This window comes from Ruegeria sp. CDSA034, assembly GCF_059612275.1.
In genome coordinates, this window is sequence record NZ_JBXWQH010000002.1 from 507716 (window position 1) to 564520 (window position 56805).

The following is a 56805-nucleotide window of genomic DNA, read 5'->3' on the forward strand; positions in this document are numbered from 1 at the left end:
GGGCTGTTCAGAACGATCGTTCCTTCACGTTCTCCGGTGACCTCAACATGGCTGAATGGCCCCAGGTCGGGTTTGTTCGGACTGTCGGTCGCGTCGTCCACGATCCGTTCCATGCTGAACTTGACGTCCTCTGCGGTCATGGCGCCAAATCCATTAGTGAACCCGATATCGTCACGCAATGCGAACTTGATATGGGTCGGATCAACCTGCTCGATCATCGTGGCGGCATCCAACTGCCAGCCCCATTCCTCGCCTGGTTTGTACTGGATCAGCTTGTTGTAGATCGAAGCATGCACCTCCTCTTCAACAACACCAACGGAATGAGCCGGATCCATGTTCTGCGCATCTCCATAGGCCCGCACCCGCAGCACGCCGTCATCTGCTGCAAACGCACGGTTCGCCCATCCCATCGGAAGCGCCGTGGCGGCCCCTAGCGCGGTTGCACCTTTCAGGAACCTCCGCCGACCTACATTGGCCTTTGTCCATTCGATCTTCATAGTATCCTCCCTTGGATTAAGTTAGAGAAGTCCGCGCGGAACGGTTTCGGACCATTCCTTCGTCAAAACTTCGATTTCATCTGCACCTTCAGTGGCGCGTAGTTTGCGGTAGAGATAGAAATTTTGCGCGTCGCAGGTCATCCGGCATTCGGTTGAGATGGCGACTTGCCAATCTTCGCGCTCGAACGAAAAACTCCAAGCGGTCTCGAAATGTGCGGTTGTCGGATCATCGGGGTGAATGCAGTAGCGCATACGAACGTCACTGCCGACAATCAGATCATGATACGGGTCGCGCGATTTTCCGTAGTCATCAAATGTCTCCAGAACCACCTGACCATTTTTGGTCACGGTGCGTTCGGATTGCGCGGATGGTGGACGCAATTGTTCACCGGCAAGAACTGGATAGTTCTGTGCCGGGCCAGGTTCAGAGGCTTGAACCTCATGCGTGACTTCCCGCACCGGCAAATGCAGGGTGCAATCCTGCAAGTACATTGTCACCTCGGCCGAGTGCGGTGCTGGCCAGACGATCGGCCAGTATGACGTCGACAGCGCCAGTCGCAACACGTGACCCTCGCGCAAATAATGCGCGCATTCGTTCAGAACAATTTCGGCTTCATAGATTTCACCCGGCCGCAGACTTTCGGGCGTTTCATGACTGCGGTAATGGCACAGGTTCAGTGGACGATAGCTGATGCGCTGCGATACACCTACGGGCGAGACATCGCATAACCGCGCGACAAGTTGGGCAACAGGTCGATCTACCGAAAACCTAAACTTCAGCTTTGCTCGGCCCAGCAGCTCCAGCGGGGCCTGCAGCGGCGCGCTGTCAAAACAAACCGACAGGGCATCATCCCTTGCCTGATCCCCTGCAAGTTCATTGTCGATCCGCATGCCCGCACAGAAATATCCGCCTTCCCTACCGACATGACTGGGTGATGTGACAGCGACCGTGCCTGTAGCCGGTTCCCGAGAAAACCCCCCTTGCGTCAAATGCCAAGCCTGGTCAGACACATGCGGCGACGGCCACGTGGTTTCCGCAATCCAACGACCTTGCCGAGCAGAGTTGTGCGCCGTCGGATTGAAGTGTTCCTGCATGTAAGTCCTGTACGCAGGCAAGTCCTCGGCCCCATTTTCCTGTCCTTTCAGCCAGCGGTCAAACCAGCCGATCACTTCGGAGTGAAAGTCTGCAGGATCGAGTTTCGAGATGTGAGGATAGCGGTGTTCCCAAGGCCCAATGACGGCCTTGGTAGGCACGGTTAGGTTGGCTGCCAATGCCGTGGGCGCATTGACATAGGCATCTGCCCATCCGGTGATAGCCAAAACGGGGGTTTGGATCGCGGACAAATCCTCGCAAACCGATCCATGTTTCCAAAACGCGTCACGCGTTTGATGGCGCAGCCAATCCGCAGCAGAGAATGGGACGTTTTGAAGCCGGGCCAACCAATCCTCTCGCCAATCTGTACGAAGGTCTTGATCAGCGGGGCGGGTCAGATAGGCAAACATTTGACTGCCCCAGTTCATGTTGTCACTCAGCAGGCACCCGCCCATGAAATGGATGTCATCCGCATAGCGATCCACGGTCGAGGCGACGCTGACGACGGCCTTTAATGCTGGTGGTTGTCGAAAGGCTAGCTGCAAGCCGTTAAACCCACCCCACGATATCCCGATCATCCCGATATGGCCGTCACACCAATCCTGCGCGGCGATCCAGGCTATGACTTCCTCACCATCATGCAGTTCCTGCTCAGAGTACTCGTCGTCGAATTGCCCTTCGCTGTCCCCGGTTCCTGCTATGTCAACGCGGATGCAGACATAGCCTGCCTCGGCAAAAACCGTGTGTGTCGTTTCATCTCTTGGCGCAGTGCCGTCACGTTTGCGGTACGGTAAATATTCCAGAATTGCGGGGGCAGGACCGGTTTCGGGCAACCAGATGCGCGCAGCCAGCCGTCGCCCATCGGCGAGCGTGATCCATGTGTTCTCGATGGTTTCAATTGGCATCTGGGCGCTTGTCTGTTGCGAGTTGATGCCGAAGAAGAAACCGATTTGCAGATAAAACAAATTGTGCGATCTTACGCGAACTGACGCATTTTGCAGTGATATAGCGTCAGAACGCGAAAGGTTTTGCCTGTGTCAGACAATTTTTCTGCCAACCTGCGGTCGCTGTGCGCAGAGCATGGGAACATTTCACAGATTTGCCGCGATATCGGCGTCAACAGACAGCAATTCAATCGCTACCTGAATGGCTCCAGTCTGCCCTCTGCCCACAACATGCGTCGCATCGCGCGTCATTTCGGCCTGACAGAAGCAGAGTTGTTTGCTGAAACCGATGCTTTTGAACGAATGCTGAAAGGCACCCTGCCCCAATCTGGGACAGCGCCCACGGACGCATTTCTGGATCCATTTCGGAGCCAACAGAAAAACCTGAGGCGATATGTAGGCTTCTATCATTCCTATTTCTGCACGCCTTCTTGGGAAGGAAAGATTTTTTGCTCATTGATCCGGATTCAGGAAGTTGATGGGTTGTTCACGATCCGATCCAGGGAAATTGCCATATCCCCAGACAAGAGCACGCACCAGATTTCGCGCTATGCGGGTTTGGTGACAATGCGTGGGAACAGGATATTCGTGACCGAGCACGAGCTTGCGCGTGAAGGTAGCGTTGCCACCACCATATTGTATTCTGCACACCGTCAGCAGCTGAAGTACCTGCGGGGCATGACAATGGGTGTCGCATGGCGACCATACCCGCATCCTTATGCTGCCAAGACAATCTGGAAACGCTTGCATGAGCGTGTGACAGCCCGTGAGGCTATTGCCGCTTGCGGGATCTACCCTGCCCAAAGCAACAGGATCGATCCAACTGTTCGAAAACACCTTTACGAGGCTTGAAGCGAGCGTCGAGCCCACAATTTTTGGCATTTAGACAGGACAATTGATCGTCGTGGATCATAACCCCCACAGCATCGAACTCTCAATGATGAACCTCCGCCACCGAATTGGTCCACCCCAACAGTTAGGAAACGGAGGATTGGATATGGGTCTCAAACGACACAAACCGGAAGAGATTGTCACAAATCTTTGACTCAATCGGTTGCCAAAACCTCAAGAAAAGCAAAATTCGCGTATTTAAATTCTGACTCAAACATCAAGCATTTCTGACCTAGACGGTGAAGCTGCTGTTAGATTGCCCTGCAGCTAAGGTTTGAGAAGAGCCCAAACTTGCTCATCTCCGCAGTACGGCTATACAGCAATCATGAAGTGGATTGCCCTCATTATTGGAATTGCATTCATTATTGCGGCTTGGCTGATTGTTCAGGTTGGTAGAGGTGTTCGCTTCACCCATAGCGGCTTCGAAGAATGGGATGATACGTTTTGGGCAACATATAGGTACTGTTGCCTCATGACCGATTTGAGGACTGCAGCGCCGCTTGGTCTTTTTGGCATAGCCATGCTTGGTTTCGCAGCAGGGAAGTTTGTGCGAAACTAAACGCTATCAATACTACTGAGCACCCAAAAGCAATGGCAGCTTAAGCATGGTCTATTTGTCTGTGATCATAAACTTTTTTACTTTCATTGCAAAATGTAACGTCGAGCCAGATCCCAACCCAAACACCCCAAGCTGCCAGAAAACACTTCCACCAAGATTCAGCACAATAATAGACGCAATTGCTGTTCCAAAAGCCAAGGCCCAAACCACGAATACAAGCCTTAAAAACCTTCCTGTGACCCAAAGATACGCGTGTCTTACCTGTCGCAGGGTTGATGCAAGAAAAGCTGAAAGTTGGAAGTACATGCGGTTACCTCTATAGCCCTGCCCACGTTCGCGAAAGCCTGAGCTGCAATATTGTGGCTGATTACGGAGGTCAAAACACCAAAGTGGTCATTGCAGGCCGGAAGACCAACGGCAGCTTTGTCCGCCTTTCCGACTTTGACGGGCCTTGCGGTCCAAATTGGCTCCGCGCCCAAAATGTCAGATTCTACGCGGCATATGAATGACCGCTTCGCGCATCACATTCCTTTTGCGCTTGCTCGACCAACATCGGGCTTCTAACGCGATAAGGCTACGCCATCCACAGTGATCCTGTGCATGAGACGCCGGAATCCGTGATAATCGTTGATCGCCTTGTGCCAGGTGGCGCGATTGTCCCACATGGTGATGTCGCCTTCCTGCCAACGGACTCGGGCCTGAAATTCGGGCTGTCTGCAATGCTCATAGATCATATTGAGGACGGCCGCGGATTCATCGAACGTCAGGCCTTCAATGTGCGTAGTAAAGACAGGGTTTACGAACAATCCGCGGCGCCCGCTGAGTGGATGTTTGATGACGACAGGATGGCGCGCATCTTGCGTCGCTGCCTCGGCATTAGCCAACCTTCCGCTTTTGGCCGCTTCACTATCCAACGTGGCCTCGCCAAAGACGTGGCGCGACGAATGCACGGCCGTCAGCCCATCAAGAAACCGGCGCATGGGTTCCGACAGAGCCTCATAGGCCGCGCCCATCGAAACGAAAAGCGTATCACCGCCGTAGGGGGGCATTTCGATGGCATGCAGGATTGATCCCATCGCCGGGACCTGGTCGTAGGAATGATCGGTGTGCCAGCCTTCGCCCACCGCTTCTTTCTGGTCCTTTTCCTTCAGGACGGTTGCAATTTCAGGGTGCCCGTCGACAGGTTTGAAAAAGCGGTTCACGTTGATCGGACCGAAGCGGCGCGCGAAGTCGAGGTGGTCTTCCGAAGCAATGTTTTGCCCTCTGAGAACAACGACGGAGTATTTGGCGAAGGCTGCCTGGATTTGTGCAAACTGCGCACCGTCTCTTACGTCGGCTCCGAAAACTTCTGCCCCCAAGCTGCCTGTCAAAGGTCTGATGTCCATCGGTTCTCTCCCTGTTTTCTAGCGAGAAGAGTAGGATATTGCTTAAGATCGGAAAAACTGAATTAATCTGGCTCAAAGGATGATTTTACTGATGGTTCGGTTTTCACTACGTCAACTTGCCTTTTTGTCGGAAATCGCCCGTTGCGGTGGTATCGCGCCTGCGGCGCGAAAACTGAACGTCTCCGCTCCGGCGATCTCCTCGGCGCTTGATAAACTCGAAGCGGTCACTGGCTTGACCTTGTTTGATCGTTTTCCCGCACGGGGTATGCGGCTGACCAGCGCGGGTACGGAGTTCCTAGCCGATGCAGAAGCTCTGCTAATGCGGGCGAAGGCCCTGGACCGACGTGCCGCCGAAATGGCCAAAGGGGAAACCGGAACGATCCGAATCGGAACACACTACGCCATTGCCCAACGGATCGTGTTGCCCGCGGTTCTGACGTTCCGCAACCACTATGCCCGTGTACGTATCGAAGTCGTGGAAGATGATTTTCCAAGCCTCGTTGCTGCACTTGATGCTGGAAAGGTCGATGCGCTTGTTGTTTTTAATCAGGGCTTTGATAATACGCGCTTCGATGTCGAAATCCTGAAGGCGTTGCCGCCCTTGGTTTTGCTGCCCGCATCGCACCCTTTGGCAAAGGCAGACAGCGTGAAGCTCGAGGCCCTGTCCGACATTCCCTACATTGCCGTATCGCGCGCTGGTCCCGGCCCCAGCTATCTTGACTTGTTGCGGGCTGCCGGTCTTGATCCGGAGGTGCCGCTGACCTCGCAATCGCGCGAAATGGTTCAAGCATATGTGGGAAAAGGATTGGGCTTTACTCTTGTTGGCTTCCCGCCTGGCCGGAATCTGACGATTGAAGGCGATGCTGTCGTCACGCGTCCGCTCGCGCAAGAGATTGGCCAGTTCGAGGTCACCATTGCTCTGGCAAGGGCCGTGCAACAAACGGATCCGGTAACAGCATTTCTGGATATGTGCCGGACCCAAGTTTGAACAACAGTGTCACGCCCTTTTCTGAAAGCGTACCGTTGCGCAATTGATAAGAAAGGCGGATTTGTCCGCCATGAGGCCCTTCCAATTCGCCCAAAAACGTTCATTCAAGCTACGCACGCTCGAACTTCAGCACAGCTACCCCTAATGCTTCTTCCCCCGACCAAGGCCATCGCGCCGGGCACCGACCATCCGGCGCACAAGGGGGCTCGACATCCGGATCGAAGGATCACAGCGGCCGACGCGAAAACAGGAAAAGATGATGGGTCGGTTCAACTCACTACGCCAAACGCAACGACTTCTCGTCGTCCACGACCAAATCAGTACGATCTCTCGCCCCGTCCGCTATCGTCCTACCAATCACTCCTACTGCCATGCCAGAGCCGACGTGTCCGAGCTGTGGGAAGGGTGTGTGGCGGAACTATCGGCCTGATTGCACGGTCTCACGCATATTCCAATCCACCTCAGATAACTTGGCAATGCCGCACCTGTGCATAGGCTCTCTAGGTAGCGCGAGAGAATGCAAATAATGGGTGGCTTTGGCGTATGTCGCCCATCGGTCAGAGTTCCACAGGACCCAAGCCCAAAGCAAGCGTGAGTGGATGGCTGATCGCGAAAAGGACAACCCAGAAGACCGACGAATTGCCTACCGAATTGGCGTACACCTCGGGGACATCATAATCGATGGCGACGATATATTTGGCGATGGCGTCAACGTTGCCTCGCGACTGGAGGGATTGGCAGAGGCGGGTAGTATACGGATCTCGGAAGCCGTGTTCAACAATGTAAAAGGTAAGCTCGACTTGGGATTTGCCGATCTTGGTCCGCAAAAGGTCAAAAACATCTCGGAACCAGTCCAGACTCTCCAAGTGCTTCTCGACCCAAGTGACGCTGGCAAGTTGGTAAAAGCGACGCTGACCCGACTGCCGCTGGTGCGCTACGGGGCGTTGGCGATGATCGCGCTGGTGGTGGCTATCGCCGCCGGACTCTACGCCCGCGACCGGATGTTTGCACCGACAAGTACCGGACCACCGAAGCTGCTGGTGTTGCCGCTGGCCGCCGCCGATGCTGGCAGCCGACTGATTGCCGAGGCCGCGACGGAGAACTTGATTGCCTCGTTTGCCCGGCTGAAGGGGCTGACTATCGCACCTCGCGACGTGTCGATGCAATACAAGGGTATCGAACTTGCTGCCAGCGACGTGCCGGATGATCTGGAGGTGTGATACATCCTCGACGGCACAGCGACATCCCAAGCCGATACCGTCGAGATCTCGGCGCGTCTGCGCGACATCAGTGCCTCGAGTGAGGACGTTGTCTGGGAGCAGAAAGAGGTCGGGAAGACTGACGAGCTATTTGGCGTTTTGGCTATGCTGAAACTGGGCGCTACGGCCGCCATGAAGGTCAGGCTCAACCAGACGGAGCGGGCGATACTCGAATCCAAGCCTACCACCAGTTTCGAGGCCTACCTCGCATTTGCCCAGGCTGAGTTGTTTCGGTACAGCGGAAACTTCTTCGATCTAGAAAAATCTCTGCCTCTCTACGAGAAATCGATTAACCTCGATCCCGGATTTATCGCCGCACATGTCGGATACGCGGAAGCCAATTTTCCCATCTGGAGTATGGGCTACAACACCATACGCTACACTCTTGATGCACTAGATGCAGCGAGAGAAAGCATCGAAACAATCCTCCAAGCACAAGACGCGAATGTCTATGCGATTGGTCTGCAGGTTCGAATTGAGATTGAACTGTCAAACCACGAGCAGGCATTGGCGAAAGCGAGGGCGGCCGTATTCCTCCAACCTGACGAGCCTTGGCTACGATTTGTTCTTGGCCTGTCGTAGCTAGCAGCCGGCAACTAGAAAGAATCACTACAGGAACTCGACAAATACCAGTCGTTGTCGCCGCGGCTGAATTCCGGCGAAACGAGGGACCTGTCTTTCTCCTTCCTTCTGCTTGATGATGTAGAGCAGGCCTTGGGACTGCTTAAGCAGACCCCTCCCGAAGAGTCCACCAAGATCGATCAGTACTCCCAACTGGCGAATGCTTATGCCCGACGTGGCGAACTGGAAGAAGCCAAATTTTACATGGCAAAGTTTCTCAAGGAGACCGTGTGGAACAATCTGGCCTGGCAGCGAGGCTATTTCGGTCGGTATGCCGATCCGGCTCTGTACGATCGTTGGAGTGAGGCAATGCGAGCCGCGGGATTACCGGAATCACCTTTCGATTTCGAAGCCGGGCGGGAGGCCGACCGTTTACAGCACGACAATTTGATTGGACTCTTTTCCGATATTTATCAGGAGACGCACACGCTGGGTCCCTTTGGAATGCCATATTCTCAAGACCGCAGCACTGACGGCACGCTCACTATGAACTTCGCCTGGATGAAAGGGCAACCGATTTCCGGTCACTGGTCGATCGAGGGGGACCAGTTCTGTGTACGCACACCTGCCATCCACGTTAATCGTGAACAGTGTCTCAATGTTTATATTGACCGAGACAAATCGACTGAAAAAGTAACGCACATTTCAACTGTCTATTCTTTCGGGGCCTTAAATTCCGAGTTTACCAGAGTGAGCGAATAGAGCACATGATCAGGCTAATTTGGCCACGTCTACAAGTCGTTCTCAGCAAAATCTACCAACTCTAGTTGCGCCAAAACAAAACGGCTGGCATCAATTTGGATGGCAGAAATGTCCCGCAATGTGTCCGTTTGAGTAGTTCCTGATCTTGCGCGTGCAGCGAATGTCGGGAAAGCGGGCTCGCCCGCAGCATCTTGAAAGTAGGGTGAAGGTCTGGAGTAGGCCTAAAATGGCGACTAGCCGACAACCTGAGAGGCAACGCCACAACCCAATACCAACAACCAGTAAACACCGCTGAGTTAAGATTCCCCGCACCTTGGGCGTTTGACTTAAGGTAAATTCCTATGTCGAACGATCAGACAGTTTTTGGTCCAACTGTGACGGTTGGGTCAGGCTCGTGTGACGTTCAACACTTACTGTGAAACGTCACAGATCTTTGATCTCAATCGACGGCAAAAACCTCAAAACCAGCTAATCACGTCAGATAATTCTGACCTAAACGTCAAGCATTTCTCAACCACACCGACCAACGGCCTCTCAACGAATCTGCTGCTAATGTCGAAACCCAGAATTGAACCAATCCCCAGTTTAGTATTGCAGAGTAGCAAGCGCCTTTCCTGCTAAAACGCTACCCGGTCGCCACCCTTCAAATCCAGAATTTCCCGGGCTTCGTCGGGCGAAGCTACCTGACTGCCCAAGTCCTCTACGATGCGGCGAATTTTGGACACCTGTTGAGCATTGCGCTCGGCTAGTTCGCCTCGAGAAATGAACAGGCTGTCCTCCAGTCCTACACGAATATTGCCACCCATCTGGCTTGCCGTCGTGGCAAGCGACATCTGTGCCCCTCCAGCCCCCAAGACTGACCACCGATAGTCGTCACCGAAAAGCCGGTCGGCCGTACGTTTCATGAAGATCAGGTTGTCGACCTCGGGTCCGATTCCGCCGAGGATGCCAAAGATAAATTGAATGAATATGGGTGCCTTGAACAACCCGATATCCATGCAGAATTTCAGGTTGTACAAGTGGCCGACATCGTAACATTCGTGTTCGAATTTGATGTCATGTGGGGCCAGGGTTTCTGCCGCTTCGCGAATGTCCCGGAATGTATTGCGAAATATGTTCTGATCGGAATTTGCGACATAGTCCTTCTCCCAATCAAACTTCCAATCGTCATCGCCATACCGGTTAGCCAGCGGATGAAACGAGAAGTTCATCGAACCCATGTTCATCGAGCACATTTCGGGGCTGAAGGTCTTGGCCGGATTGATCCGGTCCTGAATAGACAAAGTCAGCGATCCTCCGGTCGACAGGTTCACGACAGCATCCGTCGCTTGTTTGATGCGCGGCAGGAAAGGTGCGAAGTCTTTCGGGTCGACCGATGGTGAGCCGTTCTCGGGGTTGCGCGCATGCAGGTGCAGGATCGACGCGCCGGCCTCGGCAGCATCAATTGCCTGACGCGCGATATCATCATAGGTGTACGGAAGTGCATCCGACATGGTTGGCGTGTGGATAGCGCCGGTTACGGCGCATGTGATGATCGTTTTTTTCTGACGAGCCATGGGTTCAGTTTTCCTTGGATTGTCCGATGTGCTTTACGCGATAGCCCAGCGGGAAAAGTTGCAGGTCATAACGGCTGCGGATCACGCCCCAGATGCCTTTTGGCGCCTTGAGCATGACAACGATTGCGACAACGCCGAGAACGATCAGGTAAGTTGTACCGAGGTCTGCGAGTGTTTCGCGCAGGGCGAAGAAAACCAGCGTACCGATAATCGGCCCTTCGATTGTGCCGATGCCGCCGATCACCACGATGAAGATGACAAAGGCGGTCCAGTCATTGACGCTGAACGCCGCATCCGGCGAAATGCGCAGCTTTTGCAAAAAGATGAGCGCGCCGATCATCGCTGTGAATGCCGATGTGACGACATATACGATGAACTTTGTGCGCCAGATATCAATGCCAAGACTACCGGCAGCCAGTTCGTTGTCGCGAATTGCCGTCAGCGCCAACCCTTGCCGCGAGCGTAGGAAGAGATACACGGCTGTCACCACCAGAACAGCGGCCCCGAGCGCCAGCCAATAGCTCAGCGCTTCTCGCATCGCCCGACCCGACGCCAGCGATTTCACGATGGCAACGGGGAGCGAAGACCCCGATCCTCCGCCAAGCGCTGAGATTTGCGCGAAGCTCAATCGAAAGACTTCGGCGATGACCCAGGTGCCTATGGCGAAATAGGCGCCCCTTAGCCTGAAGATCAGAACAGCAACCGGGATTGAGATCAAAGCCCCCAGCACTCCCGCCGCTGCGATGGCGGCCAACGGGTGCAGCCCGCCCAACATCGTCAACGCAAAGAGCATATAACCACCGAAGCCCACATAGGCCTGCTGACCAACCGAGACGAGACCGGCGTAACCCGCCATGAGGTTCCAAAGGGTGGCGAGGGATAGGTAGAGAAACAACTCGCCCATCAGACGCATGTCAGCGCGGCCCGCCCACCAGGGCGCTGCTATCAGAACGAGTAGAGTGACCGCCGCAAGGATCGCAGCAACCCGGGCTGCTTTTGACGATCGAGATACGGAATAGTCCTGCAGGTTCATCCGGAAACCCTCGGGAAGAGGCCGTTCGGACGAACGGCAAGAATGACAAGAAAGGCGATATGGCCAGCAAGCACCTGCCAACCCGGATCGATCTTGGCACCGATGGTCTGCGCAACACCAAGGATCACGCCGCCAACCAGTGTACCCCACAGGTTGCCGAGCCCCCCGATAATGACGGCCTCAAAGCCAAAGATCAGACGACCGCCGCCGATTGAGGGATCAAAGCTAGTCCGAATCCCAAGCAGGATACCGGCAATCGCAGTCACACCCAGGGCCAGAGCCATGGCCAGACCAAAGATGTGCCGACGATTAAGGCCCATGAGCTGGGCGATGTCCTGATTGTCCGAAACGGCACGGAACGCGCGCCCCAGAGCGGTATGATAGAAGGTCCATTGCAGCCCCCAGATCACCGCGATGGCGATACCGAAAGTGAGAAGCGGTAAGATTCCAAGTGCCACACCGCCCACGGCAACGCTTGCTGTTTCCAGCGCACCGGCATTCAATGTTTGGGGGTCTGCGGTGTAGACCTCCAGTAACCCGTTCTGGATGATCACGCTCAAGCCGAAGGTGACAAGCAAGGGCGGAAGAATATCGTCGCCTAAAGTTTGGTTCAGAAGGCCGCGCTGAAGGGCATATCCGATCAATGCCATTGCGGGAACAACGATCACCAAAGCAGCCATCGGATGCATTCCCGTCGCGGTCGTAACCGTCAGCCCGAGATACGCAGCCAGCACAATCAGGTCACCATGGGCAATATTGACCAGCCGCATGACTCCAAATATCAATGACAACCCTGCCGCGAACAGGGCGTAAAGCCCGCCGAGTAGAGTTCCCTGCACGATAGCGTTCAGCCATTCCATGTTATTCGATCCCGAAATAAGCGCGCGAGATGTCTTCGCGCGAAACGGTGTCAGACGCGCTCTCCAGCGAAACGCGTCCCTCTTGCAGGCAGTAGACCCGGCTCGAGACCGACAGTGCCTTGGTGATGTCCTGTTCAACGATGATCGCGCTCATACCCTCGCCAATAATGCCGGGAAGCGCTTCGTAGATGTCTTTGATGATTATCGGCGCCAGCCCGAGGCTAACTTCGTCAAAGAGGATCAAATCGGGATTGGCCATGAGAGCGCGCCCGATAGCAACCATCTGCTGTTGACCGCCAGAGAGCGAAGTAGAGGCCTGATCTTTTCTCTCTTCAAGAATTGGAAATAGATCATAGACGGCTTTCAGATCCCAGGGGCCTTTGCGGCCAACTTGCGCACCTATCATCAGGTTTTCTTTGACTGACAAAGAGGGGAACAATTGACGACCTTCTGGAACCATGGCGAGGCCAAGTTCGGCAACCTCGTCCGCTCGAAGTCGGCTGACATCCTGCCCCCGGTAGTGGATCTGACCCGGTCCGTTCGTCAGCAACCCTGTGATGGCCCGCATCAAGGTGGTTTTTCCCGCACCATTTGCACCAATAATGGCAAGCACTTCGCCCTCGCCCACATCCAGTTCGACGTCGTAGAGTGCTTGGAAGTCGCCGTAGTATGAGTTCAAACCGCGTGTCTGGAGAATTGGATCATGCATCGGCTTCGATCCCCAGATAGATCTCTTTGACTTCAGTGCTTTCCATGATTGTTTGCGGCTCGCCTTCGGCGATCTTCTTTCCGAAATCGATAACGATCAGGCGGTCCACAACAGCCAGAAGCGCATGCACGACGTGTTCGATCCAGATGATGGTGACGCCGGAGGCATGAATGTCCTTGATGGTTTTAACCAGTGACTTGCACTCAGCTTCGGTCAGCCCACCGGCGATTTCGTCCAGCAGCAGCAATCTTGGCTTGGCGCAAAGCGCGCGTGTCAGTTCCAGGCGTTTTCGTTCCAGCAATGTCAGGCTACCTGCAACAGTGTTTGCCTTTGGCAGCAGCTCCGTTTGATCCAGTACTTCCAGACAAAACCGTTCAGCTTGGTGCCCACGCAGCCCAGCCGATTGCGTGGCAGCGATCATGGCGTTTTCGAAAACGGTCATGCCCGAAAACGGCTGCGGGACCTGAAACGAACGTGCGATCCCTGCATGGCTGCGTCTTGCGGCGCTCCATTTGGTGACGTTCTGACCATCAAAGTCGATACGTCCGGAATTCGGTTTCAGCGTCCCTGTAATCAGATTGAACATCGACGTTTTACCGGCGCCATTGGGGCCAATCACCCCAAGCGCCTCACCTTGTTGGACCTGATAGTTCAGCGCATCGGCGACAGTGACTGCGCCAAATGCCTTGCTAAGGTCTTGGAGATTCAGGATTGTTGTCATGCTTCTCTCGGATGAAGGGTTCGGCGCCAAGATCGGCGCCGAACAATTTGTCAGCCCAGCAGCTTCATGTCGGCCGTCACCGGAACCTCGGGCGCGGTGCTGTTTGCAACGATCTGCAACTCATACGCGTCCCCGGACTTTTGCCACTGACCACCGACCAATGGTGTTTTAGTGACATTGTTCATCGGCCCATCACCCCAGTTCACCGGCCCGACGATGGTGTTCAGGTTGGTGGATGTGATTGCCGAGATGATCGAAGTGGGGTCTTCCAGATCATCAGCCCGTTTGATCACGTCGGCGACGACCTCGAACAGAGCGTGTTTGAAGCCAAGCGGTTGCGTCCATGGACGTCCCGACTCTGCTGTGTACCCTTCTGCCAGTTGTTTCGACGAAATGCCGGTCAGCGAGGACGAGAACGGGTGATGTGGAGACCACCAGACCTCGGTCGACAATCCATCGCCACGATCGCCGAGCGATTCAATGACAGACGGGAACAACAGCGCCTTGCCGATCGTGACAACCTTGGGGTTGAACCCCTGCTGTGCGGCCTGGCTCCAGAACGTTGCGAAATCCGGCGGGATCATGTTGCCGGTAACGATTTCACATCCAGCCGCCTTAAACGCTGCGATCTGGTTTGAGAAGTCGTCAGACAACGGCTGATAGCGACCGGGATCGGTCAGCGTGTATCCTGCAGCAGCAAGCGGTTTGGGCAGACCCAGTTCCGCATCACCCCAGGCATTGCCATCGGCATCATTGGGGAATAGACCGCCCACGGTCTTGGCCACGCCTGTCTTGTCCCACATGTCGAGGAACGCGGCGATAACGTCTTCAAGACCCCAGAAGAAGTGATAGGTGTTCTCAAACCCTTCGCCCGGAACGCCGTTGCGGCCAAAGAAGTATGGCTGCCATGGGCAGTCGGTTGTGATGCAGGGAACTTCATTAATCTCTGCCTGGTCAGCGACCGGGTTCACCGTGTCCGGCGTTGACGCCGCGACGATGATATCGACTTCATCGCCCAAGATTAGGTCAGCGGCGACCTCTGCAGCGCGGTTTGGATTGGACTGGCTGTCTTTTGAAATGATCTCGACATTCCAGGTCTTGCCGTTGTTGTCCAACCCCGCCGAAAAGACCTGCTGAATGGCTTGCAGCACATATTCATCGGCCTCGGCAAAACCAGCCAGCGGCCCGGTGCGCGGGCTGACATTACCAATCCGCAGCGTCGGTTTCGCGGCATAGGCCCGCGTTGCCCGAAGGATGGCCGGCGCAGAAATCGCCGCTGTGGCACCGGCTATGAAACCACGCCTTGTGGCTGTTTTGAAAGTCCTTGTCATTGCGTCCTCCCTTCACCGGCCTCCCGCCAGTGTTTGATTGATCTTACAAAGTCTTCTCGAGATTTTTCAGATGCGTTGCGACACGCTGGCGAACTTCATCTGCCTCGCCTTCGGCCCACTTTCTGAACCCTTCGCCGGATTTCATGCCCAACTTGCCCGCATCGACGAGCGCCTTGAGATAGGTTGAGGGGCCCTTGTGCGCCTCAAGATCGTGCAGCACGTTTTCATGGATATCGAGCGTCAGATCGGTGCCAACAAGGTCAGCGTTCTCTAAAGGTCCAAGCACTGCCAACCGGCGGCCAAAACTGGACTTGATCACGGTATCAACCGCCTCTGCGTCGCAGATACCGTTTTCCACCAGACTGACCGCTTCCCGCCACAACGCGTGTTGAAGGCGATTACCGATAAAGCCGGGCACATCCTTTTCGACCATCACCGGAGTTTTTCCGGCATCCTTCAATAGATCGTACATTGTCTGTGCAGTCTCTGGGTCTGTCCACTCAGTCTTGATGACCTCGACCAACGGGATCATATGCGGCGGGTTCCACCAATGCGTTCCGATGGCCCGGTTTTTCAGCCGCAAACCAGACATGATCTGAGTGATCGGCATGACCGAAGTATTGGATGCGAGAATGCAAGTCTCTGGTGCGTGCGCCTCGATTTCAGCAAATATCGCTTGCTTAAGTTCCAATTTTTCCGGCGCCGCTTCGAAAACCGCGTCCGCATTTCGGACCGCGCTTTCCGTTGTCGCAAAGATCTCAATCATCTTGAGGGTCTTTGTGATTTTATCCTCGTCATCCCCCATCGCCGCCATGCTGGCGCGAATGCGCTCTGACACCGTATCCCGGGCTTCTTTCACCGGATCCGTGATGGCGACGTATTGACCGGCCTTCGCTAAAGTCAGGGCAATGCCATGGCCCATCAGGCCTGCGCCAATCACTGCCATCTGCTGTTTTTTACGCACCATCATTTAGCCCGCCGTATATCCACCGTCGGCATGAAGGATATGCCCGGTGTAGAAATCAGATGCGCGCGACGCGAGAAACAGTAGAGGACCGGCAAGGTCTTCTGGCTCACCCAGTCGCCCCTTGGGAACACGGGTAAGGAAGCCATCGCGCACCGCTTTGGCCTCGTCGGTTTCTTCGAACATCCAAGCTGTCAAAGGAGACCTAAACACTGTCGGCGCGATCGCGTTGACGGTAATTCCAGTCGGCCCAAGCTCACACCCCAAGGCTTTGGTGATCCCGTTTACTGCAGCCTTTGATGCGCAATACGCAGTATAGCCAGCCGGGTGGCCAAGGATACTGCGAGCGGAACTGACGAAGATGATCTTGCCGTATTCGCTGACCTTCATCTGTTTCGCAGCCGAACGTGCGAGCAACCAGCTTTGATTGACGTTGGCATCCATCACCGCATCGAAGGTTTCGGGAGCCATTTCGTTGATTGGAGCGACTTTGTTCATGCCGGACGCGACAACGAGAATGTCCAGCTTGGCAAAACTGTTGACCGCTTCATCGACCAACGCGTCGCATGACGCTTCATCGTTTGGGCGTGTGTTCACTGTCACAACAGCAGCTCCGAGCTCCTCGCACTCTTTGGCAATCTCATCGAGCGCTTGTTGGTTGCCTGCTGCCAAAACCAAGTTGCAACCGGCCCCGGCAAGAACACGTGCGGCCACCATGCCAAAAGCCCCAGAGGCCCCCGTAATCAGTGCGACATTGTCCTTAACATCAAACATCTTGAGTGGATTAGACATACTATTCGTCCTCAGCTTTCTGGCGGGTACGGAATGACGACAAGCATCTTGCAGGTGTGGTTCGAACGGTTTTCAATTTTGCGCACTTCGCCAGGCGCAACCGTGCAGCTGTCCATGGGACCCAGGGTGGTTTCCACTCCATCAACGATGACGGTCATTTCGCCGTCCAAAACCACGTAGACCTTCTCGAACGGCGTAGAGTCCGGCCCCGCACCTCCACCCGGCAGGAACTGACTAAAGCCGATCCATTGATTTGTCGGCCCGCCTTCCTCGAACCCCTGCAACCGAAGCCCGTGGCATCCAAAGTGGTTCGGTGCTTCGTAGGGTTGGGCATCTTTAAACCGCTTTAGATGCATGTTCGTCCCCGCTCAGAATTGTAGTAATCGTGGCCGCCGGCGAACCGGCGACCGGTCCGTGAGTGTTCAGAATTCTTCGCCAGCTTCGATGCGATAGGACTGGTTCTTGTCGATCATCGCCACCAGGCGGATGATGCAGCCATCGCCACGGTCCCAGTTCCAAGGGAAGAATGCGAAGGTGCATCGCTTGCCGGTCACCGCATCAAGGTCACCGCCAACATTTTCAATTCCAAGAATACCTCTGGAGAACAGCATATTGTGCACCGGTTCCCACTCAGGGAAGTCAACTTCCCAAGGAGTTCCACCTGACCACTCAAGATATTCCTTCTCAAGATGCGGCATGATCGGACCGTTTCGCTGCGGGCCAATGGCTGTTGCCAGCGGGTGGTCGTTTGCCTGGGTGTCATGCCCGACCACTTTCACACCTTTTTCGATCATCCACTCGGCGGCTGAAGGAACAAGACCCGGGCAATAGGCGAAGTAGTCACCATCTTCGTACTGCTTGTGCCAACCGGTATTGATGATCAGAACGTCACCCTTGCGGATCGCATGCCCGCAAGCCTTTTCCAGATCATCGCCTGTGATTTGCTCCCACTTTTTCTTGGGGACAGAAACCACTAGACCCGAACCGAAGAAATGCGGCAGCGGCACCTCGTCGATGAACGGCGTTCCCTGAACAACATGCGCCGGCGCATCGATATGCGTGGTCACGTGCATGGTCGTGGTAATCGTTTGCGACAATACGCCCGACTTGGCCATGTAGTGTTTTCGGTCGATCTGGACGTCTTTGAAATAGGGCCAGTTAGGGCATTGAAACCCGTATCTGTGACTCAGGTTATAGAACTCCAGCCCCATATCATTGTCGGTGTTGCCCTGGAACTCGATGCCGCGGATTTCAACCATTGGGCATATCTCCTCTGTTCGCCGACGAAGCGGCGTTGGTCGATTTGAATTGAATGGGTGGCCTCCCCACCTGTCCCGTATCATGATGCATACGCACCGCGATGCGGTCAACTTAAAACTCACATTACGGTTGACTTGCACCGCATAGTGGTACAGCTTGCCAGTGCGCCTGACACCCGCAGCGGCAGAACCAAGAAACGAAGAGGAGGTGTAAATGCCTGATAAAAATGACAAAGGTGGCATTCAGGTCATTTCGAGAGCAGCTTCGATTCTGCGTGTCCTGAAGGAAAGCCAGTCCGGAATGAGCCTGGGGAAAATTGCCGAACGCGTTGACCTGCCCCGCTCTACGGTACAGAGAATCACTAGTGCCCTTGCGGAAGAGAAGTTTGTTATTTCCGATGCGAATGGAGGCGGTCTGCGGCTCGGCCCTGAACTGAACGCCCTTGCCGGAGCGGCCCAATATAGCATTGTCGAGCACTGCCGGCTTCTCTTGACTGAACTGACACAAAAGACCGGAGAAACAACTGACCTAGCGGTTATGCGCGGTATCGGTATGGTTTTTCTGGATCAGGTTCCCGGCGTATACCGTTTGACTACAGTTTCGCAAGTGGGCGAGGTTTTTCCTTTGACCACCACGGCGAATGGCAAAGCATGTCTTGCCAAACTCAGTAAAGAAGATGCGATCAAGCTAATTCGAAACGAATGGGACCGGAACGGAATCCAGAGGAACTTAGATGAGTTTTTGTCCGAACTGGCCATGATCCGAGAACAAGGCCTTGCCTATGACATGGACGAGCATTCTGCCGGTGTGTCGGCAATAGGATTTTCCTTCGTCGATTGGGTTGGAGATTTGCACGCAATCTCCATCCCGGTGCCAACGACACGGTTTTCACGACAAAAAGAAACTATTGAACAAGCGCTTCTTGAGACAGCCGCCAATATCCACCAAACTTTTCAGTGATCTGACAAGCGAAGTTTGGGTTCGGTTGAACCGTGTACCCCGACTGACTCAATCGTACACTATAATTGGAATAGACTCGGGAGAGCACTTTCTTGAAGAGAAAATGCTCAGACACCAAGGTCTACAACGGTCTCCAAAACCGCAAGCCAGATAGCCCATTTCCAAGCTGTTAACACAAGCGCTGTGTTAAGGCACTTTGGACAGTGACTCCAAAAATGCAGTTAAGTCTGCAATCTCCTGCTCAGACAAACTCAACTCCGAAAGAATGGCTTCACCGTCGGCGTGCAACCTTTCTGTATCAATTTCGCTGTAGTGCCTGATCACCGCATCCAAGTCGATCAGGCTGCCGTCATGCATATAAGGCGCGGTTTCGGCCACGCCCCGTAGGCTTGGCGTACGAAAGGTCCCAAAATCTGAGTGGCTCCTGCGGACACTGCGAACCACCCATGCACCTTGCTTTTCTGCATCGTCGCTCCAGTTGCCGTCCAATGTGTAAGCATTTGAAAGCAAAAAGTTCAATCCACCGAACCGCCCGTCGTCGACCTCGGTTTCGCTCAGAAAATATGGAACGCCTGCGTCATGGAACTCATTGTTGGAAAATCTCGGACCATTGTGGCAAAAAACACAGTTTCCACGCCCTATGAACAGCTGAAGACCTCGCTGGGCAGCTTCGGGGTAGTTCGCAGCGGCTGCTAAATCTTGGTTCTCCAATGCATCGCGAAAATCGTCAAATTGCGTCCGGCCGGTTGCCAATGTTTCCAAGTAAGCGGATAGCGTTTTGGCAGTGTTCACCAGCACAAGTTCTGGATCTTGGATCTGGATGTCGCCAAATATGGCTTCAAAATCATTAATGTAAGTACTTTCCGAGATAGCTATTTTTAGGCTTTCTTTACTGTGCGCCATCTCTTGTTCTTCGATGATCGGATGCAAGCTGGCTGCCCAGAGGCTATCGCTCTTACCGCCCCATCCATACCAGCGGAGACCGGCAAGGTTCCGCAGTGATGGAGTGTTTCGATCTAGCAGAACACGGCCGAGCGCACGCGCATCGGACGTGGTAAATGCCTGTTCAGGGTCATGACACCTTGCGCAAGAAAATGCGCTGTCGGCTGACAACACCGGATCGTTGAACAAGGCCGCTCCTAGCACAATCGCTCTTGTATCGCTTGAAACCCTGTTGCTTGGGTCCGACTGAAACGAAATTGGCCATGGTCCGAAGGACAGCGTTTGCTGAATTTCGTCATCAGACAACAGGACTTCAGAACGAACGGCCCCTGCTAGGACTACAATCGCCGCTGTCACCAGCACCTTCATTTTAGCACGACATCGGAAGTGTAGGATATCGATCGCCCGCCAAAGTTGGTGTCAACTCGCAGTTCCCACAGCCCCGGCATGTGAAACAGCATGTTATCTGCACGAAACACCCTATCGCCTAATGCGGTGATTTTGGGGGCGTAGTTTAGCCCGTGTTGGTGAGCAGGCATTATTGCATCGACGCGCACCTCACTCACGGCAACATCATCACAGACTGTCAGAAGAATAGAAAACGGTTGGGACAATCGAATTTCGTCGAGCGCCACATGCACCTTGGGTGCGTTTTGAATTTCCGAACTCATGCGTTGCCCTGCCGTTTCACAAGCGACGGCCGCGCCAGATGATACTAGAAACCAGACAACCCAGCGGATCATTCTGATGCCAGTAAACGTTCTGCGTTTGCGTATGCGATGTTGTCTGCGATCTGGTCCGGAAGCAAATCCAACCATTCACGAGAAAAATCAGCATGAGGGCCTACGTAGTACCAACGCTCTGGAGCGAACGTATCCGTACCAACCATAAACCGGTCCGGGTGCGCTTCGAACGCCGCCTTCCAATCTGGGTCGACACGGCCCCGCGAGACCATATCAGAGCGAAACGCAAGGTCGGCCCAAAGTCTCGGATAGGTGTCTAGTGCATCGACCACACTAGACGGGTCGTCAAAGCCAGAGTGGGCCCACAATACCCGAGCCTCGGGCCAGGCCTCAAAAATCAGGTCAACAGCCTCTCGATCGCCATGGTGATGCAGAATTAGGTTACGTTCTTTTGCCAGTGCGATCATATGCTGGATGACCGGCGTTTTGATATCATCACCGTAAGCGTGAAACTCGCCGATGGCTTCGTAGTCGTTCTTGGCCATATTTGCTTCCAAATAGTCGATTACAGTTTCATCGTGCATCCAGGTGTTGATCTCACCGCGGCGACGGTAAGGGCGAAGGGCTGGAACAACAATGTCCGGCGCTGCGGCCAACAGCAATTGGGTACCGTTGTCGTCCGAGCTGGAAACCAGTGCTTTGCGCACGCCTGCGTCCCGAAGGATTTTGGCAACTTGTTCGGGAGGAACCAGTTTGACGGCATCATGGCTATAATGAATATGCGCATCGAAGATCGGTCGCTCTTCTGCGATGGCAGTACCACAAAGAAGCGTTGCACCTAAAATTAAGGTATGTTTCAGCACCGCACCACCCTCAATAGCATTCAGACTCTGGCAAGCTTCACATCAAACTTTACGTGCAAGAAAGGTTCAGTAATCTTGCCAGAAAGTTCCATGCCTTCGGGAAATTCTGAAGCCGGCCTTTCAACATATGTCATCACCAGGTCATCCCGAACACCAAACACTGTATCCTGATCCAGGTAGGGATCGTCGTCGGGGAAAATCTCGGTAACTAAGGATCGGTGCCCGGGTGCCTTAACGATATAGTGCAGGTGCGACGGTCGCCAAGGATGGCGACCGCAGGCGCGCAGGATGTCCCCGACAGGCCCGTCTGACGGCACGGTGTATTCGACCGGCTTGACGGTCGTGAATGCATACTTACCGTCCTCACCAGTGGTCATCAGGCCATGAAAAGAAAAGGTGTCCTGTTCTTCATCCTGGCTTGCATACATTCCATTTGGCGCCGTTTGCCAGATGTCGAGTTCTGCACCGCCAATCGGATTACCCTCGGCATCCCTGATAACGCCCTCGGCCAGCAGAACCGGCCCACCGTAGTGACGCTTCATATCACCACCGAATGGCAGTGGCGGTGCGCCAGAAACGTGAAAAGGCCCAAGAACAGACGAGCTTGTGGCATCTGGAGTTGAATGGAGCATATCCACCAGCGATGACAGTCCCAACACGTCCGAGGCCAAGACAAACTCATGCCTATCTTCGGTTTCCACAGCGGCGCACCCCTCCAGAAATGCAATTCCCGTGCGCCATTCGTCATGCGTCAGGTTGGTTTCACGGGCGAAATCGTGGAGGTGCTTGACCAGAGACCCCATGATTTCACGCATCCGCGGATCAGTGTCCTTGGACAGGTATCCCATGAACACATCGGTGATATTGTCTTTGGTGACAGAGCGCATCTTGGCCTCCTTAAATCAGGGCAAGGCTGAGGATCGGGAACTCGATCAGAATGAACAGAACAATTAGCATTACAAAGGCGAAGGGCAGCGCGCCCATAAACACGTCCTTCAGCGAGATGCGGTCGTCATTGATCGTCGATTTGATAACAAAGCAGGATATGCCTAAAGGCGGGGTCAAAAGCCCGATTTCAGCGCCGACCACGGTGATGATACCAAACCAGATCAGCGACATATCCAGCGCTTCGGCCATAGGCAGGAACAGCGGGACAACGATCAGGATGATCGAAGCCGTATCCAGCAGTGTTCCCAAAAACAGCATCAAAAGGACGTACAGGAGCATAATCGACCAGAAGGACGCGGAATTCCCCGCAAGCAGGTCCTGCAACTGGTTGGGCAGCCCCGCCAGTCCCAGCATGCGGCTATAAATTGACGCTGCAGTGATCAGGAACAAGATCGCCGCTGTGATATGACCGGTTTCCAGCAACGCGTCCCAGAACGCTTTTGGGGACATGGATCTACGTAGGACAGCGATGATCAACGCCACGAAGGCACCGGCTGCTCCTGCCTCGACCGCAGTAAGCCAGCCGGTGTAGATTCCGCCAAGAACGATAGTGATGATGCACAATGTCGGCAGGGTTTTGGACGTGATCTCGCGCCCGGACATCCATTCGGTATCATCGACGACACGGCCGCCCACGAATGCTGGCGTGAAACGGCCCATGGCCCAGATCGCGCCGACATAGGCGATCGCCAGCATGATCCCCGGAATAATCCCCGCCAGGAACATGTCCCCCACCGATTGTTCGGCGACAAAGGAATAGATGATCAGCATCGCGGAAGGCGGGATGATCATGCCAAGAACCGAAGAACCGGCCACCACGCCAACAGCAAAGCGTGGGTTGTAATCCTGCGCCATCATCTGCGGCACCGAAACTTTGGTGAATACGGATGCGGATGCAATGGACGATCCGGTCACTGCGGCAAAGACGGCGTTGGCTCCAACCGTGGCCATTCCAATCCCGCCTTTGACCTTGCGAAACCGCATGGTCATGACTTCGTAAATGTCCCTGCCTAACCCAGCCTTTGAAACGATGAGCCCCATGAAGGTAAACAGCGGGATAGTCGCGAAGCTATATTCCATCGCGCTGTCGCCGACCGCCACTTTCAGCAGGTTCAGCGCTAGCGTGAAGTTGTCCCGCATCAGCCAGATCGACACGAAAGAGACGACGCCCAAGGCGATGGGAATGTAGACGCCCGCATAAATCAGAAAAACAATGGCAACGACCGAGATCAGGCCAATCTCAATCGGCGTCATTCTGCGGCCTCGTCATGTTCAGGGGTGCGAATAAGTTGCGGACGGTCCTGCGCCGTGACGACCTTGAACAGGAAGATCACGCAGGCAAGCGCAGTACCGCACGCGATGACCAGTTTGACCGGCCACCATGGCAATGTGAAAAGACCGGGCACTCCGAAGTAGTCCTGCGTCTGCCACATGTGTAGGAATTCAGGGAATGTCACATAGGCAATCAATGCCATGAAGATCGCCGAGATGGCATTGATGATGCGCCTCAGGTTGGCTGTCAGGCCCGGGCGACGATGGTGTAGCAGGTTCAGGAACCCGTCCGAGCGTGTTAACCGATCTACTCTGACCACGTCCGCCAACTGCAGAAAGACGATCATCACGACCGAAAACTGCACCATCTCATAAGTGCCACGCAATGGGGCTGAAAACAGGCCACGTGCAATAACGTCGACATTCAGAACAACCACCAACGCCAGGACGACGAGCGTACCCAAAGCGTTGGCGGCGATTGCTAGAAAATTGGCGACCCGCGACAGGCCAGCAACTGCGGTCTTCAGCATGAAAGGCCCCTTTCGTGGATCGCCGGACAGTTATTCGGCCGTCCAGTCACGCACTCCGGTGAAACCGGCGTCTTGAAGCTTGCCAAGGTAGGCGGCCAGCATTTCAGTTCCTTGTTCGCCGTTGTCATTCAGCGTCGCGGCCCATTCCTGCGCGACATTCGGCATGGCATTTGCCCATGCGGCGCGGTCTTCGTCCGAAACCTCAACGATCGTTCCACCGGCCTCAACGTAAGCATCCCGCGAAGCAGCAGCCCTGTCCATCGCGATACCGGCGACATGGTCACGGTAATCGATGGCAACCGCCGTCAACACCTCTTTGACTTCGTCCGGCAGGCTTGCCCAATAGTCTGCATTAACCGTGATGGTTTTTGAGTTCACAGCACCCAGATCGGCCTTGAGCATATACGGGGCAACTTCAGCGATCTTAAAAGTCTTCGCCGCTTCGGGCCACAGCATTCCACAATCAACCAGACCCGTCTGAAGCATGTTGTAGAAATCGGTCAGCCCACCGCGCACACCTGCCGCATCCTTGATGCCTTCGAGATACCGCAAGTTGAGGCCAGCACCTGCAATCTTGCGACCCTCTAGATCTGATACCGAGGCAACCGGTTCCGTGCAGAAAATCTGATACGTATCCAGAACAACACCCGTGGCCAGATACACCTGGTTCTGTGCGGCAAACTCGTTCTGCATCGCCGGGTATTCGCGTGCGATTTCATCTACGGCCTTGGCGACCGCACGGGAATCCGATGCCACAAAGGGTGTCGATCCCGAAATACCCTGGCTGGGCAGCTTCGAAGAATGGAAGATGGTTGTGACGATGCCTATGTCACCAAGGCCCAGCTGGATTCCCTCCAGAACGCCTTTCGGCTTTACGATTGAACCGCCATAGTTCTCCTGCCAGTTCATCTTGTAGTTGCCGGCGTCGGCCAGTCGCTTGTCCACCTCCGGAATGAAGAAGTTGGTGAACTCCTTCACCCATAATGCCCGGTCTGGGTAGCCATCGATGACAACGGCAGAAATAGTTTCCTCTGCTGCGGCGGGCAGCGCCATGACGCTTGCCAGAGCAGCTCCGATAAGGCTGCGTTTGGTCCAGATTTTCATTTCTCTCCTCCCAGAAAGTCGGGCCTTTTGTCTTTATTGGTTTGTTTTGACCCAGTTGACGGTCAGGTCCGTGCCTGCCGCTTCAAATAGTTTTGCGATGGCGCAATACTTGGCTGTCTCTTCGCCCACCCGTGTCAGCTCCTCCTGACTGGCCGGCGTGTCACACTTCACGGTGAGCTCGATTTCCGGAAACGGAACATCGATCTCCTCCTCCATCAGGACACCGCGCCGATCCAGCCTGCATTTCGCGTCGATTGTCACCGCGCCAAGATCAATTCCCAACCGGTGTGCATTCTTGTGCCCGATGACGTTCGTACAGGCGATCAAGGCTGCCATTGCGGTTTCGGTCGGAGACGGGCCAAGATTTGTTCCGCCGCGTTCGACGGGTTCGTCGACAACCACATCAAGGTCGCGAATTGGGATCTCGGTACGCGCATGTGTCGGGCATTGAGCTGTCGTTCGGTAAGTCACGACAGGTTTTACTTTCATGGCCACGGTGTTACCTCCTCATGCATACGAGCAAACCTTTTCGAATGGAAAACGTGGAAGCTTCTGGAACAAACCGGTTTCATCCGCGTAGCCAAGATTGCAAAGAAAATTGGACTTGAGAGTTGTGCCCGCGAAGAACTCCTCGTCGACGATCTTGTTCGAAAAACCTGACATGGCGCCGACATCCAACCCGACAGCCCGGGCCGCAATCATGAAGTACGCGCCCTGAAGCGTGCCATTTCGAAAGGCCGTGTCTGCCACGTAGTCGGGTTTGTTTTCGAACAATGGCCGACGGTCTTCGTGCGGGAAAAGAAAGGGCAGTTCCTTCCAGAAGTCCAAGTCGTAGGCAATGATCGCCGTGACCGGTGCATCCATCATCTTTGGCACGTTTTTCGGCTTTAGCGACTTGGCAAGCCGTTCTTTGCCTTCAGTGCTTTTCACGAAAATAAAGCGCGCGGGCAACGTGTTCATGCTGGTCGCGCCGTTGATCGTGATGTCATAGATCTCTTTAAGTAGGTCGTCAGAAACAGGCTTGTTGGTCCACGCGTAGTGCGATCTAGATTCGCGCAGGATCAAGGCAATCGCGTCATCCGACAAACGTGGAATCCGTTCGCGCAGATCGCGATGATCCTGCTGCGCCTTGGCGCGAAGTGCCTCCAGCTCTGCCCCGGTTGGTGCGCTCATGCTGCGGCCACCTTTGACTTGGAGTCCTTTTCGTCGATGATCGGGCTGGCGCAGATTCCGATGCCTTCAATTTCGACTTCGACGGTTTCACCCGGCTTCAGCCAACGGGGATTGGGTTTTTTGGCATGACCGACACCCGGTGGTGTGCCCAACGCAATCAGGTCTCCGGGCTCAAGAGTGGTGTATTCCGAAATCGTCGCAATGACCTGACGAACGCCCCAGATCATGTTGGCCGTGTTCGAGCTTTGTAGGATTTCATCGCCCACGCGGCTTTCGATCTTCAGACCGGAAGCCCCTTCGGGCAGTTCGTCCGGCGTTACGGTGAACGGACCGATTGCTCCCGTATCATCGAAGTTTTTGCCAGGCGTCCATTGAACGGTTTTGCGCTGATAGTCCCGCAGCGACCCGTCGTTGAACGCGGTGTAGCCAAAGACATAACCCAGTGCGTCCTCTTCCGAGATATGCCGACCTCTTTTTCCAACGATCAGCATAAGCTCGGCTTCGTAGTCTAGCTTCTCAGAACAGGTAGGCCGCACCATGGGCTGCCCCGCCGCCATGATCGAGTTTTTCCCGCGCATGAAAAGCGTCGGATACTCCGGAATATCATATCCGCCTTCCTTGATGTGGTCCGTGTAGTTCAAACCCATACAAATGATCGTGCCAGGCGCGACCACCGGCAATGCTGGTGTGATAGACGACACAGGCACACTGTCTGCAGCGGTGACTTTGTCAGCCAGTGAGTCGGCCAGCCCAGGCTTGGCTATTAACCCCATCAGATCGGAACCGACGGCAGCGTCCAAAGCCGTTAAATTCACTGCGTTTTCACCGTTCACAACAAAGACCGCAGTGCCTTCCGAGGTTTCTCCCACCAGGTATTTCATTTTCACCATCCATGTCAGTTCGCTTGATTTTTGCCGACTATTTTGCAATATGTCAAATAATATCGATATTTTTGGAGGTCCGCGATGGTTGCTTGGGCAGATTATAAATCAGAAGCGAAAAGCCGTGGCGCACTGGCACTGGAGCTTTATGTTGCACTCAGCACACCAGCCAAAGCGCCAGAAGACGTAAAGGCGTCACTTCCAGATCACTTGGCGTATCAGGCGGATCTTGAACGCGCGGGAAAGTTGGCTTTTGCTGGGCCGATGTCGGATGAGACCGGTGAGCATATGCAAGGGGTTGGCCTGATCATCTATCGCGCTGATAGTCTTGAGGCCGCGCGGAAGCTGGCCGAGGACGACCCCATGCACAAAAGCGGGGCGCGCAGCTTTGTACTTCGGCGCTGGATGATAAACGAAGGTTCGCTGAACCTTTCAGTTGGTCTATCGACTGGCACGAGCGCCCTCAGTTAAGAGCACGCAAGAGTTTTTGCCGCCAAAAAGGAACAGTCGGATATGGACGCCATGCTTGATATCGAGGGCAAAGAGACATCAGCCACTCATGGCGCGTATCGAAGGCTGCGCGAAATGATACTGACCGGCGAATTGCCGCCCGGACAAAAACTTAAGATCGAGCAGCTCCGCGGCCTTCTAAACACTGGCGCAAGTCCAGTTCGCGAGGCGCTGAGCCTCTTGACCTCGGACATGTTGGTTGAACGGATTGACCAGCGCGGGTTTAGGGCTGCGCCCGTGAGTAAGAGTAACTTCGAGGAAATCCTGCTGCTGCGATGCAACCTCGAGGAAACCGCGTTGCGTGCCTCCATCGCCAACGCGGATGCGGCCTGGGAGGATCGGCTTGTTTTGCGTCACCACCATATGAAAAAGGCCGGCCAAAATGGGGCGCACGACTTTGAAGACGCTCATAAAGCGTTTCACATGGCGTTGTTGGACAATTCGAAACTGCCGTTGCTTCTGCGATATTGTTCGCAGCTCTACGACCTGAACATTCGCTACCGCTATCTGGCGGCGGGCGGTTCGAGCTATAAAAAGCGGGACATCGCCGCCGAACATCATCACATTCTGGACGCCGCATTAGATCATGACGCAGACAGCGCGACCAAGCACTTGATCGATCACTACCGTCGAACGGGTGAGTACCTGAGCAGCCAGATGGATTCCTGAAATGCAACGGAATTGGTTTCTAGGCGATCTATTAAACCAATTGCTGGACCGTCCTGACAAAAGGCGTGGCAAGGATGACAAACGATCCATTGCTGAACTTTGCGAGGCGCTTTTGTCCGCAGAAGGTGAGGTATCGGGCTTCACGCTCGCGTCCACCATACTTGACCGCTACCAGACCCTGGATGACGCGGGAAAACTGGACTTTTTTGTCTACTTGAATGACCAGCTTGAGTTAGACGCAGAAAAACTCGCTGACACGGCGCGCCTCTATGCCAATGATCGAAGTGTCGATCTGTATCAAAAGCTTAGTGAATCCGCAGAACCCAGGCGGCAAGAGTTATTGCGTCGGCTGAACCAGCCGTCTGGTGCGACGCAAGAACTTGTGGCTATGCGCGTTGATCTGCTGCGATTTCTCAAATCTGATGCCGAACTCAAGCGAACCGATATTGATTTTGTCCATTTGTTGCGAAGCTGGTTCAATCGAGGCTTTCTTGTTCTCAAACAAATCAGCTGGGATACGCCTGCCCGCGTTCTGGACAAGATCGTTGCATATGAGGCTGTTCACCAGATCAACGATCTGGACGACTTGAGGCGCAGGCTCTACCCACCTGACCGTCGTTGTTTTGCCTTCTTCCACCCTTCAATGCCCGATGAGCCGCTGATATTTGTCGAGGTGGCCCTTACAACTGAAATCCCGGACGCGATCGATACGCTTTTGTCTGAAGCTCGAGAACCGATTGAAGCCGAGCAGGCAAAAGTCGCGGCGTTCTACTCCATTTCAAACTGCCAAAAGGGTTTAGCAGGAATCAGTTTTGGGAACCTGTTGATCAAACAGGTTGTGACCGAACTTTCGCGAGAGCTTAGAGGTCTCGACACCTTTGTGACCTTATCGCCTATACCAGGGCTTAGCCGTTGGCTGGCCGGCGAAACAGAACATCCAGAGCACGGCCATACCGCCGAGGCCGTACTGGCAGCGACAGCCTCAGCGCAGGACGTGCGCGCGATGGCCGCCCGGTATTTGTTGCTTGCGAAGCGCGAAGATGGGATGCCGTTAGATCCCGTGGCCCGCTTTCATCTGGGCAATGGTGCTGAACTTCATGAGCTGCACGCTGACGCAGATCAGTCGCCAAATGGGCGCGCCCAGTCCGGAGGCGCGATGGTCAACTACCTTTACGATTTGAACAAAACAGAACGTCACCACGAAGAATTCGCGACACGTGCCACGATCCAAGCCTCGCGTTCAGTTCGTGCGGCTTCAACTGCGGAGCTTGCGATCAAACCAAGGGAAAATACAGCGTGACCAATACCCTCTACGAAAGCTTGTTTGCCCGCCACGAGGGCAACACGGCTCCATTCCTGCAACTCGATGATGGCAGGGTGGTTTCCTATGACGCGTTTCTGAAGCGCGCCGCACAGATCGCGCATGTTTTGCAGAACAGCGGAGTTTCTCCTGGGGATCGCATCGTAGTGCAGGCCCCCAAGCTGGCTGATACGATTGCGCTCTATGCTGCTTCGGTTCAGGCAGGTGCTGTCTACCTGCCACTTAACACTGCCTACACCATGGCAGAGTTGGACTACTTCATCTCTGATGCTCAACCGGCGATGATCATTTGCGACAGCAACGATGAAGCTGAAATCAAAAAATTGGCAGCCCAATCGGGCGCAAAGCTGCTGACCCTCGGCGGCGATAGTCCAAGCCTAAGCGTAGAGGCTGACGCACAACCCTGCGTATTCGAAACCGTGGATCGCGCACCGGACGACCTTGCGGCTTTGCTATATACATCAGGCACTACGGGCCGTTCGAAGGGTGCAATGCTAAGTCAGCGAAACCTGCTGTCCAATGCCCAAGCTCTTGTGGAATTGTGGGCCATCACCAGCGCCGATCGCCTGCTTCATGCGCTGCCAGTCTTTCACACACATGGGCTTTTCGTGGCGATGAATACGTCATTGCTCGCAGGTGCCAAAGTTCGGCTTATGGAAAAATTCGACATTGGCATGATCTTGGAAGAGTTGCCCCACTCGACCCTTCTGATGGGTGTCCCCACTTTCTACACCAGATTGCTTGCGGATGACGGTTTCACCAAAGAGGTCACAGAGAGCATGCGTTTGTTCATTTCTGGTTCGGCCCCATTGCTAGCCGAGACCCACCTAGCGTTCGAAACGCGCACCGGCCACCGCATCCTTGAGCGCTATGGAATGACCGAGACGAACATGAACACCTCGAACCCCTATGACGGTGAGCGTCGCGCAGGAACTGTCGGCTTGGCGCTTCCCAGCACCGAGGTGATCGTTACCAAACCCGAAACTGGAGAACCGCTGCCCCGGGGCGAGGTTGGAATGATCGAAGTACGAGGGCCCAATGTGTTCCAAGGCTATTGGCAAATGCCCGAGAAAACCGCCGAAGAGCTACGGGAAAACGGGTTCTTCATCACCGGAGATCTGGGTCAATGCAGCGAGGATGGTTATCTGTCGATCGTTGGTCGGTCAAAAGACCTGATCATCACTGGTGGTTACAACGTCTACCCCAAAGAAATTGAAGACGTCTTGAACGACATCGACGGCATCCTGGAATCGGCAGTTTTTGGCATTCCCGACGCCGAATTTGGAGAAGCTATAATTGCCACTCTGGTTGCCGAGCCTAGCGCGCAACTTGACATGGAACAGATCGCGGTGACCATCAGAGACAAGCTGTCGCGATTCAAACATCCGCGTCGCTACGAAATCGTCCCGTGCCTGCCGCGCAATACAATGGGAAAGGTCCAAAAGAACGTGCTGCGCGAACAGTACGCGCAAAAAGAACTGCCAATGGGTGTGTCCTAGCAGCCCGCTGAAAAACTCAAACCAACCACGACCCTTTGATCTGACAACCTCTCACTTCGAACTGCCTATTCATCAGGAGATTCACTATGACTCGCATGACGGCAAAGGACTTCGACCAGGAACTTCTGGACCTGTACGACTTTTACGCGCACGGCAAAATCACCAAGCGCCAGTTCCTGGACCGCGCCGGTAAGTTCGCGGTTGGTGGTTTATCTGCGGTCGCGTTGCTGAACATGCTCAGCCCGAATTATGCTTTGGCCGAGCAGGTATCCTTCAACGATCCCGATATCCATGCAGACTACATCACCTATCCTTCACCAAATGGAACCGGCGACGTTCGGGGCTACCTTGTTCGGCCTGCAGGCGTTGAAGAGCCCCTGCCAGCAGTGCTGGTCATCCACGAAAATCGCGGCTTGAATCCCTACATCGAAGATGTGGCGCGCAGATTGGCGAAAGCCGGGTTCATGGCTCTGGCTCCAGACGGCTTGACGTCGGTGGGCGGATACCCAGGCAATGACGCCGATGGGCGCGAGCTGCAAAAGACAGTGGACCGGGTCGAGTTGATGAACGATTTCTTTAATGGGTTCGAATACTTGTTGAACCGGGATGATTGCACTGGGAAGGTCGGCGCTGTTGGTTTCTGCTACGGCGGCGGTGTGGTCAGCGCAATTGCCGTGGCTTATCCCGAACTGGCCGCTGGTGTCCCGTTCTACGGGCGCCAGCCAGCGGCCGAGGGTGTGGCCAAAATTCAGGCACCACTACTGATTCAAATGGGAGAGCTTGATGAACGCATCAACGCAGGCTGGCCAGATTTTGAGACTGCTCTAAAAGCCAACGATAAGGTATATAAAGCTTACATTTACGAAAATGCCAACCACGGCTTTCACAATGACAGCACGCCACGTTACGATGAGGAAATGGCAAACTTGGCTTGGGACCGAACCATTGATTGGTTTAATACCTATCTGAAGTAACTGCGGGGAGCTACGAAGCCGACCTTGCGTTGATATCGCTTTGCGGACGCCCACAGTTCTCCGAGAACAAATCCCGTGAAGTCCGAGCACTCTGACTTTCGTGATTAGAGAAACCAGCCTTTCGCAGCGCTCGCAAGATCGTTCGCCATGCGAATTCACAGATCGCAGACAAACTGCGCGTTCGCTGCAGTTGCGTGAAGGTCAGCTTTCTATTCCGGAACTACCATCAGACCAACCGCGTGGGCGCCGGCGATGATGTTGCTGGCGATGTGATGCCCGAGCGCACGCAGTTCGGCGTCGGGGGCGACGATATCGGGGACCTGCACCGTTATGAGGCCCGCCGCGTGGGCCGCGCGGACGCCGTTGGGCGAATCCTCGAACGCAACGCAGTTTGACGGATCGTGACCCAGACGTGCCGTGGCATGTAGGTAGATATCTGGCGCGGGCTTGCTGGCAGCGACCTGATCACCGCCTACGACGTCGCGAAAAAGCGCGCCGAGACCCGCTCGCTCGAGATGCAAATGCGCCTTTTTCGTCTGGGTGCTGGTGGCAATGATGTAAGGTATATCCCGCTCGCGCAGGTGTTCTGCCATCGCGCGCGCACCCGGTTTGACGGGGATGTAATCCGCCAGCCGTTGCGCGATTTCGGCGTCCCAGACGGCATCAAACTCTTCCAGATTGACGCGCCCCGCTAGCCCTTCGGTCAAAAGTCGGCGTCCTAGCACACGGTTCGTGCCGACTAGCCGCCGGAACAGGTCGTCGTCTTGCGGCAATCCGAGTGCGTCAAGCGTGGTGCGGAAGCCTTCGAAGTATACCCGCTCGGTGTCGAGCAACAGGCCATCCATATCGAAGACGACGGCTTGGGGAGTAGGAAGAGGCATGAGGTGTGGCCGTGCTGAGGTTCGAGTGTGCGTAGCTTGAATGAACGTTTTCGGGCGCAGTGGAAAGGCCTTAAGCGGGCATTGCTGCCGCCCACTTAGTGATTTCTAATATCCGATTTGAACTCAAAAGTTCAAATCGCGACGTCGCTTCTTTCTTTTGTACACGTCGTCAAAAAATCGTCTCTACTTTTTTCTACGACCTCAACAAAAGCGACCGCCGCAGGGGATGGCGTTGCGTGCGGATGCATCGCGAGACCAATTTTTCGTGTCCTGACTGAATTCAGCGGTTTGCTGACCCAGCCCTCTTTACCATTCGTTGGCGGCAAGGCCATCTCGGCCACGACCGAGACGCCTTGGTTGCGCGCCACCATAGTCAACGTACTTAGCATCTGCGATGTCCGGTACCGCACATTTGGACTAAGACGGGCCTGCGTGAACAAACGGCGAATGATCCGGGCAGAACCAGATTCCGGCATGATGAATGGCATTTCGCACAGTTGCTCCAATCGGATTGAAGATTGCCTGGCCAAAGTATTATCGGCAGCAACCAAGGCGACAAACTGGTCCTGTGCCACAGGCCAGGTCCGAAAGCGTTCATCTGGTAACACGACAAAACCAAGATCAATGCGCCGGTCTTCGATCCAACGGATAATCTCATCGTCAGCGGCTTCTTCAATCAGTACTTCGATACCAGGATGGGCTGCATGAAATGCTTCGAGAAGGCGCGGCAATATCTGCAATGATGACGTGGCACCAAAAGACCCAATGCGCAGTCTGCCGGTCTGCACTCCACGATATTCCGAGGCCTCCTGATGCATAGCGTCGGCTAGCCCAAGAATTTCGCGTACGCGGGATAGAAGTCGTTCGCCCAACGGGGTCAGTTCGATTGGGGATACGGTGCGATTAAAAAGCGTGATGCCAAGCTCATCCTCAAGACTCTTGAGGGCATGAGACACTGCGGGCTGACTTATCCCAAGTCGCAATGCAGCAGCCGTAAACCCGCGCGTTTCGGCAAGAGTGACAAAAATATCAAGCTGACCAAAAGTCATAAGTAAATACTCATTTGACTATAACATAGTATAACTGAAATTCGGCATGGGCAATCCGATGTTTTAGGTGTTTCCATGTCCCAAGCCCTGTCATATCCCATAGCGTCGCAGAACGCTTTGCTTTACGTCCGGCTCTCAATGGTGGCCTTCCTGTGGGGCGGCACATTTGTTGCCGGCCGCGTCGTTTCGGGTGAAATGCCCCCTCTGGTCGCGGCAACCGCTCGGTTTGGCCTGGCAACTCTGGTATTGCTTTATCTTGTCTGGAAAGCGGAAGGTGGTTTGCCTCGCCTCACTTGGCGGCAGAGCGTGTTGATGGGGCTTCTCGGACTGTCCGGCGTCTGCCTTTACAACCTGTTCTTCTTTGCCGCTCTGGCTGAGATGCCAGCTTCGCGAACGGCACTGTTTGTTGCCTTCAATCCGATAGCCGTGGCTCTAGTCGGGGTACTGATCGCGCAACGGCTCCTACCGATTGGGCAAGTTGCCGGGATTTGTGTGGCACTAGCCGGGGCCGTGATCGTGATTAGCGGAGGGGACGTTGCCGGACTGATGACTGACGTCCGGCAGAGTTTTGGGCAGGGAGAACTGTTCATGCTGGCAGCGGTGGGTAGTTGGGTGGGCTATACGCTTCTTGGACGCAAAGCTCTAGGAAGCCTCTCGCCACTGGCGGCAACCACTTGGGCTGCGCTGATCGGGTTTTTACTTCTGGCATTGGGGTTGCCGTTGGCCGGTCCCGTGCAAGTGCCTCAGTTGCCCACGTTCACCTGCACCTTGGCCATCATCTACCTGGCCATTGGTGGAACAGTCGTGCCATTTGTTTGGTACTATCGAGGGGTACATTCGCTTGGGCCTGAGCGTGCGGCGGTGTTCACCAATCTCGTCCCCGTCTTCGGGGTAGCCCTTGGGGCTGCTATTTTGCGCGAACCGGTTGAGGTTTCCATGCTGGTGGGCGGTGCGCTAGTGATTGCCGGAGTTTCACTCACCAACCGATGATGATGTCAAATGCCAAGAAACAGTCGGTTGGACAGGTTTTTTGTAGATCGATTGCTGGCTTTCACTGCGGATCGCAACGTGTTCAAAAATCCGCAGCAATAAAGACAGGCCAGTGCTCAGCCGACCTTGGATGCGGCGCAGCAACTCGTGTCCACTGACAAATTGCTCAAACAAAGCCGGCACATAGCGGTCATTCGTTGGGGTCTTGCCATGCTGCGCTTGCAGTCCGCATTGCCGCCATTCGCTGCAAGTGCACCGTTCCAACGTTGCTAGAAGTCAGCAGCGCTGGACAGAGTGTGATTTCGCTACCGCGCCATCAATTTCTGTTTTCAAAACTCAAAGCCGCTCACTTGTTTGAGATCGAATCTTCTATTTGAGGTCGAATCTTCACACCTTCCCAAAGAATTCGCTGGTGACCGGCATGAGTGCTTACGAAAGGACTGCCCCTAAAAACGTTTGGATCATTTTGAACAAGTGACCGTCGTCAGCCGCTTTCGCTGCTCCGAAGCGGCTTTGCCAGAGACTATCAACATTCAGCCGATCCCCAACACCGACCTTTCGCGCACGCTAACCTTTGACAACGGCTTCACCTCACCGCATCGTCTCATCATGGCCTACCCCTCCAACAAACCCCAACGAGCGGACGACGCTGCTGCAGGCATCGATGTCACGGACGAATTCGAACGTTTCAACCAACGTAATGACATTTTTACCCGCGCCTTCTGGGATGAGCGTATCCGCAGCAAACAGACCGACGCGTTCTTTGCCTCGTACCGGATGGATGCCATCCCTCGTCGTGGTGACGGATTCACCCAGCGCGACTTCGCGCTTAGAAACGCCTCTTGGCTAATTTCGGACTTGATCTCGGAAAGGGCTGGCGAATCCGGTAAGCGCGAGGGCTTCCAGGCCCCCATCGACAACGACACACCCGTCGCCCCGACACAGCAACCGATTGACGATCCAGCCGCGATGGCCAAGGAAATCAAACGCATCGCCAAATTCTTTGGTGCCGATCTCTGCGGCATCACTGATCTGGATGACCGTTGGATTTACGCAACCCGCGTTGACACCCGTGATTTCTCCGACGCGCCCAACGACCTGCCAGAAGGCATGACATCTGTCATTGTGATGGGCCATCAGATGGATGAGGACCTCGTCGCCACTTATCCTTCCGCGCTCGCGGGGGCCGCCACCGGACGTGAATATTCCCACGAGGCCAGCATCGTGATGCAGCTTGCGGCCTATGTCCGAAACCTGGGCTATCAGGCCACAGCCTCTATGAACGACACCGGCCTCGTGATCCCCTATGCGATCAAGGCGGGTCTGGGCGAATATGCCCGCAATCAAATGGTGATAACACCTGAATACGGGCCGCGCTTACGGTTCTCCAAGGTTTTCACCAACCTCCCATTAGTCCATGATCCACCCAAACCCTTAGGCGTGCGTGCGTTCTGTAACATCTGCACCAAATGCGCTGATGCTTGTCCAGTCAAAGCGCTCCCCTACGGCCCGCCTGAGACCTCCGAGGACCCATCGGCCATAAAAGGTGTGCGCAAGTGGACTTCCGACGCAGCCAAGTGCTTCGGATTCTGGGCTAAACTGTCCTCTGATTGTGCCATCTGCATGCGCGTCTGCCCATTTAACCGCGACTTCACGCAATGGCACCACCGTCTTTGGTTGAAGATGGCGTTCTCGCGGTTTCGCAAATTTGCTCTCTGGCTTGACCGGAACCGCGGCAAGCGCGCCAAGCCTACAGATTGGTGGCAAAGCCCTTAGTGTCAAACCTGACTGAGGCCACAGGATAGTTCCATGCATGGCAAGGCTGTTGCTTCCTCGGCGAGGCTTGTCTTGATAGGAATTCGCGACAACAGCGAAATCAAGTCTATGCAAACTCACACGTCGCAAAAAAGCCCGCTATTGAACTGTCGTTGGTGCTTGGGGGGGTATTCGGCCGAAACATGGGAGTCCATCGCGAAACCCTTGCCTTGTAATGCAAGTTGTCCGTCCAAAGCGTCGTTCCAGCCCAGGCTCTTCTACCAAATTGAAGTAAAGTGTGTTGAGGAGAAAGAAGACTATCGCCCAAAGCTGCAGGAGTGGCAACTCGATGCCACTGCTTCCGCCAGTGTCATTCGAATGGCCGATGAAAGCATGGTGTCGCGCACATAGCGATAAGGTCCGCTGACCACAATTCTTTGAGGTGGGTCCCACGGCGCAGGAGTTCCATACCCCTCAAGAACAAACATTTTCATCGTCTTGGCGGCAAAGACAAACACGGGGATCGCCAACATCGGTGCCACAACCCAATGCAAACGGTTTAGCTGCGTGGGACCGTCGGTCAGAGCGCACATCCTGTTAGAATTGGCGACACAGATGCGTCGGGGTTCAAATTCTTTGGGTGAACTAAAGGCTGACCAACGCGATCAAGCGCAACAAATTGGTTCAAATTATTACGCACTCCCAAGCCCGAACGAAATCAGGCTTAAAAGGCGGCTTTGCGGAAATATTACAAATGTGACTTCGTCGTTTCATGTAAATGCGTTTTCCGAAATTCCGAAGGTGTCATCCCAGTTTGAGCGCGAAAGGCGCGGTTGAATGGCCCCAGTGAGGAAAATCCCACATCGTAAGCGATGCTCAGGACCGAACGCTCTGCCAGTTCGGGCGATGACAACATGGATTGCGCCTCTTGAATGCGGAACGCGTTCACGAAGCTCGCAAAATTCCGGTGCCCCAAGCCTTGATTGATTGCGGACCTAATGCGGTGTTCCTGTGTCCCAAGATGTGCGGCCACTTGGGCAACGGTCAGCCTTTCGCAGCGCCACAGCCCCTCAGACATCGCGGTTTCAATACGAGTCATGAGCGCGGACTGCGCTGGGTTGGCTTGGTCACCCCGCTTTGGCGGGCGCGGTATCCAGATGTCTGGAACCACGCGAACCGACCACAGCAGGAACGCACTTGCAGACAGGAAAAACGTACTTGCCTGTAGTGCAAATACCCAGACAGGAAGCGCTTTATCCAGATGGGTGATTTCAAATCCGGTAATGAGAATTCCCAAACTGAGGATCCAGATCAGAAACCAACGCCGAAACCGGCGACGGGCCTCGATCAGATCCCCTGCCTGACCTGAAACTACGATCCACAGGCTATGGAAAAAGAAGATCAGTACGCAGATACCGCGAACTACACCAAGTTGCAGCTGTAGTTGAGAAAGCCATGCCAATCCGACTATCAACACAGCGATCAAGATCTGCCAAGGTCGAACAAAAACGTCATCCTGGAACAGCTCAATCACGGCCCAATAGAGCAAGACAGGGATCACACCTGCGATCATCACAAGCACAATCCGAACCGGGCCGTCGGTTAGATCAATGCTTGGCGAGGACACAATCAAGTAGGGGCCAAAACTGAGGCACAGCAAGACTACTGCCATGCTTTTCCGCTGGAATCCCCCGTTTCTCATGAAGACAGCGGCGCATAGCACGAGTGTGCCGATGGCACTGCCGCGCAGGAAGATATCCAAAATCATTGGGTCTGACATCACATGCGCAATCGAAGTCGGATTTACCCCGCCGGTCAACGGTATAGCCATGCTGAAACTGAAAAATCCTCGCCGATTTTGCAAGAAACGGGTCGACTTTCAAACTCAGCGTGCTCTGATTTGCTTCGCTGGCCACTGTCCGCCACATGTCAATTCGCATTCGGAGCAGACAATGACTCAGTTAGCCACACTCCTGTCCATCTACACGGATGTCTTCGGCGGAGACCTCTTACGCTATATTTTTGGCGCCGGCGGCACGTATCTATTGATCAATATCATGCTGGCACGGCATCTTTTTGCACAGAAAATTCGACCCTCTGCAGTGCCACAAGGTCAAATCCTCCGCGAGATACTGACAAGCCTGCGCACAGTGCTTATTTTTACTGCCGCAGGGACATCCATCGTGCTTGGTGCAAGGGCAGGTGTCATCACAATCTACCAAGACATAGCCGCATTTGGCTGGACCTATTTCGCGTTCAGTATCGCGGTTTTGATTACCCTTCATGATGCGTGGTTCTATTGGACGCACCGTGCCCTGCACTACCCGCCCCTGTTTCGCCGGTTTCACCGCTTGCATCACAAATCACACCAACCAACTCCCTTCACCTCCTACAGCTTTGACGTTGGCGAAGCCGTGGTGAACGCTGTCTACTTGCCTTTGGTTCTGATCATTCTGCCAACACACCCAGTCGCTCTGTTCATCTTTGTGACCCATATGATGCTGCGCAATGCAATCGGGCACTGCGGGATCGAAATCTTCCCCGCCAACGCAAAAGGCAAGCCGGTCTTTGGCTGGCTCACGAGCGTTACTCATCACGATATGCATCATGCGCATGCGCGATATAACCACGGGCTCTATTTTTCTTGGTGGGATCGGCTTATGAAGACGGAGCATCCAAGATACTTGACCGAATTCGCCCGCGTCGCACCGCGTTTGCCCGTCCGAATTGTCAAAACAGCTTTTTTGGTGATTGTGGTTGGCGTCGGTATGTTGGCCAGCCAAGGACATGCCTTTGACCTTAAAGGCCATTACGCATCCCCCGGGCTCGGCGTGATTGTCGCTTTTGAAGATTGCGCATCGAATGAAGCAATGAAGTGTGGACGTCTTGTTTGGGTTTGGAACAAGGACGATACGCCTCATGCGCAGGTTGGTGATATGATCCTGACCGAATTGGTCTTTGACGGCATGGTATGGGAAGGGGCGCTACGCGATCCAGAAACAGGACGGACATATCGTGGATCCATCCGGCAATCGGCCAAGCATCAGTTGACACTTAAAGGCTGCGCTGGGGTATTCTGTGCACATCAAACTTGGCATTCGACCCAGTACCTCAAAACTGTGCTCAAACGTCATGGGAATTAGGTACAAGGCCGTCTCCAAAGACGGCCCTGAGCTGCCGTTGACCGGTGCCCATCAATGCTGCGGTTGCACCCGCATGCCAGACACTCGCTGCAACGCAAACTCAGTAGCTAACCGCACTCACAGTATGCGCAAAAAGCCGGTCATTACTTTCTCAACTTCAAATGTCCCCATTGCCCCTGAGCGTCTCAGAAACGCATCTCTAAAATGTTGATCTGTTCAATTAAAACAAAATAGGCTGGCGAAAAACGCCAGCTCTATACAATTGGTGTGAGGATCGTGTGGATTATCCAAGCGGTTTGTATACGACCGCATCAATCTCGACCTTGGCGTCTACCATGATTTGTGAACGGACTGTGGAGCGCGCCGGGCCTCCGTTGGGAAAATAGTCTGCATAGACCCGGTTGAACGTCCAAAAGTCGCGGGGATCATCCAGCCAGACACCAACTTTTGCTATATCATCCAGGGTGCAGTCAGCCAGTGCAAGAGCTGCTATCAGGTTTTCCATCGTTTTCCGGGTTTGCGCCTCAATACCACCCGCTTCGATTTCGCCGTTTTCTTTCATCGCAACCTGTCCGGAAATGAACACAAAATCTCCGGCTCTTACCGCAGGTGCAAAGGGAAGCGGTTGCCCGCCTGCTCCGGTTCTGTCATCGCCCAAACGCGCGATCTTTTTCTCTGTCATTGAAGTGATTTCCTTCTGTTAGGTTTTTCCGTAAGGAATTGGATCCACGGCGCCATAGCCTGTGGTTGATCGGGCTGCTCCCTGGTTCGCAAGCTCAGCTGATTTCAGGACATCTTTGCTTTTCAGGTAGGCAGACAGAAATATTCCGTTGAAACAATCTCCGGCACCGGTGGCATCAACCGCTTTAACCATCACGCCGGGGATAGTGTGTATGCCTTGCCCTTCAGACACGGATACGCCGTCCGCGCCCAGTGAAAGTGCCACAATGTCTGCGCCCAGATTGTGGTAGAAGCTGATGATTTCCCCAGGGCTGTGAAGGCCCGTCAACTGGCGGGCATCATCGAGCCCTGGTAACGCAATATTGCACCTCTTCATTACATCGTGGGTAACCTGTCGTGCCTTGTCCAGTGGCCAAAGGGCTGTGCGTAAATTGGGATCGAAGGCAAAAGGTGTGCCGGACCTATACGCTGTTTGGATTGAATGTAGAGTTGTTGACCGTAGCTCAGGACTTCCTCCAAGGCTGATGCCGGAAGTATAGAACATTCTTGCGCCGGAAATTGCATCATCCGGAGCCTGATTTGGGAGCATCCGGCTCGCAGCGGAGCCTTTCCTGCGATAGACGAAATGGTGACCGTCATCATTATGAAAAACAAAGTACAGCCCAGTATCTTCGCCAGAGGCCATTTCCACATGTTCGTGGTTTACACCTTCCCTGGACCACAGGCTCCTGAGCTTTTTACCAAATTGATCGCCACCGATGCGGGTGATCAAAGCAACTTTCGTCCCTTGTCTCGCGGCCGCGACGGCGACGTTGGAAACGTCACCACCGAACCCGCCTTTAAACGAACCATCCGGGCAAGCGGTTAACTCGAACAGGGGTTCCCCTAAACATATGAGGTCAGTCATATCGCACCTTGTTGATACCCGTCGCCGTCATCAGTCATTGGCGAAGTTTACGCTGTTTACTGAATCTTGCCCCGTGCTGCGACGGGCGCGGACCCCAGCGCAACGTCTCCGCGAATGGTTTCGATCTGATCCACCATATTGGTGACTACACAGGCATGGTTTGGAATGATCTGGATACGATCTCCGACCCTCAGATCGATTTTGGCAGCCTTCAGCACACCGTGTTCTTCTGATAGGCCCTGGACCAAAATGTCCGGTCTACCTAACACGTGTCCGTGGCCTTCCAATCCCAACAAGTCTGAAGTCAGCACTTTTGATCCCGCATCTATTACGGCACGATTGTCGGCAGGGACTGAGATCACCGTAGCAAGAACACTCAACGCACAATCCTCCCAGGTACAGATACCCCGTGCCTGTAATGAACGGTCGTTATAGATGTAGGTACCAATCCGATATTCTGTTGCAATCGGAACATCTTGGGCCTTCCACATGCCCGGTGAACCACCATGGGATACGACGTGTACTGGCAGCCCGATCTCTTCAATTTCATGTTTGGCCTTGGTGAGCCATTCTTGAACCTTCACCTCCTGTCCTACAGGCGGGTAGGTCATGAGACCAAGAAACGAGACGCCCGGCTGGGCATCGATGTAGCGCGCGAGGTCCCTTGCCTGCTCAGGTGTGGTTACGCCACATCGTTCCGCGCCCGTGTCACATTCAACCAACACTCCGAGCGGGTTAGGTGCATCCGCAAAAAACCGTGCTAAGCCGTCAACAATATCGGTGTTGTCCGCTACAACAGACAATCTCACCTTTTCCGAGAGGGCACGCAAACGAGCCAGCTTGGCCTTACCGAAGATGTTAAAGGTGATCAGCACATCATCAATGCCACCTTCGGCAATCATTGCCTCAGCCTCACTAATTTTCTGGCAGGTAATGCCAATGGCACCAGCCTCTAACTGCCGTCGAGCCAGCATGGGAAGTTTGTGTGTTTTGATGTGCGGTCGAACGCTAAGTCCGTGTTTCGCACAATACCCCTGAAAACGGTCGATGTTCGCCTCGGTGATATCCAGATCGACCAGGACAGCCGGTGTGTCGATATCGGGAAAAATCATTCCACAACCTCCTTGTGAGGGTTATTGACGATGGGCCAAATTGGACGTGTCAGGTTTTTGTAGGGTGTTTTGGTGGGATCATTCGGATAGGGGCCTTCGACGGCGGCATAGATAATTTTGGAAGCAACGTCGGAGAACGCGCCGTGGAAGTGGTTTGTGGACTTTACGACCAATATCTTCTTGTCGGTGATGTCGATGCCAAGGTTCGTGAACAGGTCTGGCGAAAATGCCTGACTTCGGTTTGAATTCAGAACAACCTCTATCCCACCCAAACGTATGACAGAGCAGTCCCCCATCGGAACAACGGATGCACCAAAACTCTGAACCGCATTGCGCTGGTTTCGAACCACCGTAACCGTAGCGTCAATTGGCTTCCCCGCCAGAGCTGATGTTTTACCGCCAAAGCGAAGGTCGAACACTGCGCCTTCACCGGCTGCATGGCAAAGGCGAACCGCCATAGGATCCCAAATCGTGCCGAATGCTACGGATGTGAGCTTCTGAGCAATAGCTTCCTCAATAATGAGCGTTGAATCCCCCGCTACGCCTCCACCGGGATTGTCCCAAACGTCCGCTACGACCACTGGCCCATGTATTGCTTTGTTTGCCTCTCTCAGTGCTGCACTGGGCGACAGGTAATTTGGCTTTGTCTGCCCGCGGAAGGAAAACAGTTCAGCCCCCAGTTTCTGAGCCAAGCAATCCGCCTTGGGCTGGTCATCGTCGGTCAGAACGACAATCTTAGCGCCAAGGTCCGGAGAATCTCCGGCCATAAATCCATGAATGACGGAAGCAGAGAGAACCTCGCCATTTGCTTCCATCTGCTTCAGTTGATCGACAAACCCGCGCATAGGTTCCTGACTGGTCGGCAGAATATCCAACATGCGCACGTCAAAAACCGAAGTGACGGGCCGGATTTCGCCCTTGATAGTTCGCAACGTCAGGTCGACACAGGCTTCTCCTGCTTCAACAAAATCAGTATGTGGAAACTCTTTAAACACAGTGATCACGTCAGCATTGGTTACTCGTCTGTCGCTGAGGTGGCTGTGAGGATCGAAGCTCGCTCCGATAACAGATTCCGGCCCGACAATTGCTCGAATTGCTTCGATCAAATCGCCTTCGCAATCCAGACAATCCTCGGAGATCATCGCCCCATGCAGACCTAGAACAACACCATCCAGAGGCATTGCAGCTGTCACCTGGTCCAGCACCTCTTGTTTCAACCGTGCCCATGTCTCGCGATTCAACAATCCGCCTGGCTCTGCCCATGTGGCGGTTCCCTCAATCAACTCCAGCTCATTCGACTGCGCCCTTTTCCTCAATGCAGGAAATACGGCACTGCAAAGCGTTGGGGTTTCGGGGTGCTTGCCGGGAGGTGCATAAAAGCTCTGCTCAAAATCGGAAAAGTCCGTGCGCAGGGGAGAAAAAGTGTTCGTTTCAGTTGCGAGGGACGCACAGAAGACCCGCATGTTCAATCCAATTTGTTGCTTGGGTCGGAGACCAAAAGTTGGCCTCCGACGAGTTGTGCTGCCAGTTGGTTCTAGCAGTCAGGGAGGATCAATCGAGGTAGGACGCGTTGTTGGCGTTCTCCACCGCAGCTTTGAAGCTTGTCAGTAGCTCTGCCGCCTTTTCATCCAGGTTCTCCTGAACATGTGCTTCAAATGCAGGCTGCGTTGCAGCTGCCATGGAGCTTCTCTGTTCGTCAGTTAGAGCAGTGACCTCAATCTGATCCATCAAACCCGCAAGGCCGCGATCTGACGCCTCAATGATACGCGACAAGCCACGGCTGGCCGTCACGCAGTTTTCGGCGGCTGTGCGGATCGTCGCTTGCTCTGCCTCTGACAGGCTTTCATAGAAGGCACGATTTATCATGAAGGTGTAGGGTGAGAACAAGTGATTGGTCAGCGTCATGTATTGCTGAACCTCTGCAAAATTAGCGAACGAAATGATCGGTACAGGATTCATCTGACCGTCAATCACTCCGGTTTGCAGCCCGGAATACACTTCACCCCAAGACAGTGGATAGGCTTCCGCACCCAACGCCTGAATAATCTTCTGATGTGACGGCAAGGTCATTGTGCGAATGCGAATGCCATCAAAATCCTTCAGGTCCGCGATGGGGCGTTGCGAGTTGGTTACCGCAAAGAAACCACCGGTGTCCGGGAAGCCCAGAACCACAACATCGCCCATCTCTGCCTCGATATCAGCGGCTAGCGCCTCACCGAATTCGCCATCAAAGACCTCGTAAGTTGATGCGTTGCCGTTAAAGGCAAAGGGCAGGTTTAGCACATCGATACGCGGGTAGTAGCTGGCCAACGCACCAGTTGAGGTCAAGGTTGCTTGAATGATCCCGTCCCGCATCTGTTGAACGTGTTCTGCTGCGGAGCCTAATTGGTTGGACCCGAAGACCTCAACCGAAACACTGCCATTGGTGCCTGAGTTAACAAGATTTGCAAATACTGCCGTGCAGGCATGAGCTGGGTTTTCAAACGGGTCAGTTTTGTTGTCGTGGCCAAATTTTATCACCCCACCTTCGGCCAATGCGCTGCCAGCAAGCATGGTCGCGGTCAGCGCCGCACCTGTCAGAATTTTTTTCATAATAGTTCTCCTGTTGGTTTGGTTTTTGTGGCGAAACTACTGGGCAAAGCCCAACATCCGGGGAAGCCAAAGCGCTGCGTTCTCCCAGAAAGCAAAGACGAAAAGGATCGCAATTTCTGCTATTAGAAACGGGAACAGTTTGATTGAAATCCGTTCCAGCTTTTCGCCGGTCACGGAGGACAGAACAAACAGGCAAGCACCCACCGGTGGCGTCATCAGTGAGATGTTCAGAGCCAGCACAAATATGATGCCGGCGTGGATCGGCTCCAGTCCGACTTGCTCTGTCAGCGGCACTAGGACAGGTGCAAGGATGATCAGAATGGCTGTGATGTCCATCACCATGCCCACAATCAGAAGCAAACCAATGATGATCGCGATTACGGCATACCGGTTGTCAGAAAGCCCAAGAACGGTTTCGGCAATCAGTTGCGGAATGCGTTCAAAGCTCATCCACCAACCAAGGATTCCGGCAAAGGCGATTATTACGAAGATTACCCCGGTGATACGCGCGGTACGCACAAGCATCGCGTAGAAACTTTTGAAGGTCAGGGAACGATAGACGAAAACCCCGATGAACATGGCATAGGCCACGGCAATCGATGCTGCCTCCGTCGGGGTGACGATACCGCCCAGGATGCCACCCAGAATGATCACAGGCATCGCCAGGGCGGTCAGAGAGGAAACGAACGTTTCCCAGATCTCGCGCGGGGTCGCTCCGCGCAACGCTTTGGGTAGGTTTTCCCGTTTGCCGCCAATTGCGATCACCGCCATGCAGACCATGCAGATCACCAGGCCTGGCAGAACTCCGGCCGCGAACAGGCCGGCAATGGAAACGCCCATTAGAGACCCGTAGACAACCATTAGCCCCGATGGCGGAATGGTCGGGCCGATGATGGACCCCGCGGCCGTGACCGCGCAGGCATAGTCGCGCTTGTAGCCCTCTTTCACCATTGCTGGCACAAGCGTCCGGCCAAAGGCCGCCGCGTCCGCTGTCGCCGAGCCTGTTAATCCGGCAAAGAACACTGACGCCAACATGTTAGTATGGGCCAGCCCACCCCGAAACCGTCCGACCAAAACCTGCGCAAGTTTCACCAAACGACTGGTGATCCCGATATCATTCATGATCTCACCGGCCAAAATGAAGAACGGCATGGCGAGAAAGGGAAAGATGTTGAGGCCGTTGAATATCTTACTGGGACCAATCGCAAGAAACTGCGTTCCTCCCATATCGATCAACCCAACAACGCCAGCAAGGCCAATAGCAAAACCAATAGGCATTCCAAACAGGATGAGTGCAACAAATACGATTGCGACAATCACAGTGTTTCCTCCGCCTTTACAGCAAAGGGCGGTTCGTCAATGTGCGTACCCAAGTCACGAAACAGGACAAGCATCAGCTGCACAGATGACAAGGCCGCTGCGACGGGAATGGCTGCGTAAAACGGAGCAAGGCTTGCCCCAAATATCATTGCCTGCCTTGGCGCTCCGCTTTCCACGAAACTGATACCAAAGAACGCAACATATAAAAATAAAGCCAACGCCAATACATCCATCGCGATAAGAAGAGTTCGCCGCAAGCGAATTGGGAGCATCATGACGAATGCCGTGAGACCGATGTGATCTCTGCGCGCAATACCAGATGAGACCGCGAGCAACGCGGCCCAGATCATCAGATAGCGGGCCAACACTTCTGGCCACGGAAGTTGCCAGTGAAAATAATAACGGTCAATTACGCCAAGCCAGACATCCAGAACCAGAGACAGCATCAAAGCTGCGACAATGCCTTCAACGACTGAATTTATCCTTGAACTTGCGCTGGCGAACCAGTCCGACATTCGTATTCCTCCCCAGGATCCGAATCTGTAACTTGGTTACACAATGCGTGATGCTTGATGAGATATCAACGAAAAAATGTAACTTAGTTTCGTTATGCGCCGCGAAGAGGGGATCTCACGACGAATTTCTTGCCCACATACATCAATGCATGTAACTAAGTTTCATGACCAGTCATAAGGAATCTACCGGCTTGCCGAACGAATCTCGCCCCATATCAGATGGTAGTGCCCCTCCACTTAAGGGCAGAATTGGAGCAGTCGATTTGATTCCGGCACTGCACAATTCAGAAACCAAACTGGCAGTTCAGGAGCAGAAGGTCGCCGATTATGTAAAGGACCACCTCAACGAAATCAGCGCCATGACCATCGGGGATCTCGCGCAACGCTGCTCGGTCAGCAAGCCAACCGTGGTTCGGTTCTGCCGCAGCCTCGGCTGCGAAGGATTTCGAGATTTCAAACTCCGCCTAGCCCAGAACGTCGCTGTCAGCGCACAATATCTGTATAGAAACGCCGATGACGAAAGCCCTGACGCAGATACCGCGATTGACCAAGTTCTTGGGGCTTTGTTTGCGACCCTGGATGTTATGCGCGGTCAAATCGATACGGCGAAACTCGAAGAAGCGAAGAACGCTTGCCTGGGTCGACGACAAATCCTGTTCTCAGGAATAGGCGGGGGCTCTTCGCTCGTCGCCCAGGAAGCTTCCAACCGGTTTTTTAGACTTGGGATTCCGTCATTCTTTGTAAATGACAGCTATGCTCTACAAATGCGTGCTGCCGCGCTCGGAACCGAAGACGTACTCTTCCTTGTTTCGGCGAGTGGTGAGGCCGACGCTATCGTAAGTGCGACCGAAGTCGCTAATGGTTATGGCGCGACCACAATCTGTATCACAAAGCCCAATACAAGGCTGTCCGACATATCTAAAATTGCTCTTCTCACGGAGTTGCCTGAGGACAGTGACATCTACAAGCCTACAGCCTCGCGATATGCCCACCTCGCCATTGTTGACGCATTAGCCATGACCGTGGCGCAAGAGATGACCGACGAAACGAAAGAGAATCTCCGGCGAATTCGCGCATCATTGACGGCTTACCACGGCAGAACCGGCCCACAGCCATTGGGCGATTAATCTATGTACGAATAGACGAGTACCCGACATTGCGCGATTGTTGAGAGCAAGGGCAGCGAACTGCCCCTGCTCGGTCGGATGTTCAGAATGGCACCCGGTGGTGCGAAGGCGGAGGGCGTTCAATCTGTGGCGGGAGGCCGACGTCCTCCCTAAGGTAATCCGGCAATTCAGCTAACTTGCGCAGAACCGGCCGTTCCCTGCCGGATTGCAAGGCAAATACAGCATCCAGCCGTAGCAAGAGGCCACGCGACCGTTTGAGGGGGATATATAGTGATAAGGTTGGCATTGTTCTCTCCATGAATGATGGAAAGCCGCCACGTGAAAAAACACAAAAAAGGCCGCTCACGAGGCGGCCTTCAGATCGGAAACCTGTCAGACCGCTTTAACGGGCTACTGCGCCTTCCGCGCGAAGCATTAAAGTCTGACGATTCAGCATATCTGATCTCTCCTTTGTCAGGGTTTCCAGTCCCGCAAGCTACCAGACGGGTAGCTTCGGTTCAACAACCTTTAAATGTTCTGGTCGAATTTCGCCGGATTTCGAACTAACGCTTATTTGCGTTGAAAAAGCGCTTTGTCCTGGTTGCCTCCATTTGCCACCCCAATGCGGCACGTCCGGCTGCTACGCTGTCGTTAGCCCGATTTGAGCCCTTACCTGCCGTTTCAGAGCTATGTGATCGCTACGTCTGCATTCGTCAGGTTCGGATCTCATTGCAGACATTTGACGCCCTTTTTGAGCTAGAACCACCGTTTGCGTCGGTTGAATTTGCAACAGGACGACCATCAGAAGTGAGTTTCACAAATGAGCCCTAGGCTTAATTGGAATTGGTGAACACATCCTTCAACCTAACAAAAACTCCCTGGCTATTTTCGAAAGGTTAGAGCTTCACCGGTCAAGATCGCCAAAGCGATGATGCCAAGTTTGTCCGGCAATGACCGTTACCGCTCAATGATATGGATGCCGGGTCCGAGACAAATATGGAATTGGTTTTTCGTCATTGGCTTCGAAGTCGCACAAGTTAAATAGCGAAAAAGGCTGCAAAATATTGTGGATCGGGTATCTATATGTTGTTCGACACACCAGTATTCCTTCTGTGCTCGCAATGCCGACATCTTAGTAGGGAGAGTTCAATGTCCATGACGGCCCGCCGTGCAAACACTGCTGCGCATTCCATCCAGAAAGTCGAAGCCTTCTTTACAACCTACAATGCTGCGGTGAAGGAAACGCCAGCTGTCGCAGATTTCACGTTTGGCAATCCCCACGAAATGCCTTTGCCCAGTGTCGTCGATGCGCTGAAGACCCACGCCGAACCTCAGAGTGTGGATTGGTTTGCGTATAAGACCAACGAAGCGGACCCCTGCGCGTTTCTGGCAGATGCCTTATCCAAAGAGTTGGGGCTTCCATTCGAGGCGGATGACATTGCGCTGACCAAAGGCGCTTTTGGGGCCATCAAGATGTGTTTCACCATGCTTCTTGAGCCCGGAGACGAATGCATCGTGCCGCTGCCGGGCTGGTTCTGCTATGGGCCAATGCTAGCCGCAGCCGATGCCAAAGAGGTTCAGGTGCCTCTGGATCCAGACAATTTTGACCTTGACCTGGAGGCTATTGCCAGCGCCATAACCTCTCGTACCAAAATCGTGGTTGTTAATACGCCGCACAACCCGACTGGTCGCATATACTCGCGTTCTGATCTGCAACAGCTTGCCGACCTGCTCGAGGCTAAGTCAGCTGAGATCGGTCATCGAATTTGGATATTGTCTGACGAACCCTACCGCCGCATTCGGTTCGACGGCATTGGCTTTACGACACCAGCAGCCGTCTATCCGCACACACTGATCGACTATTCTTACGGGAAAATTCTCCTCGCGCCCGGCCTGCGCCTTGGCTACCTTGCGATCTCACCAACCTTGCCTGCAGCGGAACGAAAAGAACTTCAGACTCTGCGGTTTGCCGTGCAGATGGCGGATGGTTGGAATGTCCCGGATGCTCCATTGATCTATGCGCTGCCGCACCTTGAAAACGTCTCAATCGACATTGCCGCCCTAGCTCGCCGACGCGAACGAATGCTTGGTGCTTTGGGTCAGTGGGGATACAGGATGACAAGGCCAGAAGGCACCTTTTATCTATGGGGGAGAGCCCCGGGCGGTGATAGCGATGCCTTTGCTGAATGTCTTCAAAAGCAAGGCGTTTATGTGATGCCAGGAACAGTTTTCGACCGCCCAACGGATTTTCGTATTTGCCTTACAGCTACTGACGAAATGATAGAAAACGCAATGCCTGCATTTCAGGCGGCCGCAAACCAAATGCTGAAATGAAGGCTGGAATCAGATCGAGTTAAAGGCATCTCGATTGTGTGACAGCTTTGTTGCGCATACCCGAAACCAAACGCTCCTTAGTGTTGACTTCGAATATACGCTACGAGTCCAGAGACGACTTAGGTGATGAGCGCAGCATTTGTCGTTCAGGGCGGCTTCCCGTATTGAGTGGGCGCACTCTAGCTTCCGGTAGACAGCGAGAGTGCAATTGGGTCGAGGAACCAGTGAATCGACCACACAGGGCACTTCAAACCCGCCCCGAGCAGCGTTAGTCTCCGATCCGAGCAACGCTGAAAGGAGCCGGTCCATGTCACTCTTCTCAAAACTCTTCGGCGGCGGAAAAAAGTCGGATCCTGAGCCGGTCGCATACAAAGGGTTCGACATCTTCCCCGACCTGATTGCCGAGGGTGGAAAGTACCGCCTTTCGGCACGTATCGAAAAGACAATCGATGGAGAGCGCAAAACTCATGCGATGGTCCGGGCGGATGTCTTTGACAGCCGGGATCAGGCCGAGAGCTTCAGCCTCACGAAGGCAAAGCAGGTGATTGATGAGCAAGGCGAATTCATTTTCGATTCAGGAAACCGGTAGCAGTTTAGACTACGACAAATTTAAGTTAGGTCAGGAAGCGAGTTTTAATGTGCGCTTCAACCGAAAAGGTCCAGTTGCTGAAAACAAAAAAGACGACGTGACAAAGACCCACGATCCAATGTTTCTGCGCGTGAGTTCTTCTGAGTTCACGCACACTAGTTCTCAACAATTACCCTATCAGCGTGCTTTCGAAATACCGGTTGCCGCGACATGCCCATATTCTTAAGAGGAGTTCTCTGACGAGGTATCGCCATGGAACAGTTTTTCTTGTGTATGAGCCATTCTAGCTATGGCGGGTGGTTTGCGGGTAGCTGGCTAATACCGTCAATTTCTTCAATCAAATCAGAGTGTCAGGCGACACATAGTTTTGCCACTCACGCTTAACTAAGCTATTGTTTTCGTTTTATCTTCCATTTCAATAGTGCACACGTTTTTCCATTTGCGTCTCAAAGGTCTTCCGTCGTGTCGGCTGAACTCCACGAGAGTTTCCATTCGCCTAGAGTGCGGAATACATCGAGAGAAAACCCAATGCAAAAAACGCTTGCAGAAAGCGATGTCATTCCGTTTGAACTTTAAAAGTGTTCTTTTATCGACTGCCTCCGCCACTACTGCAGTTGTAAAATGTCCGGAACGCAAAGTTTTCTTTTTGCTGGCATTTTGTCCGCACCATCCGATCGTTTCAGTCGTTTCGGACCGTCTTTGACCTTGATCTTCGGCTTTGCTAGTGGGCCCTTCAAGGTCACGGGCCAAGGGCTCTTCGAAAGTGGTTCGCCAATCTTGCGGGGCTGTAGATTTAAATCCAAAACCTTGCCGGCCACATCGACGCCGCCAAAGACGACAACTTGGACATGGTCTGTCTCCAATGTGGTTTGTTTCGTCGAAATACTTCCATTGGAAATACTAATCGGAGCACGCAAACATACGATTGGAGCAACCTTTTGTTTTTCTTTGGTAAACACCCAAGGTAGCACCCCTAGTCCTGCCAGATCTAAGAGCTGTGTCTCGATCGAACCGTCACGCATTGAAACTGTGGCGTTGCCGTTCATGCTGTTTGCAAAATGCTTGGGTGAATCGGTTCCGCCGGTCACCGAAAAATCTGCATAGATCGTACCGCTTGCGCCTTTTTTGAAGTTCAGGCTGTGAAGAATTTCATCCAGCTGCCAGCCGCCTGCCTTGCCGGTCAGCGTGAGCAGATGCGCGTCGTTCGATAAATCCATTTGCCCGGTGACGTCGAAATGAGCGCCTCCGTATTCAAATTTCAAAGGCCCAGCCTTAAGCTCATTCTTGTTGAGCGTCAGTTCGCTTTGCAAACTGCTGATGCCTTTGGCACCCTCTATGTGCCGAAGATCAATGTCGACATCCATATCCATACCGGACAAGAGAACTGAACGCCCAATAGGTTTAAGCGTCACATCAGTTAAAGGGCCAGTGTCACTTGCTTCTTGATTGACGTCTTCCTCGTTGGGCTCCGCACCGCCTAGCTTCCGCAACTGTGCAGCGGCCTGAATGATAGTTCGAATATGATCTATCTTTATTAGGTCACTCTCAATGGAACCCTTCAGCACAGGGTCACTTGTTGCATCATCAAGATCGGCGACAATTTCCAGGACAGATTCAGCAACTTCGACATTCGCATTCGCGTTCCAGTCGGTGCCTTCGCTAACGAGGTTGATTTCAAGGCGAGCCTGCCCGGTTTCCACACGTTCAAGCGATAGTGCCTCCAAAAGGTCCGCCCCGGATGGGACTGCGACGTCAATTGCCAAATCCAGGTCCTCGAATTTGAGTACATTCTTGACAGTGCCATGCACCTCAAGGTTCCAGACGTCCGTATCGCTTGTCTTTCCATCCAAGTTCGTCAGCGAAAGCTGATTGATGTCTCCGTTCAAATGGAAGTCACCAGAAAACCTGCCAAGCTGGTCGTCTGGTCCCAACAATTCTGGCGAGATCAAACTGGCGGCCGGAATATCCATTAGGCCTTCAGCTGATATGCCTTGCAACTGAAGCGCGTCATCGACCGAACCATTCAAAATGACAAACGGATCAGCAGGGTTCCCAATTCTAAGGTTGATGTTTCCGACTTTTAAGGCGCCTTCTGGTGTTCTGGAAAGCTCGGAGAACTTAATCGGGGGTGGGCCTTCGCCGGACGTGTCCAACGTGAAACCGTTGGTCTTAATGACCATTTGTCGCTGCGGTACCTGCCCGGGCACGCTGTCGATAACCATGTCGACCGCGATAAGTTTAAGATCATATCGCGATGCGGCAGGGGCTGGTTCAGCGTCTTCAGGGTACAACCGAATGCGGGTTGTCAACGATACGTCTTCCGGATTTCCCAATTCCCCGATCTGCCCCGTCAACGAAAGGCTTTGTCCGCCTTCCAATTCAGCCAATACAGATAGGTCGTCAATTCGTGCTACACCGTCGACTGATGTGAACGTTGCACCAATATTCCCTGTACCTTCCAAAACGCGATTGAGCTTCAAGATATCGAGAAGCTGGCCAAGTTCGGCAATCTCTACGGTCGTTGCCACTTGCAGACCGTTTTCTTGAGGGACTTCCTCGGCGACAATCGAAATCTGTTCGAAATTCATCGCCAACTGAAATGGGTCTTCTGCGGGGAATGTCGCGTTCAGATCAAACCTCTCTCCGTTCAGCGAACCGGCCCCGACTGCCGTCGCGACGTCGGTTTCCGTATCGCGCTTTAAAAGCAGCTCAGGAAGCTGCAGATCCAACTCAAGTCCGTTTAACTCGTTCTGATAAAGAATGGCGATATCAGTCAGATCAATTTTGCGGTCCGTTAGAATTCCGGCTAACAGCGGCGTCGGGGAATTTGCAGGTTTCCCGGCTTCGTCTTCCGTTTGGGAAATGGACTGCCAGTTTCCGAAGCCGTCTTTGTCTGTGATTAGGTTCAGATGAACACCTGAGAGCGAAAGACCACTCAGTGACAGTTTACTGTTCCAAAGGTCGCGCGCGGAAACTTCAAACTCGATCTCATCGATTGCTGCAAGTTTCACATCAGCATTCGGAGAACCGGGTAATTCCAGCCCTGCCGCTGACACCTGCAATTGCCGGCCAATACCCAGACGCACCTCATCTTCAATTCTAACCTCTTGGCCAAGTTTTTTGGAGATCAGATTTTCGACGAAAGTAGTCCTGACCGAGGAAAACAACGCAGAAGACAGGAAAAGCCAAGCTGCAAACACAGCGACAAACGCGACAGCGCAACAAATCAAAATACCTTTTGCAACGTATCGCACGTTCTTCTCCTAAAATTCCGATTCATCCAATGGGCAGCCTAGACCATTTAATCATCAAGTTAATGGAATATATGGTCGGTAAATGATCTGAACTCTGAATTACCTTGACCAAATTGCTGAATTTCTCGCCTATTTAGTCGAACCGCTAAGAAGCGGGTAAATGACAAACGTTCGGCTAGTGCTGCACGCCCGGTTACTAAACAGCTGGCTCGAAGAGAGTTTTACCAGCCAAAACGGATGCGCTGCATGAGCTTTGAACATGGCGGAACGACGTAAGCTTCAATCGACAGGCTGCCAAGTTCCTCGGATTTTCCATATTTATCTAATTACTGCTATGTGTGAATTCATCAAACGATGAGGGCATGATGAATTCACTAACCAGAATAACACGTGGGATAGGCGTCGCTTTCAAGGACGGTAGAGTGAAAGGCATTCTTGCCTTCACAGTTGGAATGATTTTATGGGCCTCGGTCTTTTATCACTTTGTCGAAGGTTGGAGCTGGCTCGACTCAATCTACTTTTCTGTCGTGACCATTTCGACCGTGGGGTTTGGTGACTTTTCACCCGAAACCGCGGCAGGGAAGATCTTTACGATGGTATACATCATTGTAGGTCTCGGTGTCTTCGTCACTGCAGCAACCACAGTGGCGGATACGATCTTGTCCCAGGACGACAAAAAAGCGGGCAAGTAGATTATCCCAATTTGGTCAAATCGAGTTCACGCCCAGGCATTGGTTTGACTGGGTACCTCAAGCCGTAGCCGGGATTCATTCGTGTCTTCAAGCTGATAGATGATCACTAAAACTCAAAAAAATATACATATTATGTTTTTTGAGTGTAACAATCGAAAAACATATGGAGGAATGGAATGGAAAAGACACAGGACGCAAAGATTGTCGATCTGGCAATACGATTGCTCTTTCTTGGACTATTCCTCTACAGCGCCCTGGTCATGGTGGCCCCGCTTGCGAGCGTGGTTATCTGGGCAACGATCCTCTGTGTGGCGCTTTACCCGGCATTTGATTGGCTTCAGTCCAAGCTGGGAGGGCGGAAAAAACTTGCCACGACGATCTTGGTTTTATTGGGTCTTGTTCTGACCCTCGGGCCAGTCGCTACCGCGGTGTCTGGTGCTGCAGAACTTGGGTCTGAATTCGCGGAACAAGCAGACAAAGGTGAGTTGAAAGTCCCACCTGCACCAGAGGGTCTCAAGGAGTTGCCCTTGGTGGGAGACAAAATAGCCGATGTCTGGGGAATGTTTGAGCGCAATCTTGACGGCGCGCTTGCAAAATACGGCACGCAAATCCTTGAGATCACCAAATCGCTCTTCGGAAAGGTGCTGGGCATCGGAATCGGGCTGCTTGGCTTAGCTCTGTCCGTACTGATTATGGGGGCTTTGTTCAGCCCCGGGCCAAGTTTGGTCCAGGGTCTTCAGCGCTTTGCCAACCGCGTCTTTGCACCACGCGGCGGTGAATTCGTAACACTGGCAGGCGCAACGATCCGGAACGTGACAAAAGGCGTAATTGGCGTGGCAGCCATTCAGGCAGTCTTCGTTTGGATACTGTTGGCTTTGTTCGGGATTTCTTCGGCCGCCACTCTGGCATTTATCTGCCTGATACTCTCGATTATCCAAATCGGGCCCGGATTGGTTCTAATACCGGTAATTATCTACGCTTGGAGTTCCATGTCCGGCGGAACTGCTTTGATCTTCACCATATTGGCCGTTCCCGTCATGATAATGGACAGTTTTCTAAGACCCGTGTTCATTTCAAAAGGCCTTGAGACTCCGATGTTGGTCATCCTCATCGGTGTTCTCGGAGGTATGATGGCGTACGGTCTGATCGGTGTCTTTATGGGGCCGGTTCTCTTCGCTGTCTTCTATGAGCTGTTCAAGGTTTGGATTGATACCTCGCCCGAAGCCGAGGGCGCTGCTGAAGGTGCGGCGAAATGAGGAAGACAATATGGACAACCCTGGCTGTCATTCTGATTTTTCTTGTTTGGTACCTGGTCGCTGATCGGAAAACGCCATTTACTGGGAACGCCAGAGTAAAAGCCGTGGCGACCCAAATCGTCCCGCAGGTGACTG

At 53.7% G+C, this 56805-nt stretch carries 55 protein-coding genes and 1 pseudogene (2 of these 56 only partly in view); 21 read left to right on the plus strand and 35 right to left on the minus strand.

Annotation, left to right across the window (positions count from 1 at the left end; genetic code table 11):
* Positions 1–497, minus strand: partial view of an ABC transporter substrate-binding protein gene (locus tag AC2FLJ_RS06430; protein WP_496704889.1) — the beginning only. Its footprint begins 1069 nt before the window's first position; the window shows 497 of its 1566 coding nt (coding positions 1–497); its start codon is at positions 495–497; its stop codon lies off the left edge, out of view.
* Between the two features lie 21 nt (positions 498–518).
* A complete protein-coding gene (locus tag AC2FLJ_RS06435; protein ID WP_496704890.1) occupies positions 519–2495 on the minus strand; it encodes a CocE/NonD family hydrolase in 1977 nt (658 codons plus the stop codon).
* Positions 2496–2624: 129 nt separating this feature from the next.
* On the opposite strand from AC2FLJ_RS06435, the gene AC2FLJ_RS06440 reads away from it, so the two are divergent.
* Positions 2625–3386 (plus strand): helix-turn-helix transcriptional regulator, encoded by a 762-nt coding sequence (locus AC2FLJ_RS06440; protein ID WP_472724729.1) that lies wholly within the window; start codon positions 2625–2627, stop codon positions 3384–3386.
* 1158 nt (positions 3387–4544) lie between these two features.
* Here AC2FLJ_RS06440 and AC2FLJ_RS06445 read toward each other — a convergent pair.
* Positions 4545–5369 carry a TauD/TfdA dioxygenase family protein gene (locus tag AC2FLJ_RS06445; protein ID WP_496698405.1) on the minus strand — a complete coding sequence of 275 codons (825 nt, stop codon included), beginning with the start codon at positions 5367–5369 and terminating at the stop codon, positions 4545–4547.
* A gap of 91 nt (positions 5370–5460) precedes the next feature.
* Between AC2FLJ_RS06445 and AC2FLJ_RS06450 the strand changes: the two genes are divergently transcribed.
* The 4 genes from AC2FLJ_RS06450 (at position 5461) to AC2FLJ_RS06465 (ending at position 8939) form a co-directional block, all read left to right on the plus strand.
* Positions 5461–6357 (plus strand): LysR family transcriptional regulator, encoded by an 897-nt coding sequence (locus AC2FLJ_RS06450; RefSeq protein ID WP_496698404.1) that lies wholly within the window; start codon positions 5461–5463, stop codon positions 6355–6357.
* A gap of 599 nt (positions 6358–6956) precedes the next feature.
* Positions 6957–7577, plus strand: a complete 621-nt coding sequence (locus AC2FLJ_RS06455) for an adenylate/guanylate cyclase domain-containing protein (RefSeq protein ID WP_496698402.1) — start codon at positions 6957–6959, stop codon at positions 7575–7577.
* A 144-nt stretch (positions 7578–7721) separates the two neighbouring features.
* Positions 7722–8198 carry a hypothetical protein gene (locus AC2FLJ_RS06460; RefSeq protein WP_496704893.1) on the plus strand — a complete coding sequence of 159 codons (477 nt, stop codon included), beginning with the start codon at positions 7722–7724 and terminating at the stop codon, positions 8196–8198.
* Between the two features lie 132 nt (positions 8199–8330).
* Complete coding sequence (locus tag AC2FLJ_RS06465) at positions 8331–8939, plus strand: hypothetical protein (RefSeq protein ID WP_496704895.1); 609 nt, start codon at positions 8331–8333, stop codon at positions 8937–8939.
* A 617-nt stretch (positions 8940–9556) separates the two neighbouring features.
* On the opposite strand, the gene kce is transcribed toward AC2FLJ_RS06465, so the two are convergent.
* From kce to AC2FLJ_RS06515, 10 genes are all read right to left on the minus strand, one after another.
* Positions 9557–10495 (minus strand): 3,5-dioxohexanoate:acetyl-CoA acetone transferase, encoded by a 939-nt coding sequence (gene kce / locus AC2FLJ_RS06470; RefSeq protein WP_496698398.1) that lies wholly within the window; start codon positions 10493–10495, stop codon positions 9557–9559.
* A gap of 4 nt (positions 10496–10499) precedes the next feature.
* Positions 10500–11528 carry a branched-chain amino acid ABC transporter permease gene (locus tag AC2FLJ_RS06475; RefSeq protein WP_108862214.1) on the minus strand — a complete coding sequence of 343 codons (1029 nt, stop codon included), beginning with the start codon at positions 11526–11528 and terminating at the stop codon, positions 10500–10502.
* Positions 11525–12388: a branched-chain amino acid ABC transporter permease gene (locus tag AC2FLJ_RS06480; protein ID WP_496704898.1), complete on the minus strand. Its 864-nt coding sequence runs from the start codon at positions 12386–12388 to the stop codon at positions 11525–11527. The genes AC2FLJ_RS06475 and AC2FLJ_RS06480 overlap by 4 nt, the downstream gene beginning before the upstream one ends.
* Before the next feature lies 1 nt (position 12389).
* The gene (locus tag AC2FLJ_RS06485) at positions 12390–13097 is read right to left on the minus strand and encodes an ABC transporter ATP-binding protein (RefSeq protein WP_496704900.1); all 708 of its coding nucleotides are present in this window, start codon (positions 13095–13097) and stop codon (positions 12390–12392) included.
* A complete protein-coding gene (locus tag AC2FLJ_RS06490; RefSeq protein WP_496704902.1) occupies positions 13090–13818 on the minus strand; it encodes an ABC transporter ATP-binding protein in 729 nt (242 codons plus the stop codon). The genes AC2FLJ_RS06485 and AC2FLJ_RS06490 overlap by 8 nt, the downstream gene beginning before the upstream one ends.
* A gap of 50 nt (positions 13819–13868) precedes the next feature.
* The gene (locus tag AC2FLJ_RS06495; protein WP_496704904.1) at positions 13869–15149 is read right to left on the minus strand and encodes an ABC transporter substrate-binding protein; all 1281 of its coding nucleotides are present in this window, start codon (positions 15147–15149) and stop codon (positions 13869–13871) included.
* A 43-nt stretch (positions 15150–15192) separates the two neighbouring features.
* A complete protein-coding gene (locus tag AC2FLJ_RS06500) occupies positions 15193–16119 on the minus strand; it encodes a 3-hydroxyacyl-CoA dehydrogenase family protein (RefSeq protein ID WP_496704906.1) in 927 nt (308 codons plus the stop codon).
* Entirely contained in the window at positions 16120–16905 is a 786-nt protein-coding gene (locus AC2FLJ_RS06505; RefSeq protein WP_496704908.1) for an SDR family NAD(P)-dependent oxidoreductase, read from the minus strand.
* A gap of 11 nt (positions 16906–16916) precedes the next feature.
* Positions 16917–17261, minus strand: a complete 345-nt coding sequence (locus tag AC2FLJ_RS06510) for a cupin domain-containing protein (RefSeq protein WP_496704910.1) — start codon at positions 17259–17261, stop codon at positions 16917–16919.
* A 66-nt stretch (positions 17262–17327) separates the two neighbouring features.
* On the minus strand, positions 17328–18164 hold the full coding sequence (locus tag AC2FLJ_RS06515) for a cyclase family protein (protein WP_058273376.1): 837 nt from the start codon (positions 18162–18164) through the stop codon (positions 17328–17330).
* A 214-nt stretch (positions 18165–18378) separates the two neighbouring features.
* On the opposite strand from AC2FLJ_RS06515, the gene AC2FLJ_RS06520 reads away from it, so the two are divergent.
* A complete protein-coding gene (locus tag AC2FLJ_RS06520; RefSeq protein WP_282121276.1) occupies positions 18379–19125 on the plus strand; it encodes an IclR family transcriptional regulator in 747 nt (248 codons plus the stop codon).
* A gap of 186 nt (positions 19126–19311) precedes the next feature.
* On the opposite strand, the gene AC2FLJ_RS06525 is transcribed toward AC2FLJ_RS06520, so the two are convergent.
* From AC2FLJ_RS06525 to AC2FLJ_RS06570, 10 genes are read right to left on the minus strand one after another with little or no spacing between them, the layout of a single operon-like run.
* Positions 19312–20436, minus strand: a complete 1125-nt coding sequence (locus tag AC2FLJ_RS06525) for a cytochrome-c peroxidase (RefSeq protein WP_496704912.1) — start codon at positions 20434–20436, stop codon at positions 19312–19314.
* Positions 20433–20810, minus strand: coding sequence for a hypothetical protein (locus tag AC2FLJ_RS06530; RefSeq protein ID WP_496704914.1), 378 nt, complete (start codon positions 20808–20810; stop codon positions 20433–20435). Before AC2FLJ_RS06530 ends, AC2FLJ_RS06525 begins: the two co-directional genes overlap by 4 nt.
* Positions 20807–21613, minus strand: a complete 807-nt coding sequence (locus tag AC2FLJ_RS06535; RefSeq protein WP_496704916.1) for an amidohydrolase family protein — start codon at positions 21611–21613, stop codon at positions 20807–20809. Before AC2FLJ_RS06535 ends, AC2FLJ_RS06530 begins: the two co-directional genes overlap by 4 nt.
* A gap of 20 nt (positions 21614–21633) precedes the next feature.
* Positions 21634–22500, minus strand: a complete 867-nt coding sequence (locus AC2FLJ_RS06540) for a dioxygenase family protein (RefSeq protein ID WP_058273380.1) — start codon at positions 22498–22500, stop codon at positions 21634–21636.
* Between the two features lie 10 nt (positions 22501–22510).
* The gene (locus AC2FLJ_RS06545) at positions 22511–23815 is read right to left on the minus strand and encodes a TRAP transporter large permease (protein WP_496698388.1); all 1305 of its coding nucleotides are present in this window, start codon (positions 23813–23815) and stop codon (positions 22511–22513) included.
* A complete protein-coding gene (locus tag AC2FLJ_RS06550; protein ID WP_496704918.1) occupies positions 23812–24363 on the minus strand; it encodes a TRAP transporter small permease subunit in 552 nt (183 codons plus the stop codon). Before AC2FLJ_RS06550 ends, AC2FLJ_RS06545 begins: the two co-directional genes overlap by 4 nt.
* Before the next feature lie 30 nt (positions 24364–24393).
* Positions 24394–25467, minus strand: a complete 1074-nt coding sequence (locus AC2FLJ_RS06555; protein ID WP_058273383.1) for a C4-dicarboxylate TRAP transporter substrate-binding protein — start codon at positions 25465–25467, stop codon at positions 24394–24396.
* Positions 25468–25500: 33 nt separating this feature from the next.
* Entirely contained in the window at positions 25501–25956 is a 456-nt protein-coding gene (locus AC2FLJ_RS06560; protein WP_282154307.1) for an OsmC family protein, read from the minus strand.
* Positions 25957–25974: 18 nt separating this feature from the next.
* Positions 25975–26640 carry a malonic semialdehyde reductase gene (locus AC2FLJ_RS06565; protein ID WP_496704920.1) on the minus strand — a complete coding sequence of 222 codons (666 nt, stop codon included), beginning with the start codon at positions 26638–26640 and terminating at the stop codon, positions 25975–25977.
* Positions 26637–27521, minus strand: coding sequence for a fumarylacetoacetate hydrolase family protein (locus AC2FLJ_RS06570; RefSeq protein ID WP_496698380.1), 885 nt, complete (start codon positions 27519–27521; stop codon positions 26637–26639). Before AC2FLJ_RS06570 ends, AC2FLJ_RS06565 begins: the two co-directional genes overlap by 4 nt.
* A gap of 84 nt (positions 27522–27605) precedes the next feature.
* On the opposite strand from AC2FLJ_RS06570, the gene AC2FLJ_RS06575 reads away from it, so the two are divergent.
* The 5 genes from AC2FLJ_RS06575 (at position 27606) to yghX (ending at position 32494) form a co-directional block, all read left to right on the plus strand.
* Positions 27606–27992 carry a YciI family protein gene (locus AC2FLJ_RS06575; protein ID WP_496698378.1) on the plus strand — a complete coding sequence of 129 codons (387 nt, stop codon included), beginning with the start codon at positions 27606–27608 and terminating at the stop codon, positions 27990–27992.
* Between the two features lie 42 nt (positions 27993–28034).
* Positions 28035–28700 (plus strand): GntR family transcriptional regulator, encoded by a 666-nt coding sequence (locus tag AC2FLJ_RS06580; RefSeq protein ID WP_496704922.1) that lies wholly within the window; start codon positions 28035–28037, stop codon positions 28698–28700.
* Between the two features lies 1 nt (position 28701).
* Positions 28702–30000, plus strand: coding sequence for a malonyl-CoA decarboxylase (locus tag AC2FLJ_RS06585; RefSeq protein WP_496698374.1), 1299 nt, complete (start codon positions 28702–28704; stop codon positions 29998–30000).
* Positions 29997–31520, plus strand: a complete 1524-nt coding sequence (locus tag AC2FLJ_RS06590) for a malonate--CoA ligase (RefSeq protein ID WP_496698372.1) — start codon at positions 29997–29999, stop codon at positions 31518–31520. The genes AC2FLJ_RS06585 and AC2FLJ_RS06590 overlap by 4 nt, the downstream gene beginning before the upstream one ends.
* A gap of 86 nt (positions 31521–31606) precedes the next feature.
* Positions 31607–32494 (plus strand): YghX family hydrolase, encoded by an 888-nt coding sequence (gene yghX, locus AC2FLJ_RS06595; RefSeq protein ID WP_496698370.1) that lies wholly within the window; start codon positions 31607–31609, stop codon positions 32492–32494.
* A gap of 209 nt (positions 32495–32703) precedes the next feature.
* On the opposite strand, the gene AC2FLJ_RS06600 is transcribed toward yghX, so the two are convergent.
* From AC2FLJ_RS06600 to AC2FLJ_RS06610, 3 genes and pseudogenes are all read right to left on the minus strand, one after another.
* Entirely contained in the window at positions 32704–33375 is a 672-nt protein-coding gene (locus AC2FLJ_RS06600; protein ID WP_496698367.1) for an HAD family hydrolase, read from the minus strand.
* A 131-nt stretch (positions 33376–33506) separates the two neighbouring features.
* Positions 33507–34193 (minus strand): LysR family transcriptional regulator substrate-binding protein, encoded by a 687-nt coding sequence (locus AC2FLJ_RS06605; protein ID WP_282170085.1) that lies wholly within the window; start codon positions 34191–34193, stop codon positions 33507–33509.
* A gap of 57 nt (positions 34194–34250) precedes the next feature.
* Positions 34251–34424: pseudogene (locus AC2FLJ_RS06610) on the minus strand (LysR family transcriptional regulator); the annotation flags it as partial.
* A 75-nt stretch (positions 34425–34499) separates the two neighbouring features.
* On the opposite strand from AC2FLJ_RS06610, the gene AC2FLJ_RS06615 reads away from it, so the two are divergent.
* The 3 genes from AC2FLJ_RS06615 (at position 34500) to AC2FLJ_RS06625 (ending at position 37580) form a co-directional block, all read left to right on the plus strand.
* A complete protein-coding gene (locus AC2FLJ_RS06615) occupies positions 34500–35414 on the plus strand; it encodes a DMT family transporter (protein WP_496698363.1) in 915 nt (304 codons plus the stop codon).
* Between the two features lie 609 nt (positions 35415–36023).
* Complete coding sequence (locus tag AC2FLJ_RS06620; protein WP_496704958.1) at positions 36024–37190, plus strand: reductive dehalogenase; 1167 nt, start codon at positions 36024–36026, stop codon at positions 37188–37190.
* A 33-nt stretch (positions 37191–37223) separates the two neighbouring features.
* The gene (locus tag AC2FLJ_RS06625; protein ID WP_496704925.1) at positions 37224–37580 is read left to right on the plus strand and encodes a hypothetical protein; all 357 of its coding nucleotides are present in this window, start codon (positions 37224–37226) and stop codon (positions 37578–37580) included.
* A gap of 337 nt (positions 37581–37917) precedes the next feature.
* On the opposite strand, the gene AC2FLJ_RS06630 is transcribed toward AC2FLJ_RS06625, so the two are convergent.
* Entirely contained in the window at positions 37918–38841 is a 924-nt protein-coding gene (locus AC2FLJ_RS06630; protein WP_496704926.1) for a helix-turn-helix transcriptional regulator, read from the minus strand.
* A gap of 61 nt (positions 38842–38902) precedes the next feature.
* Here AC2FLJ_RS06630 and AC2FLJ_RS06635 point away from each other — a divergent pair, with 61 nt between their 5' ends.
* Positions 38903–40312, plus strand: coding sequence for a sterol desaturase family protein (locus AC2FLJ_RS06635; protein ID WP_496704927.1), 1410 nt, complete (start codon positions 38903–38905; stop codon positions 40310–40312).
* 283 nt (positions 40313–40595) lie between these two features.
* Here the strand turns inward: AC2FLJ_RS06635 and AC2FLJ_RS06640 are convergent, their stop codons facing one another.
* The 7 genes from AC2FLJ_RS06640 to AC2FLJ_RS06670 all read right to left on the minus strand — a co-directional run bounded on the left by AC2FLJ_RS06640 (position 40596) and on the right by AC2FLJ_RS06670 (position 47370).
* Positions 40596–40994, minus strand: coding sequence for a RidA family protein (locus AC2FLJ_RS06640; RefSeq protein ID WP_282170031.1), 399 nt, complete (start codon positions 40992–40994; stop codon positions 40596–40598).
* Between the two features lie 18 nt (positions 40995–41012).
* A complete protein-coding gene (locus tag AC2FLJ_RS06645) occupies positions 41013–41900 on the minus strand; it encodes a sugar kinase (protein WP_496704928.1) in 888 nt (295 codons plus the stop codon).
* A 56-nt stretch (positions 41901–41956) separates the two neighbouring features.
* Positions 41957–43012 carry a D-TA family PLP-dependent enzyme gene (locus tag AC2FLJ_RS06650; RefSeq protein WP_496704929.1) on the minus strand — a complete coding sequence of 352 codons (1056 nt, stop codon included), beginning with the start codon at positions 43010–43012 and terminating at the stop codon, positions 41957–41959.
* A complete protein-coding gene (locus AC2FLJ_RS06655; protein WP_496704930.1) occupies positions 43009–44475 on the minus strand; it encodes a M81 family metallopeptidase in 1467 nt (488 codons plus the stop codon). Before AC2FLJ_RS06655 ends, AC2FLJ_RS06650 begins: the two co-directional genes overlap by 4 nt.
* 88 nt (positions 44476–44563) lie before the next feature.
* Entirely contained in the window at positions 44564–45604 is a 1041-nt protein-coding gene (locus tag AC2FLJ_RS06660) for a TRAP transporter substrate-binding protein (RefSeq protein ID WP_299888147.1), read from the minus strand.
* Positions 45605–45640: 36 nt separating this feature from the next.
* Positions 45641–46924 carry a TRAP transporter large permease gene (locus AC2FLJ_RS06665; RefSeq protein ID WP_282170036.1) on the minus strand — a complete coding sequence of 428 codons (1284 nt, stop codon included), beginning with the start codon at positions 46922–46924 and terminating at the stop codon, positions 45641–45643.
* Positions 46921–47370: a TRAP transporter small permease gene (locus AC2FLJ_RS06670; RefSeq protein WP_496704931.1), complete on the minus strand. Its 450-nt coding sequence runs from the start codon at positions 47368–47370 to the stop codon at positions 46921–46923. The genes AC2FLJ_RS06665 and AC2FLJ_RS06670 overlap by 4 nt, the downstream gene beginning before the upstream one ends.
* 332 nt (positions 47371–47702) lie before the next feature.
* Between AC2FLJ_RS06670 and AC2FLJ_RS06675 the strand changes: the two genes are divergently transcribed.
* The 3 genes from AC2FLJ_RS06675 (at position 47703) to AC2FLJ_RS06685 (ending at position 51468) form a co-directional block, all read left to right on the plus strand.
* Positions 47703–48566: a MurR/RpiR family transcriptional regulator gene (locus AC2FLJ_RS06675; protein WP_496704932.1), complete on the plus strand. Its 864-nt coding sequence runs from the start codon at positions 47703–47705 to the stop codon at positions 48564–48566.
* 1128 nt (positions 48567–49694) lie between these two features.
* Complete coding sequence (locus AC2FLJ_RS06680; RefSeq protein ID WP_496704933.1) at positions 49695–50879, plus strand: aminotransferase class I/II-fold pyridoxal phosphate-dependent enzyme; 1185 nt, start codon at positions 49695–49697, stop codon at positions 50877–50879.
* A gap of 307 nt (positions 50880–51186) precedes the next feature.
* Positions 51187–51468 carry an HlyU family transcriptional regulator gene (locus AC2FLJ_RS06685; protein ID WP_282170040.1) on the plus strand — a complete coding sequence of 94 codons (282 nt, stop codon included), beginning with the start codon at positions 51187–51189 and terminating at the stop codon, positions 51466–51468.
* A 605-nt stretch (positions 51469–52073) separates the two neighbouring features.
* Here AC2FLJ_RS06685 and AC2FLJ_RS06690 read toward each other — a convergent pair.
* A complete protein-coding gene (locus tag AC2FLJ_RS06690) occupies positions 52074–54722 on the minus strand; it encodes an AsmA family protein (RefSeq protein ID WP_496704934.1) in 2649 nt (882 codons plus the stop codon).
* 422 nt (positions 54723–55144) lie between these two features.
* Here AC2FLJ_RS06690 and AC2FLJ_RS06695 point away from each other — a divergent pair, with 422 nt between their 5' ends.
* The 3 genes from AC2FLJ_RS06695 to AC2FLJ_RS06705 all read left to right on the plus strand — a co-directional run.
* Positions 55145–55414, plus strand: a complete 270-nt coding sequence (locus tag AC2FLJ_RS06695; protein ID WP_472724434.1) for a potassium channel family protein — start codon at positions 55145–55147, stop codon at positions 55412–55414.
* 176 nt (positions 55415–55590) lie between these two features.
* The gene (locus AC2FLJ_RS06700; RefSeq protein ID WP_472724435.1) at positions 55591–56670 is read left to right on the plus strand and encodes an AI-2E family transporter; all 1080 of its coding nucleotides are present in this window, start codon (positions 55591–55593) and stop codon (positions 56668–56670) included.
* A protein-coding gene (locus tag AC2FLJ_RS06705) for an HlyD family secretion protein (RefSeq protein ID WP_496704937.1) crosses the window boundary here: on the plus strand, positions 56667–56805 show its 5' portion. 926 nt of this gene lie beyond the right edge of the window; the window shows 139 of its 1065 coding nt (coding positions 1–139); it begins with the start codon at positions 56667–56669; the stop codon falls past the right edge of the window. The genes AC2FLJ_RS06700 and AC2FLJ_RS06705 overlap by 4 nt, the downstream gene beginning before the upstream one ends.

Excerpts from the sequence above, each read along its gene's own strand:
- AC2FLJ_RS06435 (WP_496704890.1), bottom strand. The coding sequence starts at position 2,495 with ATGCCAATTGAAACCATCGAGAACACATGGATCACGCTCGCCGATGGG.
- AC2FLJ_RS06445 (WP_496698405.1), bottom strand. The coding sequence starts at position 5,369 with ATGGACATCAGACCTTTGACAGGCAGCTTGGGGGCAGAAGTTTTCGGA.
- AC2FLJ_RS06450 (WP_496698404.1), top strand. The coding sequence starts at position 5,461 with ATGGTTCGGTTTTCACTACGTCAACTTGCCTTTTTGTCGGAAATCGCC.
- AC2FLJ_RS06455 (WP_496698402.1), top strand. The coding sequence starts at position 6,957 with ATGGCTGATCGCGAAAAGGACAACCCAGAAGACCGACGAATTGCCTAC.
- AC2FLJ_RS06460 (WP_496704893.1), top strand. The coding sequence starts at position 7,722 with ATGCTGAAACTGGGCGCTACGGCCGCCATGAAGGTCAGGCTCAACCAG.
- kce (WP_496698398.1), bottom strand. The coding sequence starts at position 10,495 with ATGGCTCGTCAGAAAAAAACGATCATCACATGCGCCGTAACCGGCGCT.
- AC2FLJ_RS06475 (WP_108862214.1), bottom strand. The coding sequence starts at position 11,528 with ATGAACCTGCAGGACTATTCCGTATCTCGATCGTCAAAAGCAGCCCGG.
- AC2FLJ_RS06480 (WP_496704898.1), bottom strand. The coding sequence starts at position 12,388 with ATGGAATGGCTGAACGCTATCGTGCAGGGAACTCTACTCGGCGGGCTT.
- AC2FLJ_RS06485 (WP_496704900.1), bottom strand. The coding sequence starts at position 13,097 with ATGCATGATCCAATTCTCCAGACACGCGGTTTGAACTCATACTACGGC.
- AC2FLJ_RS06490 (WP_496704902.1), bottom strand. The coding sequence starts at position 13,818 with ATGACAACAATCCTGAATCTCCAAGACCTTAGCAAGGCATTTGGCGCA.
- AC2FLJ_RS06495 (WP_496704904.1), bottom strand. The coding sequence starts at position 15,149 with ATGACAAGGACTTTCAAAACAGCCACAAGGCGTGGTTTCATAGCCGGT.
- AC2FLJ_RS06500 (WP_496704906.1), bottom strand. The coding sequence starts at position 16,119 with ATGATGGTGCGTAAAAAACAGCAGATGGCAGTGATTGGCGCAGGCCTG.
- AC2FLJ_RS06505 (WP_496704908.1), bottom strand. The coding sequence starts at position 16,905 with ATGTCTAATCCACTCAAGATGTTTGATGTTAAGGACAATGTCGCACTG.
- AC2FLJ_RS06510 (WP_496704910.1), bottom strand. The coding sequence starts at position 17,261 with ATGCATCTAAAGCGGTTTAAAGATGCCCAACCCTACGAAGCACCGAAC.
- AC2FLJ_RS06515 (WP_058273376.1), bottom strand. The coding sequence starts at position 18,164 with ATGGTTGAAATCCGCGGCATCGAGTTCCAGGGCAACACCGACAATGAT.
- AC2FLJ_RS06520 (WP_282121276.1), top strand. The coding sequence starts at position 18,379 with ATGCCTGATAAAAATGACAAAGGTGGCATTCAGGTCATTTCGAGAGCA.
- AC2FLJ_RS06525 (WP_496704912.1), bottom strand. The coding sequence starts at position 20,436 with ATGAAGGTGCTGGTGACAGCGGCGATTGTAGTCCTAGCAGGGGCCGTT.
- AC2FLJ_RS06530 (WP_496704914.1), bottom strand. The coding sequence starts at position 20,810 with ATGATCCGCTGGGTTGTCTGGTTTCTAGTATCATCTGGCGCGGCCGTC.
- AC2FLJ_RS06540 (WP_058273380.1), bottom strand. The coding sequence starts at position 22,500 with ATGCGCTCTGTCACCAAAGACAATATCACCGATGTGTTCATGGGATAC.
- AC2FLJ_RS06545 (WP_496698388.1), bottom strand. The coding sequence starts at position 23,815 with ATGACGCCGATTGAGATTGGCCTGATCTCGGTCGTTGCCATTGTTTTT.
- AC2FLJ_RS06550 (WP_496704918.1), bottom strand. The coding sequence starts at position 24,363 with ATGCTGAAGACCGCAGTTGCTGGCCTGTCGCGGGTCGCCAATTTTCTA.
- AC2FLJ_RS06555 (WP_058273383.1), bottom strand. The coding sequence starts at position 25,467 with ATGAAAATCTGGACCAAACGCAGCCTTATCGGAGCTGCTCTGGCAAGC.
- AC2FLJ_RS06560 (WP_282154307.1), bottom strand. The coding sequence starts at position 25,956 with ATGAAAGTAAAACCTGTCGTGACTTACCGAACGACAGCTCAATGCCCG.
- AC2FLJ_RS06565 (WP_496704920.1), bottom strand. The coding sequence starts at position 26,640 with ATGAGCGCACCAACCGGGGCAGAGCTGGAGGCACTTCGCGCCAAGGCG.
- AC2FLJ_RS06570 (WP_496698380.1), bottom strand. The coding sequence starts at position 27,521 with ATGAAATACCTGGTGGGAGAAACCTCGGAAGGCACTGCGGTCTTTGTT.
- AC2FLJ_RS06575 (WP_496698378.1), top strand. The coding sequence starts at position 27,606 with ATGGTTGCTTGGGCAGATTATAAATCAGAAGCGAAAAGCCGTGGCGCA.
- AC2FLJ_RS06580 (WP_496704922.1), top strand. The coding sequence starts at position 28,035 with ATGGACGCCATGCTTGATATCGAGGGCAAAGAGACATCAGCCACTCAT.
- AC2FLJ_RS06585 (WP_496698374.1), top strand. The coding sequence starts at position 28,702 with ATGCAACGGAATTGGTTTCTAGGCGATCTATTAAACCAATTGCTGGAC.
- yghX (WP_496698370.1), top strand. The coding sequence starts at position 31,607 with ATGACTCGCATGACGGCAAAGGACTTCGACCAGGAACTTCTGGACCTG.
- AC2FLJ_RS06600 (WP_496698367.1), bottom strand. The coding sequence starts at position 33,375 with ATGCCTCTTCCTACTCCCCAAGCCGTCGTCTTCGATATGGATGGCCTG.
- AC2FLJ_RS06605 (WP_282170085.1), bottom strand. The coding sequence starts at position 34,193 with ATGCATCAGGAGGCCTCGGAATATCGTGGAGTGCAGACCGGCAGACTG.
- AC2FLJ_RS06615 (WP_496698363.1), top strand. The coding sequence starts at position 34,500 with ATGTCCCAAGCCCTGTCATATCCCATAGCGTCGCAGAACGCTTTGCTT.
- AC2FLJ_RS06620 (WP_496704958.1), top strand. The coding sequence starts at position 36,024 with ATGGCCTACCCCTCCAACAAACCCCAACGAGCGGACGACGCTGCTGCA.
- AC2FLJ_RS06625 (WP_496704925.1), top strand. The coding sequence starts at position 37,224 with ATGCATGGCAAGGCTGTTGCTTCCTCGGCGAGGCTTGTCTTGATAGGA.
- AC2FLJ_RS06630 (WP_496704926.1), bottom strand. The coding sequence starts at position 38,841 with ATGGCAGTAGTCTTGCTGTGCCTCAGTTTTGGCCCCTACTTGATTGTG.
- AC2FLJ_RS06635 (WP_496704927.1), top strand. The coding sequence starts at position 38,903 with ATGGCACTGCCGCGCAGGAAGATATCCAAAATCATTGGGTCTGACATC.
- AC2FLJ_RS06640 (WP_282170031.1), bottom strand. The coding sequence starts at position 40,994 with ATGACAGAGAAAAAGATCGCGCGTTTGGGCGATGACAGAACCGGAGCA.
- AC2FLJ_RS06645 (WP_496704928.1), bottom strand. The coding sequence starts at position 41,900 with ATGACTGACCTCATATGTTTAGGGGAACCCCTGTTCGAGTTAACCGCT.
- AC2FLJ_RS06650 (WP_496704929.1), bottom strand. The coding sequence starts at position 43,012 with ATGATTTTTCCCGATATCGACACACCGGCTGTCCTGGTCGATCTGGAT.
- AC2FLJ_RS06655 (WP_496704930.1), bottom strand. The coding sequence starts at position 44,475 with ATGCGGGTCTTCTGTGCGTCCCTCGCAACTGAAACGAACACTTTTTCT.
- AC2FLJ_RS06660 (WP_299888147.1), bottom strand. The coding sequence starts at position 45,604 with ATGAAAAAAATTCTGACAGGTGCGGCGCTGACCGCGACCATGCTTGCT.
- AC2FLJ_RS06670 (WP_496704931.1), bottom strand. The coding sequence starts at position 47,370 with ATGCTGTCTCTGGTTCTGGATGTCTGGCTTGGCGTAATTGACCGTTAT.
- AC2FLJ_RS06680 (WP_496704933.1), top strand. The coding sequence starts at position 49,695 with ATGTCCATGACGGCCCGCCGTGCAAACACTGCTGCGCATTCCATCCAG.
- AC2FLJ_RS06685 (WP_282170040.1), top strand. The coding sequence starts at position 51,187 with ATGTCACTCTTCTCAAAACTCTTCGGCGGCGGAAAAAAGTCGGATCCT.
- AC2FLJ_RS06700 (WP_472724435.1), top strand. The coding sequence starts at position 55,591 with ATGGAAAAGACACAGGACGCAAAGATTGTCGATCTGGCAATACGATTG.